This window comes from Phaeovulum sp., assembly GCF_047638075.1.
Lineage (GTDB): Bacteria > Pseudomonadota > Alphaproteobacteria > Rhodobacterales > Rhodobacteraceae > UBA6197.
This window is the reverse complement of sequence record NZ_JBLJBV010000034.1, coordinates 1-51,629: the sequence shown is the minus strand read 5'-3', so window position 1 is coordinate 51,629 and position 51,629 is coordinate 1. Positions and strand designations below refer to the sequence as shown.

The window sequence follows — 51,629 nt, the reverse complement described above, 5'->3', positions numbered from 1 at the left end:
GGCTGCGCAGGTGGCCATAGCCTCTCAATCAGCGTCATTCCGAAGGTGTTACGGCCCTGAGCAGTTGATGGATGCGGCCACGATGTTCTTCTACGGATTCACCGGCATCACCCCGGCGATGACCTTGAAGAAGGCGGGCGCGGGGTCGGCCTATGCCATGACGACCCGTGATTCCAACGGCGATTTCCTTGACGGCGGCAAGACCTACAAGATCACGCTTCCCGGCCCGGTTCCGGCCAAGGATTTCTGGTCCTTCGTTGTCTATGACAACCAGACCCGGTCACTTCTGGAGACGGATCAGAAGCTGGCAGGTGTGGACAGCAACGACAAGGCGCTGAGCGTGGGTGCGGACGGGTCCGTCACCATGTGGTTCGGCCCCAAGGCTCCGGAAGGGCATGAGGCCAACTGGGTACAGACCATGCCGGGCAAGGATTATTTCGTCGGCTTCCGGCTTTAGGTACCGCTGGAACCGTGGTTCAACAAGAGCTGGAAGCCCGGAGATCTGGAGCCAATCAGCGAGTAATTTCAAACAACATGACGGACCGCGCAGCACGCAGGGTCCGTCACGAAACAGAGTTGAGAAACGCCTGAAAAATCTGCCGCTCATGGCGTGATCTGGTAGGCTTGGGCAACCCTTCAAGGGGTCATTCTGATGCGAAAGCAGCCTACCTTTCCAGGTCTTCGCGATGCAAAGGCCGTATTCCAACTGCATGGCGCGTCGATGTCAGGCCAACTCAAATTCCGCACGAAGCTGGCGCGCTCTCGGTTTCGAAAGTTCATGGCAGATCAGCCGCCTTCGGTTGCCGTGCTGGAGGCTTGCGGCAGCGCTTATTACTGGGCGCGCGAGATGATCAAGCCTGCGCATGAGGTAAAGCTGATGGCACCGCAATATGTGCGCCCGTTCGTCAAGCGGCAAAAGAATGATGCATCCGACGCCGAGGCGATCGTGATTGCGGCGCAGCGTCCTGAGATGCGGTCTGTCGTGCCAAAGTCAGAAGATCAGCAAGCCTTAAGGCGATCGCCCCGCATTATGTCAAACCCTTCGTCGGGCATCAGAAGAATGACCAGAACGATGCAAAGGCCATCTGCACTGCCCTGATGCTGCCGAACATGAAGTTCGTGCCTGCCAAGTCCGAGGAGCAGCAAGACATTCTAGCCCTGCATCGGGCGCGCCGCCGCCTTGTCAATCACAGGACTGCACTGGTGCGCCAGATGCGCGGTCTGTTGCTCGATCGCAAGGATCTGAGCGTCGCTATATCTTGTCATCTTCATTCGGACCTTCCTCAGTCAGCGTGCCGAAAAAATCCTGCTTTCGCAGCTCCCTAACTTCGAGAGGATTACCGAGGCACCGCGATGCCCGCAAATCAAACGGGCGCTGCACCGCCATATTTTCTGTCGCGTGGCGCTATTGCGTCCGTTGTTCAGCCGGGGGTTGCGGCGCTGTCGGTTCTGGTGCTGATCCTTGCTTTGTTGGGCGTTGATACGGCCTGCGCGCAAATGCAGGGGCCTATTGGCGCGATTAACCTCTGCGGTGGCTGCCGCAGCCAGGCCGCGCGTCGTTGCGATGCGGACTGCGCCGTGCCTTGCCCGTCGCCATGTTCGTGGCCATGTCCGGTCTTTTTGCGGGCGGGTATTGCTTGCAAGGGGCAGGTTCAGGTGGTCCCGTCCCAACCGACAAGGCGCGACTTAGGCGGTTTGTCTGGCAATCTGCAAATGCCAAAAGCAAGCGGTGGCTGATCAGGGCGAGACCAGTCCAAACCCCGACCGGTCGGGGCTTAACGCTGAATGCCAGCCACCTTTCGTTCTTACATGTCTTTTTGCGCTTTGTTGGCCTCAGAAGTGATCGCGCCACCAGCGGTTTCAAGATCGCGCCCCGCACCCTTGACGGTTTCGCAGGCGGTCAGTGCCACCAGGGCAATCAAGACAATCAGGTGGGTTTTCATTTCGCGTCTCCATGTAACGGGTTGTTCTTTTGTAACCCTCTCTTAACGTTGGTCAATCGTCAACTGAAGTGGCACCATTATTCAACAAAGAGAGGGGGTGGTTTTGATCGGTCGTGTCGGGGTCCAATCTCGCAAGAGTGGCAAGATAAGCAGGCTACGGGCTGGGGCAAACGGTCAGCCCCCTGCGCCGCCTTCAAGGTAAGTCAAATGGCCCGCCCGCGCCGGATGGAAAAAGCCGCGCATCTTTAACCTTTGTCCGGCAAAGACCCTGCCTGTGGCTAGTGCGCCGTGTAGCCGCCATCGACCAAATGATAGGAACCGGTAATAAAGCTGGCACGATCTGACAGCAAAAAGACGATCAACGCGGCTACCTCTTCGGGTTGGCCAAGGCGGTTCAGGGCATGCTCACCCTCAAGAAGTTCAAGCGTTGCCGCATCCAGCGCGTTGCTGACCATCGGCGTGTGGATAAAACCCGGGCCGACGGCATTGACCCGAACACCCGCGGCGGCATGTTCCAGCGCGGCATTTTTTGTGGCCCCCAGAACACCATGCTTGGCGCTTACATAGGGCGAAGAGCCTGCAAACCCGACCGAGCCAAGGATAGAGGCCACATTGACCACAGCACCGCCACCCGCCTTTTCGATCTCGGGGATGGCGAAACGCATACCATAGAAAACGCCGGAAAGGTTGATGTCGATCACCTTTCGCCAGGCATCAAGATCATAACTGCCGGTAGCGGCAGACGGGCCCCCAATGCCGGCATTGTTGACGATACCGTGCAGCGCACCGGTTTTCTTGACCGCGAAAGCAACCATGGCTTCGACGTCATCGGCCTTTGCCACATCCACCGTGAAGGCATGTGCCTTGCCATCCTTTGCCGTGATGGTTTTAGTGATATCTTCGGCATTGGCCGGGTCAAGGTCGGCTACAATCACTGTTGCACCGCTTGTCGCAAGCTCTTTGGCGGTAGCCGCGCCAATGCCCGAGCCCCCACCTGTGACAATGATCGTTTTACCATCAAAGCGCAGATCCATGGCTTTTCTCCTTTATGATGCGGGATTTTCAGGTCCGCTCTGTAGGTAAGCATGAATGGCGCGGTTTTTAACGCCTTACGGGCAGGTTCCTTGTTTATTTCCCTGCGGGTTCAGACGGCGGGGCACAAGAGGCGTGTTCAATCGTCTTGCTGACGGGGCCAGACCGGAAGTGTCAGGCTTGCCTCAAAACCCGAAAGCTGGTCGGTTCGGGGTGATTTCAAAACCAACTGGCCACCGATGCGACCCGCAATTGCCGCAACGATGGCAAGCCCGAGGCCACTGCCTTTGCTGTCGGAACTGCCACGCTCAAAGCGGGATGTCAGGCGCGCCAGGGTGTCGGCGGGGATAACCGCCCCCTCATTCGCGACGATCAAAGTGCCCTGTGCCGTCAGGTCAACATCGACCGTGCTGCCTTCTAAACCGTGGCGTAGCGCGTTTTCGATAAGATTTCGGCAAACTATGCCGAAGGCGTCTGGATCCAGATCTGACAGTATCGGGGTCTTTGGCAGTGTCAGCACGATGCGGCCGGGCGGAATTGTGCGTCCAATGTCGTCGGCAACAATACGTGCGACCGGACGCAAATCAGTGGGGTGATCCAGTTGCAGCCGCCCACCTTCGGCGCGGGCCAGTTGCATCAGTCGTTCGGCCACCCGCGTCAACCGCTTTAGCCCGGCCTCAATATCAGCGGCCCGCTGCCGACAGACGGGGTCGCTGGTTTCAGACTGTAGGCGCTGTGCCTGTGCAATGGCCCCGGCAAGGGGCGTGCGCAATTCATGCGCGGCATTGGCGGCAAAGCTGCGCTCGGCGTCAAAACTGGCGTTCAGCCGGTCAAGAACCTTGTTCAAAGTGTCTGCCACGGGGGCGATTTCCCACGGCAGATCGCCGGTTGGCACGGCTGACAGATCGCGCGCACTACGGGCGCTGAGGTGATCGCGAAAACGCCGAAGCGGCGACAGGCTGGCCCGCACTGCAAGGATGATCGCCAGCAATGCCACCGGGATCACCACCAGCAACGGCAGGGCAAGCCCGATCTGGATTTCGCGCGCAACCTTGCGGCGGGCCTCCAACGGCTCTGCCACAGTCATGCGGACACTGCCTTGCAGTGCGGTTTCAGTATAAAGCCGGTGGGTTTCAGTTTGCTGAAACCCAACCCCCTCATCGCGCGGAAAAATTGCAGCCTCTGCCGCGTGGGATTGCAGCAGCACCCGCCCCAGAGCGTCACGGACGATATAGGTAAAGAACTCGTCGTGGTCCTGGATCGCGACCAGCCGTTGCGGGGTATCATCGTCTTCACGCCCCAGAATATCCAGAACTGCGAGCGGCAGCAGGCGTTGCGCGGTTTCTTGCAAGGCGGAATCAAAGACCTTGCCCATCTCGTTGCGAAGCACCACGCTTGTTCCCCACGCGGCGGCAATCCACAAAAGCGTCAATAAAACGCCCAGCGACAAAGCCAGACGCGATTGCAGGCTATGCGGGGCTTTCATGGTGTACCCAAGCGGTAACCCATGCCGCGTTCGGTGACAATCGCGGTTGCGCCCAGTTTCTTGCGCAGCCGGCTGACATGGACTTCGATGGCATTGCTTTCGATTTCTGAACCAAATGCATAAAGTTTCTCTTCCAGTTGCGGCTTTGACAGTAATTGACCGGGGCGGGTCAACAACGCCTCGAACAACGCCCATTCGCGGGCGGTCAACTGGATTGGCTTGCCGTCGCGGTGAATGCTGCGGGCCGCGATGTCTATGGTCAGCGCGCCGTGGGTGATGATTGGGTTGGGGTTGCCGCAATAGCGGCGCACAACCGCGCCAATGCGCGCGGATAGTTCTGAAAGGTCAAAGGGTTTGACAAGATAATCATCCGCGCCTGCATTCAGCCCGTCGATCCGGTCCGATATCTGATCCAGTGCGGTCATGATGATCACGGGTGTGACATCGCCGCGCGCGCGCAGACCTTTCAAAAAGGGAATGCCCCGGCCATCGGGCAACATCAGATCCAGCAAAAGCAGATCATAAGCCACCCCCGTCAGCGCATCGCGCGCCAAATCCAGCCGCGTGACCCAATCCACAGACTGACCGTCGCCAGCGATCTGGTCGTGTATGGCAGAGCCCAAGACTGTGTCGTCCTCAATCAGCAGGATGCGCATGACCCGTTCCGTTTATGGTGTTGCCAACCTCTATGATCCATCTGCCTGACGCAAGGCTGAGGCGGTCAGGATAAACGCGTCAGCATCCCGTCAGGTTCGCCGTGGGGGGCTGCATCATGACGGGTGCGATTTCGGGCGGGGCCGCCTGGGCCTGTTTTGACAGTCGTCATTTTACGGTTTTCTCGCACGGGGGGCGCTGCGTGATCCTTGTTGCGCAAACGGGGTCGATCGGTTCTTTGATCGGCCCCGTCGTCTGTTCAGATCACATTGCGTTCGTGATAGGTGCGCAAGAAGGCTTGGATGCGCGGATCCTCGGGCTCGCGCAGGATCCGCGAGGGCGCATCGACGCCGACCAGCTCGCCCGCCTCAAGAAAGGCGACCTGATCCGCGACATGCGCGGCAAAGCCCATCTCGTGGGTGACCACAACCATGGTCATGCCGCCTGCGGCCAGCGCTTTCATGACGTTCAAGACCTCTCCCACCAGCTCGGGGTCAAGCGCCGATGTGGGCTCATCAAACAGCATCAGCCGCGGGTCCATTGCCACGGCGCGGGCGATGGCCACGCGCTGTTGCTGGCCGCCCGATAAACGTGCCGGGTGGTTGTCCTTGCGGTCCGATAGCCCGACGCTGCGCAGCGCCTCGGCTGCGCGTTCCATCGCGACGGATTTGCGCAGACCGCGCACGCGGATCAATCCTTCGGCCACGTTCTCCTGGGCGGTCATATGGGGCCACAGGTTGAATTGCTGAAACACCATCCCGATCGTGCTGCGCATCTGGCGCAGGCGCTGGGGTGCCATTCGGCGGCCGCCGGGGGATTCGTAGCCGATCAGTTGGCCGTCAATCAGCACCTCACCGGATTCATATTCCTCCAGGAAGTTGATGCAACGCAACAGCGAGGATTTTCCCGATCCCGAAGGCCCGATCAGGCAGGTGACCTTGCCCGGCGGGATCGACAGGTCGATGTCCTTGAGCGCGTGGAACTCACCGTAATATTTGTTGACTTTGCGGATCTCGACGGAGGACGCCTCAATCATGTCAGGACCTTTCGATCAGATGGCGGGTAATGCGTACCTCAAGCCGGCGGCCGATACGCGAGATGACTTCGACGAAGATCCAAAAGAACAACGCCAGCGCCAGGTTTGCTTCAAGATAACGAAACGTCATCGTCGACATATACTGGGTTTGGTACATCAATTCGGGAACCGTAATGATCGACAGGATGACGGTTTCCTTGGTCAGGATGATTGAAAAGTTGACCAGCGCGGGCAATGCCGAAACCAGCCCTACGGGCAACAGGATGCGCCGCACGATGCTTAGTTCCGCCATGCCGATGGCGCGCGCCGCCTCGATCAGACCCAGTGGCACCGCGCGGAACGCCGAGCGGAAAATCTCGGCAAAATAGGGGCTGCCGTAGATGGTCAGGCCGACCAGCCCGGCCGGAATCGGATCAAGCCGCAGGCCGATCATCGGCCCGCCGTAATAGAGCAGGAACAGCTGCACCAGAAAGGGCGTGCCGCGGATGATTTCAATGTAGATTTGCAGCACCCAGCGGACCGGCGCGTTACTATAGCGTTGCACCACCGCAATCAGCAGTCCCAGTGCTGCGCCAAAGGCGGTGCCCAGCAACCAGCAGACCACCGTGATGAAAAAACCGCGCAGCAGCAGCGGCCCGTATTCGGCTATGATCGACAGATCCATCACACGGCCATCCTGTGTTCAAGGTAGCGGCCCAACGCGGCAAGGCACAGGTTGATCGCCAGATAGAGAATGGCCGCCGCCAGATAGGCCTCTAGCGGGCGAAAGGTGACCCCGGCCTGTGCCTGACTGGCGCGGGTAATCTCCATCACGCCGACGACCGAGACCAGCGAACTGGCCTTGACCAGCAAGATCAGCTCATTGATCAGCTGCGGGATCGACAACGCCACCGCCTGCGGCAGAATGATACGAAGCCAGCTGTCGCGCGGGTGTATGCCGATGGCGATTGCCGCCTCGGTTTGGCCGCGGGGCAGGGCCAGAATGGCACCGCGCCAGATTTCTGAGATATAGGCGCTGGCGACAATGCCGGTTGTTCCGACTGCGGCGACAATCGCCGGCACGTCGATCCCGATGACCGGCAGCAGGAAAAACACCACCAAAAGCTGCACCAGCATGGGCACACCGCGCAGGTAGCTGACCCATGCTGCGGCCGCTATTCGCGCAGCGCGCGATTTTGACAGTGCCATGGCGCACACGATAGCACCGATAACCAACCCAAGCGCAATGCCGAGGCCTGACACCAGCAAGGTAAACCGGGCGGCCAGGATCAGCGGCCAGAAATCGTCGATCAATGTCTGAACTGAAAACATCTATCCCCTCGGATTTGGGGCTACGGGCGAGGAATTTCCCCGCCCGTTCGCGATTGGTGTCTTTGGGATCAATTCGTCGGCACTTCGCGTGGCAGCTCGGTATAGACGCCCAACCATTTCTCCTGGATTTCCTTGACGCGGCCGTCATCGGTCATTTTCAACAGCGCGGCATTGATCGCATCGCCAAAGCTTGCGCTATCGTCGCCGGGGCGCAGCACCCAACCGAAATAGGTCGGTTCGCCAAACTGTGCCGGTTCAAACAGCGCGAAGGTTTCCGGGCGTGCCTGGACCATCGTGGTCAGGTTCGGCATCGAGGCGGCAACCGCATCCAGACGCCCGGCGGCCAGGTCGGCAAACGCCTCATCATTGGTGCCGTATTCCTTGACGGTCGCGCCGCCCAGGCTGTCGGCAAAAGCCTTGAGTTGCTTGAACTGTGCTGTGCCTTGCTGAACGCCGACGGTCTTGCCCTTGATATCCTCGGGCTTCATCAGATCCGATCCGGCAGGCTTGACCAGTGCGACCGTCGCATCAGCGATCGGGATGGTGAAGGTATAGCGATCCAACCTTTCGGCGGTGATCGTCACCGGTGCGATCACGATGTCGAACTTGCCAACCTCTAGCCCCGGAAGCTCGGCGGTCCATGGGATGTCCTGGTAAACCACGCTCACCCCCAGTTCGGCGGCAACGCCATCGAACAGATCCTTGGTCATGCCCTGATAGACGCCGCCGATAATCATGTCGAAGGGGGCGTAATGCATGTCGGTTGCGGTAACGATCTGGCCCGCGGCCTTTATGTCGGCCAGCTGATCAGCGATAGCCGGCGCCGCAAGGCCCAGCGTGGAAAGGCCTAGCAGGGCGGCCTTGAACGTCGTGGTTATTTTCATGTGGTACTCTCCCGATTGGTTGGCCCCATTGTGGGTGCCGGGTTATCTTGGCTTAAATCGTACTGACGGTAAACAAGGCTGCGGAAACCGCAGTTACAAGATTGCCGGCAAATCAAGCCCGTGTTCACGGGCGCAATCCGTGGCAATCTGATAGCCAGCGTCGGCATGACGCATCACGCCGGTCGCAGGGTCATTCCAAAGCACGCGGGCGATGCGCCGATCGGCATCTTCGGTCCCGTCACAGCAGATGACCATGCCGGAATGTTGGGAAAACCCCATGCCGACCCCGCCACCGTGATGCAGGCTGACCCAGGTGGCGCCGCTTGCGCAGTTCAGCAAGGCGTTGAGAAGGGGCCAGTCTGACACCGCGTCCGAGCCGTCCTTCATCGCCTCGGTTTCGCGGTTCGGGCTGGCGACGCTGCCTGAATCCAGGTGATCGCGGCCGATAACCACGGGCGCCTTCAACTCGCCGGTTCGGACCATTTCGTTGAAGGCCAATCCGGCACGGTGCCGGTCGCCAAGGCCGATCCAGCAGATCCGCGCGGGCAGACCCTGAAACGCGATCCGGTCTTGCGCCATATCCAGCCAGTTGTGCAGATGGGTGTTTTCAGGAAACAGCTTTTTCATCGCCGCATCGGTCTTGTAGATATCTTCGGGGTCGCCAGAAAGCGCCACCCAACGGAACGGCCCGATGCCTTTGCAAAAGAGTGGGCGAATGTAGGCAGGCACAAAACCGGGGAAGGCAAAGGCGTTCTCAAGCCCTTCTTCCAGCGCCACCTGCCGGATGTTGTTGCCGTAATCCAGCGTCGGCACACCAGCGTTCCAGAAATCGACCATCGCGGCGACATGCACCTTCATGCTGGCGCGCGCGGCGGTTTCCACTGCTTTGGGGTCGGTTTCCTGCTTGGCGCGCCATTCCCCGACACGCCAGCCCAGCGGCAGGTAGCCGTGAATCGGATCATGCGCCGAGGTCTGATCCGTGACCATATCGGGCCGCAGGCCACCGTCCTGCATCCTGCGAAAAATCTCGGGAAGCACTTCGGCGGCGTTGCCGATCAGCGCCACCGACTTTGCCTCGCCCTTGGCGGTCCACTCGGCAATCATCGCCAACGCCTCATCCAGGGTGTGGGCCTTGGCGTCGCAATAACGGGTGCGGATGCGGAAATCGGCGCGTGTCTCGTCGCACTCCACCGCCAGGCAGCAGGCCCCGGCCATCACTGCGGCCAGCGGTTGTGCGCCGCCCATGCCACCCAGCCCGGCGGTCAGGATCCACTTGCCCTTGAGGTTGCCGCCATAGTGCTGGCGCCCGGCCTCGGCAAAGGTTTCATAGGTGCCCTGCACGATGCCTTGGGTGCCGATATAGATCCAGGACCCGGCGGTCATCTGGCCGTACATCATCAGGCCCTTGCGGTCCAATTCGTTGAAGTGATCCCACGTTGCCCAATGCGGCACGAGGTTTGAGTTGGCGATTAGCACACGCGGCGCGTCCGCATGTGTGCGAAAAACGCCGACCGGTTTGCCCGATTGAACCAAAAGCGTCTCGTCTGCCTCAAGCGCCTTCAGGCAGGCGACGATCTTGTCATAGTCTTCCCAGGTGCGGGCCGCGCGCCCGATACCACCGTAAACGACCAATTCATGCGGGTTTTCGGCCACGTCGGGGTGCAGGTTGTTCATCAGCATCCGCATCGGCGCCTCGGTCAACCAGCTTTTCGCGGTGATCTCGGATCCGGTCGCAGGGTAGATGTCGCGGGTGTTGTGGCGGGGATTGTCCATTTCGATCTCCGTTCAGGCCAGAAGATTGCCGGAAATGATGGTGCGTTGAATCTCGCTGGATCCTTCATAGATCCGCATGATCCGAAGGTCGCGGTTGATGCGCTCGACCGGAAAATCGCGGGTGTAGCCATAGCCGCCATGCAGTTGCAGCGCGGTATCGGCAATGCGGCCCGCGGCCTCGGAGGCGGCCAGTTTCGCCATCGAGGATGCGAGTGAGAACCTCGCCCCGCTTGCATGTGCCGCCTGACGTTGGCGCGCGGCGTCCTGCGCCAGCAGCAGCGCCGAGCGGTAGGCCACGCCCATGTCGGCAATCATCCAGCGAATACCTTGCCGGTCGCTCAGGGCCTGCCCGCCGATGACCCGGTCTTTGGCGTAGGCCAATGCGGCGTCCATCGCCGCCCCGGCCAACCCCAGACATTGCGCCGCAACTTCGATCCGGCCATTGTCCAAAACCTGCATGGCGGTGCGAAAGCCTTTGCCTTCCTCGCCCAAAAGCGCGTCTTGCGGCAAATGACAGTCGAGGCTCAGGGTAAAGACATGCCCGCCTTTCAGGCCCATTGTGCGCTCGGCGGCCCCGGGCTCCAGCCCGGGCGTTCCTTTGGGCACGATAAAGGCGGAAATGCCACGATGGCCCTTGTCGGGGTCGGTCACGGCGTAAATCACGATGAAATCCGCCACGCCCCCGTTCGAGATGAAACACTTCGTGCCGCGCAGGTGCCAGCCGTCTGCGGTGCGATGGGCGCGGGTCTTCATGTCGGCCGGATCAGAGCCGGCGGTAGGTTCGGTCAGGCCAAACGCACCCAGCAACTCTCCGTCGGCGGCGCGTGGCAGCCAGTGGGCCTTTTGCGCATCGGTCCCGCCCAGCAAAATGGAATCCGTCGCCAGATAATGCGCCGTCAGCGCCGATGCCGTCGAGCCACAGGCCCCCGCCACGATTGCGACCGCCCGCAACAACGCCGGCGCCGATATGCCAGAGCCGCCGCAATCCTCGGGCAGGTTCGCGCCAAACATTCCGGCCTCGGCCAGAACCCGCAACTGATCATGCACAAAGGTGCTGGTCTCATCGGTTTGGGCAGCCTTTGGGGCGATCTTGTCGGCGCAGATGCGCGTCAGCACGTCGCAGAAAAGCTGTTCATCGTCAGATAGCATGTACCAGTCGTTATTCATGCGGTTTTCTCCAGTCCCAAGTCGCGCAGGATTGCGGCGCGGTCTGCACCCAGTTGCGGGGCTGCAGTGGCGGCTACAGGTTTTTCACCATTGAAATGCACCGGCTGGCCGACCACTGGCACAGTGCCCAACACCGGATGGGGCAGGGCGTTGACCAATGTGCGGGCGCGGGCGTGTTCGTTATCGGCCGCTTGCGCGATATCCCAGATCGGGGCACCGGGCAGGCCGGCGGCGGCCAGCGCGGCAATGGCGGCTTCGGTGCTCAGGCTTCGCGACCACTGCTCAATCAGCGCCTTCAGCGCGGGTTCGTGTTCGGTGCGGCTTTCATCGCTGGCAAAGCGCGGGTCTGTCGCGGCCTCGGGGGCGCCTATCAGCCCCGTCAGCGCCGTGAATTGCCGCGCGTTCAGCACCGCGATGACAACTTGCCCGTCGTTGGTGGCAAAGCAGCCAAACGGGGTGGATAGCGGATGGCGGTTGCCCACACGCGCCGGTAACTGCCCGGCGTAAAGATGCAGCGCATGGCTGGTGGTCAGCATGGAAAACAGCGCATCATACATCGCCACATCCAGCGCGGCCCCTTGGCCGGTGGCGGTACGGTTGACCAAGGCTGCCATGATCGACCAACTGGCAAACAGCCCGGCGATCAGATCGGCCATGCTTTCGCCGGTTTTCAGCGGGGTGCCGCCTTCTTCGCCAGTGCTTGCCATCAGCCCAGACATCGCCTGCACGACCAGATCATAGGCCGGCAGGTCACGAAACGGCCCCGACTGCCCAAACCCCGAAATCGAGCAATAGATCAGCCCCGGATTGGCGGCGCGCAGGGTGTCAGCCCCCAACCCCAACCGCTCTGCCACACCGGGGCGAAAATTCTCGACCACCACATCGACGCGTGAGGCAATCTGCTGCGCAAGGGCAAGATCTTCGGGCGCCTTGAGATCCAGCACGAGGCTTTTCTTGCCGCGGTTATTCAACGTGAACAGGGCGCTTTCACCATCCTTGAACGGGCCGATATGGCGGTAATCGTCGCCGGTGGGGGGTTCCAGCTTTATGACCTCGGCCCCCAGATCCGCCAAAAGCGCGGTGCAATACGGACCCGCCAGAACGCGCGTCAGATCAAGAACGCGGATACCCTGCAATGGCTTCATAGCGCCGCCCCTGACGCCAACGCGGCCAGCGCATATGCGCGCGGGGTAAAAATTGGATTGGACATTCTGGCCTCCGAAAATGCGGGTATGACAGTCGATAGACGTGCGGGAAGGGCCCGGTGGGTCAGCCGGTCAGGCGCAGCGGCGGCGTGCCCTTCGTGGGGGGCCGAATCGACCCGGGACACCGGGATATGATCGCCGTTCATGGCAATGTTAAGGTTAAGCAACGTCTTGTAATGCACTGATATATCAGCGTTTAACCGGGGCGCATCAGTTTTGGTGATCTGCATTGCGTTGGCTCTGTCTTACGGGGTCACTATTGGGTAATTGGGGTATGAATAACTCTTGCTTCTAATTATGTCCAAACATATATTCAAGCGAAGCTTGTGTTGGTAAAGAAATCTGACGACGGCCAAAAGAAAGACGGTGAAGGTGATCAAAGTCGATCAAAGCGGCACAAACTGCGCCCGACGGTTCGGGGGTCAGCAATGACGGATGCGCGGGCTAACCCAACCCGAATACAGTCAAAAGCACAGGCAATCGAGGCCGAGGTGCGCCGCAGGATCGTCGAGCGCGATTGGCGCCAAGGTGAACGCATCCCCGACGAAGTTGATCTGGCGATTGAGTTTGATGCGGCGCGATCAACCGTGAACAAGGCGCTGCAGCGTCTGGCGGATGAGGGGCTGTTGGAGCGTCGCCGCCGCGCCGGCACCGTTGTCGCCACTGATCCGGTGCGCAAGGCGACGTTCACGATTGCCATCATGCGCGAGCAGGTCGAACAGGCCGGAATGGCCTATGGCTACCGGGTCGTGGCGCAGCGCCGCTCGCCGGTTCCCGAAGATATCGCCACGCGGATGGGTATTGCGCCGGGCAGGGTGATGGTCCACATGCGGGCGCTGCACTATGGCAACGGCAAGCCTTTCCAACTGGAAGATCGCTGGCTGAATTCCGAGGCGGTGCGCGGGCTGGAACACGCTGATTTCCGGCACCTGAATGCCAATGAATGGCTGGTGCGCAATACGCCCTATCTACACGGCGAGATGAGCTTTTCTGCCGAAAATGCAAGCTACCGCGATGCAAGGCTGTTGCAGATTGAGCCCGGAAAGGCGCTTTTGGTGCTGCATCGCAGTACCTGGAACGATCTTGGTCCGGTTACGACGGTGCGGCTCGCCTTTCAGCCCGGCCACATCATGACGACCAAACGCAGCGACGATTGAGCCCGGCCCCTGATTTTGCAAACTCCGCGGCCAATTTCAAGCCGGCACCGGGGTGTGCCGTTTCGCCCTGATCGGCAGCAAGCGGCAGATACGGGCACGCGGTTTTATCGAGGGGCAGACAATCAGTCGTCGGATTCAGGGGGGGCAGGGTTGAACCGCTCCATCAGCGCGGCCTCCAGTTCACGATTCAATTCTTGGGTGCGGGTCAGATACGCTGTGTTTTGATCCACGGGCACATCGGGCTTCCAGACCTCGGCCAGATTACGCACCGCCTCTCGGTCCAACCGGAAAAAGATCTTTTGCAGCTCGGCTGCCTCGAACTCTGACAGGCCGACGTTTTCCAGCACATAGCGTCCGGCCCTGACAGAGCTGTCAAACATTTCCCGCACGATGTGATCCGCGCCAGCGCGGTAAAGCTCAAACACATGGATCCGATCGCGGGCGCGGGCGATGATGCACAGATCCGGGCGGATCCTGCGGGCATAGGCGACCAGCCGCGTGGTTGAGGGCCGATCATCCACGCAAACGACCATAACCTGTGCCGCCGCGATACCGGCAGCTGCCAAAAGATCAGGGCGGGTAGGATCCCCGAAATAGGCTTTTGCGCCAAATTTCCGCATCAGCTGAATGGTTTTCAGGTCATTATCCAGCACCGTTGTCTTGAAGCCTGACATCGTTACCATGCGGTTGACCACCTGCCCAAAACGCCCCACGCCTGCGATGATGATCTGTTGTTGATCGTCAATCGCGTCTGCGGCCTGTGTGGCGCTTGCGTCGCGCATCCGGCGTGCCAGATAGTCGTGCAAGATGAACAGCAGCGGCGTGATCAGCATTGATAGCGCCACCACCACCAGCACCATCTGCGCGAGGTCGCCCGGCAAGATCCGCTGCGTGACCGCAAAAGACACAAGCACAAAGCCAAATTCGCCCGCTTGCGCAAGCCCGAGGGTGAACAACCACCGATCCTGCGCGCGCAGCCCGAATACGCGCCCCAGCCCATAAAGGATAAGCGCCTTTAGCGCCACCATCCCCACGACCAGCCCCAAAACGACAAACGGTGCCGAGGTGATGATGGAAAAGTTGATCCCCGCGCCTACCGTGATGAAAAACAGCCCCAGCAGCAGGCCCTTGAACGGCTCGATATCGCTTTCCAACTCGTGTCGGAATTCGCTGTCGGCCAACAGGACGCCGGCCAGAAACGTGCCAAGCGCAGGTGACAACCCAACCAGCAACATCAATGAGGCAATGGCAACCACGATCGTCAATGCCATCGCGGTATTGATTTCCCTTAGTTTGGCAGCGTGGACATAGCGAAACATCGGGCGGATCAGGAAATGCCCTGCCAAAATAACCGCCCCCACCGCGCCCAGCGTGACAAGCGTCATCCCCCAGCCCGGCAGGCCGTCAAGAAAATGGGCGGCGGCATGGTCTACGGAGTTCTCGGCCTTTGCCAATGCCCGGGCCCCCGGAAGCGCCAGCAATGGCATGAGTGCCAGCATCGGAATCACCGCGATATCCTGCGTCAGCAGCACCGAAAACGCAGATCGCCCGCCGGCCGTCTGCATCAGCCGCTTTTCATTCAGGGTCTGCAAGACGATCGCGGTAGAAGACGTTGAAAATATCGTCCCAAGCGCCAGCGCAACCCGGAAATCATAGCCAAACGCCATCGCCGCAAGCGTGACCGCCAATATCGTGATCAACACCTGCAATCCGCCAAGGCCCAGAAGTTTGTCCCGCATGGCCCAAAGCGCGCGTGGCTCCATCTCCAACCCGATCAGGAACAGCATCATCACGACGCCGAATTCCGCAAAATGTTGCAGATCGTTGGTTTCAGAGCCGACAAGCCCCATCAACGGGCCAATCACGATCCCCGCGCCAAGGTAGCCCAACACTGACCCAAGCCCCGCACGCGTGGCCAATGGCACCGCAATCACCATGGCAATCAGGTAAAGTGAGGCTTGAAGCAGGAAGCTTTCCATCCAGTCTCCGGTCAGGGGGCGCCAGGCATCATATCTTTACGCCGTGCAAAATGGCACGGGGCCGACAGACGGCACGGGGGCGCGTGTCATGATAGGTCAACCCTAACGCAAGTGCAGTGGCGTGCAAGGGGGCAAAACCCGCCAAAAGGCCGCATCCGTCGGTTCGGTGACGGGTATTCAGCCGTCTTTCAGGAGTTTCAGCAATAGGCTTTTGCCGTTCTTTTGATAGGTCAGTTGGCCATCGCCAATCCCGGTCACGCGACCCCCATCAAGTTTGTCACCGACCTCGACCTTGACAAATTTGCCATTTGCCAGCCGCACCAGGGCGCGTCGATTACCCGATGAACCATATAGCCCGATCAGGTTGATCTTGCCCATATTAAGCGCGTTTTTCTGTGTCGCCTGTTTCGCAACCGAGGCGCTGGTGGGCACTTTTGGCGTGGGCGCCACGGGCTCGGGTTCGTCGATTTCCTCGTGCTGCGGCGCGGCGGGGGCTGCTTTGGGCAGCGTTGCGATGCGGGCCGGGGCGGCGACTGCTGCGGCAGGTTCGGATGCCACGGCAAGCGCCAATGCCGCCTCTACCGCACCTGAGAAGTTGCGTGGCCTGTTTGCCGGGCGCCGCGATACGCTGACCGCTTGTGGCGATGCGCTGGCAAGGGATTGTTCCAACGCGGCGGCGGCGGCAGCTTCGGCCTTTTGGGCGGCCAGGGCGCTTGCGGCGGCGGCTTTGATCGCTGCCGGGCGTGCGCGCGGTGAGGCTGCCTGCAGCGCTGCATAGCGGGCCTTGTCCGCCGGGGACAGGATTGCCCCTTCGTCAAGAGGAAGGGGCGCGGCGGCGGGTTCGGTGGGGGTTTGGGTTGGCGCAGCGGGGGGCTTGATGCTTTTGGGGCGCGAAACCGGGCGCCGCCCGGCAAGGGCCGGGTCAAAATAGGGTTCAGGATCAACGGTTTTTGCATTTGTAGCAGCCGAGGCCGGCGTAACGGCAACCGGCGCGCGGGATGCGGCAAGGGCCGCCTCAATCACGCTTTTGGGCCGCTCGCGGGGTATGCGGGGCGGGCGCCCGGCATAGAGTGTAAAGCCCCCCGGGGCGATTACCCCCTGCGGCGTGGGTTGCAACAAGCCGTCTGGCGCAATCCGGGCCAGCCGGTCATAGGGCACAGGCTCTGGCAACGCAGCGGGGCGCGGATCGTCGGCCAGTGTGCCGATGGGGGGTAGCTCAGACCCGGTTCGCGTGACCGGCGCGGGGTCGGTGGGGGAAATCCCCAGATCTACCAGCGCCTCTCCCGGTTGCTGCCCGTCTTGTGGCTCTACGGCCCCCCAGACGCCGCTGTTACTATCGAGAGCGGGGGGGGTGACAGCGCTGGGTGCGGCACTTGCCGGGGGGGATGCTTCAGCGGTTTCTGGCGCCGGATCGGTTGCTGCGGATGTTGAGACGTCTGCGGGCGGGGTCGCCGTATTTTCGGCGGTTTCTGGCGCTGATTCAAGCGCGGTTTCAACCGGCGAAGGTTGCGAGGCAGCGGTGGTGGGCAGGTCATCCCGGGCCAGCACCGAGACGGTTTGGGGTGCCTCCCGATTGCCCAGAATGCTTGACCACAGCGCGACAATTCCCATGAACAGCACCAGCGCGGCGGTCAGCATCAGCCCCAGATAGCGCGGTTTGTTGCGCACCAATCGCCTCTGGCCCCCGAAGACGGTTTTAGAAGGCGCGGGATCGGGTCCCGGGTCAGCTTCTTGCATCGCCGGGGCTGCGTTGCGCACCGTCGAGGTGTTGATGCGCGCAATCAGATCACGCGCGATTGCCTTACTGGCGGCCCCCCCGATTGCGGCGGTTGATCTTGCAGCGGCTCGAAATGTGGCGCCGGCCTTGGCGGATGGCTTGGTCTGCACCGGGGCATGATGATCTTTGCGTGCTGCGCGGCCGTCGGTTGCGGCCCCGGTTTGCGGTAGATCGGGAATTGCCAGATCGGGTGCCAGCACGGACGTTGCCAGTAAGGATGTTGGTAGCGGCCGGTCGCCGGGTTTTGACGGCTTGGGTGCGGCATCCGCTGGTGTCTGGGCGTTGCGGGCAGGGACCGCCCCAAGACGGGGGGCACCACTGGGAACACTGTCCGGGTTGGCAGAGATCGGTTTGCGCCGCGATACAAACGGCGCGACCGAGGCTGCGCGCCCGGGCAGATCTTCCTGGGGGTCTGGCAGTGCGATGATCTTGGCACCGGGAACGCCTTGCTCGTGCCTGGCGTCTTGGGGGGCGCGGTCTGTCCGCGGCATCCTTGAGGCACCGGAGTCGGGATGATCCGGGCCTGTCACGGCGATGGCCTCTTGCGGCAAGGTCGGCGCCTTGCCTGCGATCGGCGGATCCTGAGAGGGGGGTGCATTGTAGGGTGGATCCTGGGGTTGCGGGGCCTCGGGCGGCGGATCCTTGGGAAGGGGGTCTTGTGGTATCGGATCTTCTTTTGGTGTTTCGGGGTGCGGTGCGGTCGGTGAGGGGGCCGGAACCTCGGGTTGATCTGGCTTTGATGGCAGGGCACCGGGCGCAGGTTTGGCCGGTTCAACAGAGCGCGCGGATGCGGCGGGCTTTTGCGGCAAAGCCACAGTGGCCGGTGCCGGGGCTGGCACTTCGGGTGTCAAAGACGCGCCGTTTTTATCTCTGATGCGCGCATGACCCACGTCTGCTTTTGTGCTGACATCAGGGGTGTTTGCGGCGGGTGCCGGGGGCGGGGGGGGCATATCGGGGCTTGGCGCGGGTGGCTGAACCAATCGGATCGGATCTTGGTCCCGATCAAGCCGCGACCCTTCGGGCAGGTGCTGCGCGGCGGTTGAGGTCAGGCCAAAAAACGGCTCTCCGGCAAATGTACCGGGTTCGGGCAGCGCGACGAAGGAGACCGGACTAAAGCCGTGTTGTTCGGCAAAGGCCTCGGCCTCGGCCAGGGTTTCACGGGCGACAACGGCAACCTGCACACTTTTGCCGGTGCCAGACCAGTCAAATACCAAATCGGCAACCGCATAAGGGGTGCGCCCCTCAAGCGCGGCGGCGATCTGAGTTCGGCGCCGGGCGGCATCGGGGCCGGGGGCGTCCAGTTCCAGATAGAGGATTTGTGATCCGGGGATCACCAGTTTTGAGGTGACCCCCTGGGGGGCCAACCCCAGCGCCAAACGTCGCAAACGCCCCATTGCGCCCGGAAAATCAGCGACGTCGGGCATAACGGATCCCACACTGATCCACCCTGCGGCGCTGCGATGCCACAGGCCGATGCCGTCATGTGAAAGATTAAGCGCAAAATTGGGTTTCATTCCGAGGATCTAGCACATCTCAAACAGGCGCCGAAACTGGCGCGTCGGGTTCTGCCTTTGGTAAAGCAGTTTTCCGCGCATTGAAAGAAGAACACCTCGGTGGTGGCCCTGATTTCTTGTAGTGGCGGGTGTGCGGCGCGATGGTTGCAAGGGTGGTAGAACGGGATCGGGCCGAGGTTTCACCCCGGCCCGTTGATGATATCGCACTGATGTCAGGCGGTGGCGGCGCTAAGCGCCTGATCGAGATCGGCGATCAGATCGCCCGCATCCTCGATCCCGACCGACAGGCGCACGACGTTGGGTGCAGAACCGGAGGCGCGTTGCTGCTCTTCGCTCAGCTGGCGGTGCGTGGTGGATGCCGGGTGGATGACCAAGGAACGCGTATCGCCCAGATTGGCGACGTGGACAAAAAGTTTGAGGTTGTCCACCAGCTTGACGCAGGCATCATACCCGCCCTTGACCGCAAAGGTGAAAAGTGCGCCCGCGCCCTTGGGACAGACCTTGGCGACCCGACCGTGCCAGGGCGACGAGGCCAGCCCCGCATAGGTCACAAATTCGACCCGCGGATCAGCCTCCAGCCATTCCGCAACGCGTTTGGCATTGGCAACATGCCGTTCCATCCGCAGGCTGAGGGTTTCGATGCCCATCAGTGTGTAATGCGCCCCTTGCGGGTTCATCGTCATACCCAGATCGCGCAGGCCGATGGCGATGGAGTGGAAGGTATAGGCCATGGCCCCCAGTGCCTCGTGGAATTTGAGACCGTGATAGGCGGGTTCGGGTTCCGAAAGGCTGGGAAATTTACCGCTGGCGGACCAGTCGAATTTACCGCTGTCAACAATCACGCCGCCGGTAACGGTGCCATTGCCGGTCAGGTATTTCGTTGCGGAATGGACCACCAGCGTGGCGCCCTGTTCGATGGGCCGGCACAGGTAGGGGGTTGCGAGCGTATTGTCGACGATCAGCGGCAGGCCCGCCTTGTCGGCGATTGCCGCCACCATCGGCAGATCGGTGATGTAGCCACCGGGGTTCGAGATGCTTTCACAGAAAACCGCGCGGGTGTTGTCGTCGATGGCGGCCTCAAGGGCGGCGGCATCGTCCAGATCGACGAATTTCGCGGACCAGCCAAAACGCTTGATCGTCTGGCTGAACTGGGTGATCGTGCCGCCGTAAAGCCGGGTCGAGGCGATGATGTTGCACCCCGGGCCCATCAGCGGAAACAACGCCATGATCTGGGCCGCGTGACCTGATGAGCAGCAAACAGCACCGGCACCGCCTTCGAGGGCGGCCACCCGGGCGGCCAGCGCGGAAACCGTCGGGTTGGTCAGGCGCGAGTAGATGTAGCCCACCTCTTCCAGGTTGAACAGACGCGCTGCATGATCCGCGTCTTTGAAAACATAGGCCGTGGTTTGATAGATCGGCACCTGGCAGGCCCCGGTGGCTGGATCTGGTGCAGCGCCGGCGTGAACCTGCAGCGTATCGAATGCGTAATCGCTCATCGTCATCTTTCCCCAAAATGGTTCGCGGCACCTTAGCCGAGCGTCTGGCCGGGCACAATGTCGCGGCGGGGCGAATCGGGGGGCGAAAATCACGCAGCAGGTGGGTGGTGCGAAATCGGTTTTCGCCAGTTGCGATCAGCTGGACGTTTTTTCCTCAGGAATGGTCAAGTCAGGGAATGCGGTCCTGATTTCTGCTGATGCGGGATTTTTGGGCACGAAGGTAAAGGCGCCTTCGGCGAGAGTATTTTTTCCAAAAAAAAGCCTGCTCAGCGTAGCCAGAGCCCTTCGCGTTTGATCCTGTTACGGATGACTTGTTCGCGCCTGGGCAGGGCATCGCGGTCAAACAAGGCGCGGACCTTGTGGCCTTTGCGCTGCAAGACCAGCTTTTTTATCGGCTCGTACGCGCGCAGGATCTTTTTTACCGGGTTTGGAGCGCAGATCTGTTCCAAAATCTCAACAACGTGATCGGATTCTCGCGCATATAGCAGTGGAAAATTTCGGTAATGACAACTGATATGTCCATCCAGTCCGGCCAAAGCCGCGCCGGGGCGGCCGCCCCCAAGGGCGTGAATGACCAGGGGCAGGGCAATCTGGTCAAGCCACGGATCAAGGCTTTGGCAGGCCAGTTCATCGGGGGGGGTATCGCGGATAGAGCGCGCGTAGTCGAGAAACCGTTTGCCAAAGGCCACTGGATCGGGCCCAAAAAACCAGCCTGCGTTGAAATAGAGATAGCGTTCCCAATGCTCATCTGGGTGTTCAAGGTCCAGGGACGAGGCGAAATCAAGCCCGAAGCGATCATAGAGCGATTTCCAGATGCCGCCGTAGCCCGGGCCGTAAAGGGGGGGCTCGGGCCAGGTTCCCTCGCGCCGCATTGAGGCTGAGGGGCGGGCAAAATCGAATTGCGTGGGGGTGAGTGGCGCGGTGAAGAGGGTGTCGGTGTCAAAAAAGACGAAAGGCCGGTTTGCGGGGAGGGCACAGAGCGCCTCTATCTTGTTTCCGCATGGGTAGCTTTGACCGAAGGCGAGCGTTTCGAATGGCAGGATTTGCGCGCCACAACCCTCCAACAGCGCGCGCACCGGGCTGCTGATGCGGGTATCGCCCTTCCAGAGCGGGCCGGGTTGTGGTTCGGCAATGAACAACGTTCCTGCAAAGGTCGGGTTTTGCGCGCGAAATGAGGCGGCCAGAATTATGGCTTCGTATTCAAGCCTTCCGCTTTGAGCGACGCAGACGACGTTGAACTCTTGTTGTTTGGTCTGAGTTGTCGCCATAATGACCGATGTCCCTGTTGTTTTGCCCCACTATAAAGGGGAAAGCGGGTTGGCAAAAGGGCGCGGCCAAAGGAATAGCGAATGCGTTGGATTACTGTATTGGGGGTTTTCATTGCCTGGGGAGGGGTAGGCGCGGCGCAAGATTTTACGACTGCCGCTGAAGTGCGGCCAATTTTAGCGATGACGCGCGCGAACTGGGTGTCTTTGCGGGAATATCGCGGTGCGGATATTATAAATTTTACGCATATACTGGGTTGGCGTTGCGGCCTGTCGTCAATTCGATATGGGTTGAATGGTGCCCCGGCCACACAGGTTTTCAAGATGGAGCCGTGCCACACCGGCAGTGCCCAGCCCAATGCCATCACGAGCGACGCGGTATACGTCAAGCAGCCGCTTGGGTCGGTCAAATCCATCAGCGTTGTTGTGGGCTATGATGATGGCAGCGCGGAGCGTGCGGAGTTCCAGCGCAATCAGGTCCTGAAACGGTAGGCTTTTGAGGCAGCGACGAAGGGTTCGTTGGGGGCCAAGGCAGGCCCCATCACCTTGACCTCACGCAAAAGCCCGCATGGCGGCGTTGGATCGTGCCGCATTTTGGCCATAAAGCATGGCTAGCCTTGGCCTTCAAAGGAAGGGGCAATACCATGGAAATGATCGCAAACAGTTGCCGCGGCCTTTCGGTTTTTGTCGACCTGATGGCGGATCGTATCCTGGTGCCGCTGGCAATTGCCGCGGCACTGGTCGGTGCCTGTATCATCGGGCTGGAAGTGGCGCAGATGTTGTCGGCGCCACCGGCCGAGCAAAATCGGCTTTGACCGCTGTTGGCAGCAGCGCCACACTTTGTTGACCTTGCAATTCAATCTCACCTTGGGCTTTTGACAAGCCCCCCCTTTAACGGTAGTCACGTTTTCAGGGACGGTTGTGATTTTGGCGGGAGAAGACAATGCAGGTCTGGTTTGCACGACGGGGCGAAAACGGGTTCGGGTTCGCTGGCGCGGCGCGCGCGGCATTCGTCTTTCTTGCCTTTGCAATGGTTTGGCTTGCCCCCGCCACAGAGGCGCAAGCGCAGAGCTATCGCTTTGAGCGCGTTGAGATTGAGGGCAACGACCGGATCGAGCCTGCAACCATTCTGGCATATACCGGAATCAGCCGTGGTGAGACGGTTTCAGCCGGGGCGTTGAATGATGCCTACCAGCGGCTGAAAGGGTCCGGTCTGTTTGAGCTTGTCGAGATTTTGCCCAAGGGAAATACCTTGGTTGTGCGTGTTGAGGAATACCCTACCATCAATATCGTCAACTTTGAGGGCAACAAGAAGATCAAGGATGAGGTGCTGGCAGGTATCGTTACCTCGCAGGCGAGGCGCATCTATTCCCCGGCGACCGTCGAGGCTGATGCGGCCAAGATCGTTCAGGCCTATTCCGAAACCGGGCGTATGGCGGCCCGTGTCGACCCAAAGGTCATTCGCCGCGAAGGAAACCGTGTCGATGTGGCTTTCGAGGTGCGCGAAGGCAAGGTGACAGAGGTTGAACGCTTGTCCTTCACCGGCAACCGCGCCTATTCAGACCGGCGTTTGCGGCAGGTTGTGAACACCAAGCAGGCGGGCCTGTTGCGCACCTTCATTCAGCGCGACACTTTTGTTGCCGACCGGGTCGAGTTTGACAAACAACTGCTGACGGATTTCTACCGCTCGCGTGGCTATATCGATGCGCAGGTCACGGGCGTTTCTTCTGAACTCGCGCGCGAGCGTGATGCCTTTTTCATGACCTTCAATGTGCGCGAAGGCCAGCAGTTCAAATTTGGCCATGTCACCACCGTTTCGGAAATCGAAGGGGTGGACGCTGCCGAGTTTCAAAAGCTGATGAAAATCCGCTCTGGCGTAACCTATTCGCCCAATGCAGTCGATAATGCGATCACCCGGATGGAAGGGTTGGCGCTGAAGAAGGGGCTGAACTTTGTTCGGGTAGAGCCGCGTCTGACCCGGAATGAACGCGATCGGACATTGGATCTTGAGTTTGCCCTGACCCGTGGGCCGCGCGTCTTTGTCGAGCGCATCGACATCGAGGGCAACACCACAACCTTGGACCAGGTGGTGCGCCGCCAGTTCCGCACCGTCGAGGGTGACCCGTTCAACCCGCGCGAAATTCGCAATGCCGCCGAACGGATCCGCGCGCTTGGCTTCTTTTCCAAAGCTGATGTGAATTCGCGCCCTGGCACCAATAGTGATCAGATCGTGGTGGATGTGAACGTCGAAGAGCAGCCCACCGGATCCCTGACCTTCGGGGCCAGCTATGGCGTCAGCCAGGGGCTAGGGGTGAATGTGGGCCTGCAGGAGGCCAACTTTCTGGGCCGGGGGCAATATCTTGGTATCTCGATTGCGACGGCGTCAGACAATGCAAACTCGTCAATCACCTTTATCGAGCCCTACCTTCTGGGCCGTGATCTGAAGTTCAAGTTCAACGTCTATTACAACACGTCGGACAATGACAATTCTGACTATTCGACCCGCCTGATGGGATTTTCACCTTCAATCGAATTTCCGGTGTCAGAGAATGGCCGACTGGAACTGCGCTATAAACTGTCAAAGGATCGTCTTTACGGCCTGACGACGGACTCTTCGACAATTCTTTTGTGCGAATCCGAGGATGCGCCCGCGGGTTGTGCCTATGATTTCAATGGCGGCGATCAGACAACCAGCGCGCTTGGTTATACCTACAGCTATGATACCAAACTGAACGGGTTGAACCCCAACAACCGCTTGCTGCTGAGCTTTGGTCAGGATTTTGCCGGGTTGGGCGGTGACGTTGACGCGATCACCACGACGGCGCGGGTCGCGGCCAGCACCAAGGTCATGCAAGAAGAGGTGACCTTGCGTGCTGAATTTGAAGGCGGTGCGATCCATATGTTGAATGACAGCAGCAGCCGCGTGCTCAACCGCTATTCGGGCAACGGCAAGATCCGCGGGTTTGAGTATAACGGCCTTGGCCCACGGGATCTGAACGCGGTCAATGAAGACGCCCTTGGTGGTAATTACTTCGTCGCAGCGCGGCTTGAAGCGGAATTTCCGGTGGGGCTGCCGGAAGAATATGGCATCACTGGTGGGTTGTTCATGGATGTGGGGTCAGTCTGGGGGTTGAACAACACCGTAGGCTCGGGCGGCGTGCAGGTTGATGATGATCTGCACTGGCGCTCTTCGGTTGGGCTTTCGGTGTTCTGGACCACGGCAATCGGGCCGCTCCGTTTCAACTTCTCAAAGGCCCTGGTCAAGGAAGACTACGACCTGGAGCAGAACTTCGATCTGACCATCTCAACCAAGTTCTGAGGCGAGAGGATGCGCGCGTGCTTTACGCTGACGCTGATGGGGGTGATGGCGGCCGGGGCTGTGGGCGCGCAAACGTCTGATACAGCGATTGCCAGTGAGGGTGTGACCGGCACCAACATTCAGGCGCAGGCGGGTGAGGACGGTGTCATCCTGGTGCCCAGCCCGATCCTTACACTGGATTGGGAACGCCTTTATGACTCGTCCCTGTGGGGCGCACGGGTAAAGACCGATATGGAGGCGGCATCGACACAGCTGAAAGCCGAAAACACCCGGATATCAGAGGGGTTGGTCGCTGAGGAAAAATCCCTGACCGAGCGGCGTTCTACGATGACCCCCGAGGCGTTTCGTGCCGAAGCTGACGCTTTTGATGCACGCGTGACCGATATCCGCGATGCGCAAGAGGCCAAGGCACACGCGCTTTCACGGCGGCTGGATGAGGAACGCCAGGCGTTCATCTCGGCCGCTTTTCCGCTGCTGGACGAAGTGCTGCAGGCACGGCGGGCGGTGGCAATTTTGGATCGCCGCGTGATCATTCGGGGCGCCAAGGATATAGATGTGACAGCGGATCTGGGCGCGCGCGTTGACGCGGCCTTGGGGGATGGGCGCAAACCCGCCCCAGAGACGCCGTCGACCCAAGCGCCCGGCACGGACAATTAAGCCGAGTTCTTGCCAAGGCGGGCTGGCGTTGCTAGCAAGACACAAAGTCGGGTGACAAACCCGCCACCAACGGGAAGGAACCCGATGTCCGAGCCAGCCGCCTACACCGAAGCCGACCTGAGCCTGATCAAGCGGATCATTCCGCACCGGTATCCGTTCCTGCTGATCGACAAGGTGCGCGACATCGTGCCGTTCAAATCGGCAGTGGGGATCAAGAATGTGACCTGCAACGAGCCGCATTTTCAGGGCCATTTCCCCGATATGCCGATCATGCCCGGCGTGACGATCGTCGAGGCGATGGCGCAGACATCTGCGGTGGTGGTGGGGATCAGCCTTGATGTGATCGACAAACCGCTGCTGACCTATTTCATGGGTATTGATGCCTGCAAGTTCCGCCGCAAGGTGGTGCCTGGCGATGTGCTGGAACTGCATGTGACCGTCAAGCGCGGCGGCGGCAAGATTTGGAAGTTTCTGGGGCAGGCCTATGTAGAAAGTCAGTTGGCCGCCGAGGCTGAATTTACCGCGATGATGGATTTGCAGGGGTAAATCATGGCCATTGACCCCAGCGCCGAGATCCATCCCGCTGCGATCATTGAGGCCGGCGCCCGGATTGGGGCGGGTTGCCGCATTGGCCCCTTCTGCCTGATCGGCCCCGAGGTGGTATTGGGGCCGCGGGTCTGGATCAAAAGCCATGCGGTGATCACCGGGGCCACCGTGATTGGTGCGGAAACCGTGGTCTTTCCTTTTGCCACCATTGGTGAGATCCCGCAGGATCTGAAATTTCAGGGCGAAAAAAGCCGCCTTGAAATAGGCGCGCGCAACCGGATCCGCGAACATGTGACAATCAACACCGGCACCGAGGGCGGCGGCTATGTGACCCGTGTGGGCGACGATTGCCTGCTGATGGCGGGCAGCCATGTGGCGCATGATTGTCAGGTCGGAAACCGGGTTATCCTGGTCAATAACGTGGCTGTGGCCGGGCATTGCGTGCTGGAAGACGATGTGATCGTGGGCGGGCTTTCAGGGGTTCACCAATGGGTGCGCATTGGCCGGGGCGCGATTATCGGCGCGCTTTCAATGGTCACGGCGGATGTCATTCCGCACGGTCTGGTGCAGGGGCCGCGCGGTCATCTTGACGGGTTGAACCTTGTCGGGCTGAAGCGGCGCGGCGCGGCGCGGGCCGAAATCTCGGCGTTGCGCGCAGTATATGCTGCACTTTCCGAGGGAAATTTTCGCGACAGCGCCCGCGTCCTTAGCGAAACCCCGGCGGCAGAGCAAAGTGCCTATGCGCGTGAGGTTCTTGATTTCATTCTGGGGCCGTCGGACCGCTCCTTCCTGACCCCGCAATGAGTGCGACCGCGCTGATCGCCGGAACGGGGGCGTTGCCGCGATTGCTGGCTGGCGTAATCAGCGGCGACTGGGTGTTGTGCGAAATGGAGGGGTTCCCCTCATCCGTGCCGGGGATTGAGCCGGTGCGCTTTCGCGTTGAACGGCTGGTGCCGTTTCTGGATGGGTTGGTGGACCGGGGAATTGGCCGGGTGATCTTTGCCGGGGCGATGCGGCGGCCCAGGCTGGACCCGGAGTTGTTTGACGCGCGCACAGCGACACTGGTGCCGCGCCTGCTGCAGGCGATGCAATCGGGTGATGATGCCACGCTGCGCGAGGTGATCGCGATTTTTGAGGATTGGGATCTGGAAGTGGTGGGCGCGGATCAGATTGACCCCGATCTGGTGCCGGGGCCGGGCGTGTTGACCGGCAATCCGACCAACGCGGATGCGGCTGATGCTGACCGCGCAGCCGCCATTGTTGCGGCCTTGGGTTCGGTTGACATAGGGCAGGGGGCCGTGGTCGCCCAAGGTCTTTGCCTTGCGGTCGAAGCACTTCCCGGCACGGATGCGATGCTGGAATTTGCTGCCTTGCACCAAGGGCTGCGGCCCAACCCTGACGGCGCGCGCGGGGTTGTTTTCAAGGCGCCGAAACCCGGTCAGGACCGCCGGATTGACCTGCCCTCTATCGGCCCCGAAACCGTGAAACGCGCGGCAGCTGCGGGGCTTGCGGGTATTGCCTGGGAAGCGGGCGGCGTGTTGTTGCTGGACCGTGCCGCCACCCTTGCCGAAGCCGAGGCGCGGGGCCTGTTCCTATGGGCGCGCTGAGGTTTTATCTGATCGCGGGCGAGGCCTCTGGCGACAAGCTGGGGGCAGCGCTGATGGTTGGGCTGAGGCAGCTTGCCCCCGACGCGGAATTTCTCGGCATAGGCGGCCCTTTGATGGAGGCCGAGGGCCTGCAAAGCCAGTTCCCGATGGAAGAGCTTTCGGTAATGGGCCTGTGGGAGGTGCTGCCAAAGTACCGCGCCCTCAAACGCCGCATTGCCGAGGCTGCCGATGCGGTCACTGCGCTTCGGCCCGATGCGCTGATTACCATCGACAGCCCGGATTTCTGCCTGCGGGTGGCGCGGCTGGCGCGGGCGGCAAACGCGGGGCTGAAAACCATCCATTACGTTGCGCCCTCGGTCTGGGCATGGCGCCCCGGGCGCGCAAAGAAAATGGCCAAAGTCATTGATCATGTGCTGGCGCTTTTGCCGTTTGAGCCGCCGTTGATGCAGGCGGCCGGCATGGGCTGCGATTTTGTCGGCCATCCGGTGGTGGCCGAGCCGCTGGCGACCAAGGCCGAAGCCGTCGCCTTCCGCGAGGCTCATTCGATCGGCCCCGACCAGCCCCTGGTGCTGTGCCTGCCCGGGTCGCGCGGGGGCGAGGTCAGCCGCCTTGGCCCCCGCTTTGATGAAGCGCTGATGCGCCTTCGGGACCGCGAACCGGCGCTTCGGGTGGTTGTGCCGACGGTGCGCGGGGTGTCCTCAATGGTGCGCAGCATGGCGGCGCGCTGGCCGTCGCCACCGATAGTTGTCGAAGATGCGGCGGAAAAACGTGCCGCCTTTGCCGCCGCCGATCTTGCGCTGGCGGCCAGTGGCACGGTCAGTCTGGAACTGGCCGCCAGCCGCACGCCGATGGTCATCGCCTACGATATGGCGCCGCTTAGCCGTCTGCTTATCGGGTGGATGCTGCGGGTGGATACCGTGACGCTGGTCAATCTGGTCTCGGAAACCCGTGCAGTGCCAGAGTTTTTGGGCCGGAACTGCCGCCCCGGCCCGATTTCGGCACAGTTGCTGCACCTGTTGGAAGACGCTGACGCCCGCGCCGAACAGCTTGCCGCGATGAACCTGACGATGGCGCGTCTGGGCGAAGGCGGCGAAGCGCCCGGCCTGCGCGCCGCCCGCGCCGTTCTTCAGGCTTTGGGCAAAGATTAACGCCCGCGCCAGATCCAGCCACCGCCCAGAATGCGGGTGCTGTCAGGGGCGTAGAACACGCAGGCCTGACCGGGGCTGACGCCTTCTTCGGGGTTAAGCAGCTCAACCGCGGCTTCGGTCGCCGAGATTGGGCGGATCACGGCGTCGCGCGGTGGCCGGGTTGATCTGACACGAACCAGCACGGGCCATTCGGCGCGACTTTCCAGCGGCGTATCGCCCAGCCAGTTGATTTCACGAACCGGGATGGTGCGGGTGGAAAGGGCCTCTTTCGGGCCGACGATAACGCGGCGCGTGTCGGGATCCAGCTTCACAACGTAAAGCGGGTCTTCCAGCCCGCCGATGCCAAGGCCGCGGCGCTGACCGACGGTATAGTGAATGACGCCCGAATGGGTGCCCAGAACATTGCCGTCCATATCCACGATTTCACCGGGATCGGCCGCATTCGGACGCAGCTTTTTGATGACGGCGGCGTAATCGCCATTTGGCACAAAGCAGATATCCTGGCTGTCGGGTTTATCGGCAACGGCCAGCCCGTATTTTGCAGCCAGCGCCCGGGTTTCGGCCTTTGATGCCAGATGGCCCAGCGGAAAGCGCAGGAAGGCAAGCTGCTCTGGCGTCGTGGAAAACAGGAAATAGCTTTGATCGCGGTTCGGGTCGGCGGCGGAATGCAGCTCCGGCCCTTTGGCGCCCAGTTTGCGCTGGATGTAATGGCCGGTGGCCATGCAGTCGGCCTCCAGATCCTTTGCGGTTTCCAGCAGGTCTTTGAACTTTACCCGTTCGTTGCAGCGGATGCAGGGCACCGGGGTTGCGCCGGCCAGGTAGGCATCTGCAAATTCGTCAATCACCGCTTCTTTGAAGGCGTTTTCATAATCCAGCACATAATGCGGAAAACCCATGGTTTCTGCGACGCGGCGCGCATCGTGAATGTCCTGACCCGCGCAACAGGCCCCCTTCTTGGCCAGTGCGGCACCGTGATCATATAGCTGCAATGTCACGCCGACGACGTCGTAACCTTCTTCGGCCAATACCGCCGCGACGACCGAACTGTCGACACCGCCTGACATGGCCACGACCACCCGCGTATCGCGCGGCGCCTTGGGGAGGCCAAGGGAATTTAGGGGGCTGTTCATCTGTGTTGTCCATTTGTGAACCAGGTCCGCAGGAATATAGGAAAATGCAAGATACTCACAACCCCGCGTTTCACCCCCCGTTAAGAGCATGGGTGCAGTGTGGCGGCAGCAAAGTCGAAGGGGTGAGGCAATGTATCTGAAAAAAGTTGATGGGCCGCGGGCGGTAACACTTCCTGATGGGTCGGTTTTGACCCGTGCGGACCTTCCGCCGGCGGACACGCAGCGCTGGGTGGCCAGTCGCAAGGCGGTTTTGGTGCGGGCGGTCGCCTACGGGCTGATTCCCTTGCCAGAAGTGCTGGATCGCTACGGTCTGTCAGAGGAAGAGTTCGCAATTTGGACCGAGGCTGTCGCGAAATATGGGGAATCGGCGCTAAAAGTGACTTCAATACAAAAATACAGACAACTTTAGGTTGTAATTCGATTATTAAATATGACAGTAACGTGTGGTTAACCATTTCACGCAAATGTGTTGGTGAGCGAGGTATTAATGCGGAGAATTTCAGATGCGGATTTTGTTGGTTGAAGACGATCCCACGACGTCGCGCAGCATTGAACTGATGCTGACCCATGCGAATCTAAATGTTTATTGTACGGATCTGGGTGAAGAAGGCATCGATCTTGCCAAGCTTTATGATTACGACCTGATTCTTCTGGATTTGAATTTACCGGACATGAACGGACACGAGGTGCTGCGTCAGTTACGCCTCGCACGGATTGACACGCCAATTCTGATTCTCTCGGGTGCGGATGATACCGAAAACAAGATAAAGGGCTTTGGCTTTGGTGCGGACGATTACATGACCAAGCCTTTCCATCGTGAAGAACTGGTGGCGCGCATCCATGCAATCATCCGGCGCTCAAAAGGGCATGCGCAATCCGTGATTCACACCGGTATGATTTCGATCAATCTGGATGCCAAGACGGTAGATGTTGCAGGCAAACCCGTCCACCTGACGGGGAAAGAATACCAGATGCTGGAGCTTTTGAGTCTGCGCAAAGGGACGACGCTGACCAAGGAAATGTTTCTCAACCACCTTTATGGGGGTATGGACGAACCTGAGCTGAAGATCATTGATGTGTTTATCTGCAAACTACGCAAGAAGCTGGCCGAGGTAACAGGTGGCTCTAACTACATCGAGACCGTTTGGGGGCGGGGCTATGTACTGCGCGACCCAAGCCCAACCGAAGTAGAACGCCGAATCGCCGTTGGCGCCTGACCCTCTGGACGGCCCCCTCCAGTGCCCCTAAAACTTTGTGGGGAATATGGACGGGGGCGCGGCGTGGATAATTCTGCGATGGTCGAAACACTGACCGAGGTCGAGGCAAAGGCCGAGGTGGAACGGCTTGGTGCGCTGCTCACGGCGGCCAATACCGCCTATCATACGTTTGACGCACCCGAGATTTCGGATGCGGAATACGACGCATCAAAGCTGCGGCTGGCCGCGATCGAGGCGCGTTTTCCGGCCTTGAGGCACAGTGACAGCCCAACCACAAAGGTGGGGGCGGCCGTGGCCGAGGGGTTTGGCAAGGTCAAACACTCGGAACGGATGCTCAGTCTGGAGAATGCGTTTGACGCGTCTGAAGTGGTCGATTTCGACGCAAGGGTAAAAAGCTATCTGGGGTTGGGGCCGTCTGATCCGCTGGCTTATACAGCAGAACCAAAGATAGACGGATTATCGCTTTCTCTGCGCTATGAGTTCGGGGGGCTGATACAGGCTGCAACGCGCGGGGATGGTGAAATCGGTGAGAATGTCACCGAAAATGCCCGCACCGTGGCCAATATTCCACAGCGCATATCGGGGGCACCAGACCTGCTTGATGTCCGCGGCGAGGTGTATATGAGCCACGCTGATTTTACAGCTTTGAACGCGCGTCAGGCGGATTGCGGCGAAAAAATCTTTGCCAACCCGCGAAATGCGGCCGCCGGGTCGCTGCGCCAACTGGATGCCACTGTCACGGCCGCGCGACCGCTCCGGTTTTTTGCCTATGGTTGGGGGGCATTGTCACAGCCGCTGGCCACGACCCAGTTTGAGGCGGTGAACAGCCTGGAAAAAATGGGTTTTCAAGTTAACCCTTTGACAGTTCTTTGCGATACCCCCGAAAAGATGTTGCAGCACTATCGCAGTATCGAGGCGCAGCGTGCGACGCTGGGCTACGACATCGACGGGGTGGTTTATAAGGTCAATAATCTTGCATTGCAGCGGCGCCTGGGATTTCGCTCGACCACCCCGCGTTGGGCAATCGCCCATAAATTTCCGGCTGAACTGGCCTGGACGCGCCTCGAAAAGATTGAGATTCAAGTCGGCCGCACGGGTGCGCTTAGCCCGGTTGCGCGTCTGTCGCCCGTCACGGTGGGCGGCGTCGTCGTTTCCAATGCAACACTGCATAATGAGGACTACATCGCCGGACGCGATTCCAAAGGGCAGCCTATCCGCGATGGCCGCGACATCCGCGAAGGGGATTGGGTGCAGGTCTACCGCGCCGGGGATGTGATTCCGAAGATTGCCGATGTGGATCTGTCGCGCCGGCCCGAAAATTCGCAACCTTATGTTTTTCCATCCAAATGCCCAGAGTGTGGCTCTGACGCGATCCGCGAGGAAGGGGATGCCGTGCATCGCTGTACTGGCGGGCTGATTTGCCCGGCGCAGGCGGTGGAAAAGCTGAAACATTTTGTTTCACGGGCTGCTTTCGATATCGAAGGGTTGGGCGCCAAGCAGGTTGAGGCATTCTTCAGTGACGGCTGGATTCGGCAACCGGCAGATATTTTCACGCTGCGCGAACGATTTGGCACAGGCCTGAGGCAGTTGAAAAACCGAGAGGGCTGGGGCGAAAAATCGGCTGAAAATTTATTCAATGCCATTGACGAAAAACGTAGCATCCCCTTGAAAAAATTCATATTTGCGCTGGGGATTCGCCATGTGGGCGAAACGGCTTCGGGTTTATTGGCGACTCATTTTACCAGTTGGGCCGGGCTGGAGAATACCGTGCGCGCCGCGTCGATGATGTCGGGCCCTGCATGGGATGAAATTCTGGCAATTGATGGAATGGGCGCCACAACAGCCATGTCGTTGGTTACGTCGCTGAGCCATTCGACCGACCGCGAAGCTGTTGAAAACCTGCTGCGCTATGTCACCCCGCAAGATGCGCAGCGCCGCGCGCCCACTGACAGCACAATTGCGGGGTTGACGGTGGTCTTTACCGGCACGCTGGAAAAGATGACCCGCGCCGAGGCAAAATCGCGCGCCGAAGCGTTGGGCGCAAAGGTTGCCGGCTCGGTTTCTGCGAAAACCAATATTCTGGTCGCAGGGTTGGGGGCAGGCTCGAAAGCGAAAAAAGCGGCAGAGTTGGGGGTGCGGGTCATCGATGAAGACGCGTGGCTCATGCTGGCGGGAACCGCATGACGGGCCGCCCGCCGATCCTGTTTCCCCTGTTTGCCGCACTGGAAACCCTGCCGGGGGTGGGGGAAAAAACAGCGCGCGCTTTTGCGCAGATCGGTATTGAACGGCCGCGTGACCTCTTGTTCACGCTGCCCTATTCGGGGGTGGATCGGCGCATTGTCACCACGATCCGCGATGTGGTGCCGCCCGTAACAGTGACCGTCGAGGTAGAGGTCGAAGGCCATATGCCAGCCCGCCGCAAGGGGGGGCCGGCGCGGGTCATGGTCCGCGATGCCGCCACGGATTTTCAGGTGGTCTTTTTTCATGCGCGTTCAGAGTGGCTGGAAAAACAGCTTCCTACAGGCCAACGTCGGATAATTTCGGGCAAGGTCGAAATCTTTGACGGGGTGGCGCAGATGGTTCACCCGGACCATATTTTGCGCCCCGAAGAGGCGGATGCGTTGCCCAGTTTTGAACCGGTCTACCCGCTGAGCGCGGGATTGACGCAGCGTGTCGTAGCCAAGGCCGCCGCGGGGGCGCTGACCCGTATAGGCGTTCTTTCGGAATGGATCGACCCCGCGCTGAAGACGCGCGAGGGCTGGCCCGATTGGCATGAGGCGCTTGCCGCGGCGCACCACCCCCAGGATTTTGGCGCGCTTGCCGCAACGGACCCGGCACGCGCGCGGCTTGCCTATGATGAACTGTTCGCCCATCAGGTTACCTTGGCGTTGGCGCGCGCGCAGATGAGACGTGGTAAAGGGCGGGTGACCGCAGGCACCGGGGCCCTGCAGACGCGCGTTCTGGCTGCGCTGCCCTATGCGGCCACAGGCGCGCAAACCCGGGCAATTGCGGAAATAACCGCCGATATGGCCAGTGACAAACGAATGAACCGTCTGCTTCAGGGGGATGTCGGATCTGGCAAGACGCTTGTTGCGTTCATCGCCTTGCTGGCGGCCGTCGAGGCGGGCGGGCAGGGCGTCATGATGGCGCCAACCGAGATTCTGGCGCGCCAACATCTGGAGAGTTTGCAGCCGATGGCCGAGGCGGCGGGGGTCAACCTTGCGCTTCTGACCGGTCGCGACAAGGGGGCCGAACGCGAGGCCAAGCTGCGCGCCTTGGCCGACGGGGGTACAGATGTGCTGGTCGGCACCCATGCGGTGTTTCAAAAAGACGTGCACTTTGCTGATTTGCGGCTGGCGGTTGTTGATGAACAGCACCGCTTTGGCGTAGCGCAGCGCATGGAATTGGGCACCAAGGGGCAACAAGCGGACATGCTGGTGATGACCGCCACGCCGATCCCGCGTTCACTTTCGCTGGCGCAATATGGCGACATGGATGTGAGCGTTCTGGATGAAAAGCCACCGGGTCGCTTGCCGGTGAAAACGGCCCTCATCTCAACCGCGCGGATGGAAGAGGTCACAAATCACCTGCGTCAGGCGGTTGCCGAGGGGCGTCAGGCCTATTGGGTCTGCCCCCTGGTCGAGGATAGCGAACTGGTCGACCTGACTTCGGCCGAGGACCGGTTTCGAACACTGCGCGCCGCCTTGGGGGATGAAATCGTGGGGTTGGTCCACGGTCAGATGCCGCCTGCGGAAAAAGACGCCGCGATGGCCGCGTTCACTGCCGGGCATACCCGGGTTTTGGTCGCGACCACAGTGATCGAAGTGGGGGTGAACGTGCCCAATGCCTCGATCATGGTGATTGAACGTGCCGAGATTTTCGGGCTGGCACAGTTGCACCAGTTGCGGGGCCGGGTCGGGCGCGGGGCGGCCAGTTCGACCTGTCTGCTGATGTATCAGGCTCCGCTAAGCGAAACCGGCGAGCGGCGGTTGCAGATTTTGCGCGAGACCGAAGATGGCTTTCGTATCGCGGAAGAAGACCTTGCAATGCGTGGGGCGGGTGATGTGATTGGCACCGCGCAATCCGGCCTGCCGCGTTTTCGCATTGCCGATCTGGAACGTCAGGCGGGGTTGATGGCCGTGGCCCAGTCCGATGCGCGGGCCCTGCTTGCCGCTGACCCCGGGTTGCAAGGCACACGCGGGCAGGCAGTTCGGGTGCTGCTGTGGTTGACAGAACAAGATCGCGCGATCCGGCTGATCTCGGTAGGTTAGCCTTTCGTTCTTATATGTTCTTAAAAAGTTCTTTACAGCGAGATGAAAAAATGAGAACAAAGTAGCAACAAAAGTGAGGGGAGACATCATGACCAAAAAAATCAAATCCGTTTTGTCACACAACTCTGACACGCTGTTGCAAGACGCCCTTGGTGCCGCGTCCCTGATGGTTCTTTTGGTCGCGTTTTTATATTTTCCGGGTCTTTGATCCGTTCAGGTTCTGCCTCGCGCTTTCGTGCCGCACCTGCCAAGGCTGGCGGCTACCCTTCCCCCCGGGTGCCCTTTCGGGCCAAAAGCGCATCCTTCCGCCGCCTTGCATAGCCGCAAGCGCGGCGGCTTTTATTCGGGCATGGCATCCAGCGTCGCATTAAGTGCGAGCAGGATCGAGGCGTGACGATTGGGATAATCGCGTGCCGAGATCAGCACCTCGTAACCACCGAACGGATCCGCAGGAACAGGACCATCTTGTTTCAGCATGGCCGAAAGCTGGTCCCGCGCACGCAAGATTTCTACGCGACTGCGGCCCACCACAACTGCCCCTAATACCGCCGCGGCAGCCTGGCCCAACGCGCAGGCCTTCACCTCTTGTGAAAACGCGCTGATCTTGCCGTCACTGATGCAAACATCAACCGTCACGGTCGAGCCACACAAAGGTGCGCGCCGGGTGGCGCTGAACGCAGGCGCCGGCAAGCGCCCCAGATGGGGTATGTCAGCCGCCAACGCCAGTATGCGCTGGGAATATAGCTTCATAAGGTCGCTGTCGCTCATGGCTTTTCCTCGGTGTCAATGAGCGTTAAATAGCGTGGAATATCCATTTTGAACAGGTGCACCATGAGCTTTGACCCCGCTTCACTGACCTATGATGCAAATGGGCTGATCCCCGTCATCGCGCAGGATGTCGGCTCAGATGAAGTATTGATGCTGGCATGGATGAACGCCGAGGCCGTTGCGCGTACCCTGGCGACCCGCCGGGTGACCTATTGGTCGCGTTCACGTCAGGCATTCTGGGTGAAGGGTGAAACCTCGGGTCATATCCAACATCTGGTGGAATTACGTATAGATTGCGATCGGGACTGTCTCTTGGCGCGTGTCAGACAGCAGGGGCCGGCATGCCACACCAACCGCCGGTCATGCTTTTATACGGCAATTCAGAATGGCGATGAGGTTGAAATCCTGCACCCCTTAGCCTGATGGCCGCAAGTTGCCCCTGATGTTTCCGGGGGGCCCATATAGGCCAGCCGGCGCAGCTTTTGATGGATGTATCAATACCCCTACGGGTCAAGCGCCCGGAACCCGCTCAGATAATCCCGACAGCTTGGTGTCTTTTGGGATCATTCCTCGCCTCGGCTTTTTTTTGGTAAAAATACTCATTTGACGCCGCCTCACCGCACCAGCGCCTCGGCATAGCTGCGCAACCGCAGTAGCGCTTTCTTCAAGGCCTCATCGTCCAACGTCAGGGCAATGCGCAAATGCCCGGCGGCAGATGCGCCAAAGCTTTCGCCGGGCATGACCGCAATCCGCTCGTCCGCTAACAGGCGCTCCGCGAAGTCGGCTCCCGAAAGACCCGTCGCGCGGATATCGGCCATCACATACATGGCCCCTGCAGGGGGGGTCAGCCGCACCGCCTGACTACCTGCCAATGCGCGCACGGCCACATCGCGCCGGCGGCGGAAGGGGGCCGCGATCCGCGTTTCCAGGTCCTGACCCTCGCGCAATGCAAATAGCCCCGCATCCTGAATAAAGCCGGGCACGCCATAGGTTGTGTTGACCGCCAGCGCATGAACCGCATGCGCCACTTCCTCGGGGGCGACCACCCAGCCGATCCGTGATCCTGTCATCGCATGGCTTTTGGATAGCGAGCCGATCACAATCGTGCGTTTGGCCATGCCCGGCAGGGTGCGCGGGCTGATATGTGTTCCTTCCCAGACCTGGGTGTCATAAACCTCATCCGAAATCAGCCACAGGTCGCGCCGCTCACATACTTCCGCGATGCCTTCCATGGTATCGCGCGAGTAAATGACACCCGTCGGGTTGTTCGGGGAATTGATCAACAGGGTGCGTGCGTCGCTGGCGGCGGCGGCGGCATCAAGCGCATGTGCCTCTGGCTGGAAGCCATGTTCGGGGCGGGCAGGAACCGCCAGCGCAACCCCGCCGCCGGCCCGGATTGTACCTGGGTAGGTGGGGTAATGGGGGGCGACGAAAAGCCCGGTCTGGCCCGCCCCCAGCAGCGCCATATGTGCCGCGAACAACGCGGCTTGGCCTCCGGGCGTAACCACTATCTGTGCAGGCGATGTGGCAACGCCGGTGCGGGCGCTGACGCGGGCTGCAATCTCGGCACGCAAGGCACGTTGCCCGGCGATGTCGGTATAGCCGGTGTTGCCTGCCACCGCTGCCGCCATCATTGCAGACAGCACCGCCGGATCGGTCTTCACGTCCGGCTCGCCAATTGTCAGCATCGTTACGGCCTCGCCTACGGCGATCATGTCGCGCGCACGCCCAAGTATTGCCCAGCCATCCTTGCCGTTTCCGGTCATATGCGCGATGCGCGCCGCGAGTTTCATCACCGCCTCCGTATTCAGATGTCACATGTCAGGGGGCACCAGGCCCAACCCGCGCAGATAGATGCCGATCCCCGATTCCAGCAGGTCTTCGGGGGTGAACTGGCTTCGGCTGCCAGGCTGGGCGCGCGCATAAAGCTCGACCACGCCATGGCTCATTGCCCAGATATGGGCAGAAAACATCGCTGCGGGGGGGCGCCGCCCCTCGGGGATATGGCGCGCCAAGGCCTCGGCCGCGCGCAGCATTACCCGGTCGCCGCGCGCGCTGATTTGGGCCAGCTCAGGCGTGCGGTTGGGCGAGATGCCGCTTTCGAACATGGCCATGTAATGCCCCGGATAGCGGCGCGCAAAGGCCAGATAAGCCCGGCCCGTCGCCCCAAAGGCCGCCAATGCCGAGGGCGCGCCGTCGTTCCAGGCATGCTCCAGAAGATCGGCAAAAATGGCATAGCCTTGGCGCGCACATTCCGCGATCAGATCTTCACGCCCCTCAAAATGGCGATAGACAGCAGCCGGGGTTACGCCTGCGGATTTGGCCGCCTCAGACAGGCTGAAACCGGTGGGGCCCTGCGTCTCGATCAGGCGCAAGGCGGCCTCGATCAGGGCTTGTCTGAGATTGCCGTGATGATAGCCCCGCTTAATCATTCAAAGCCCGCTCCGGCCACAATTTCGGGCCTGCCTTGCCAACATGTTTTCCGCAAGGGTCGGATCATACGCCGATCTGCATCAGATCATAGGGGGTGGATTGGTAGATCTCATTGATCCAATTACCATAAAGCAGATGCGCATGACTGCGCCACCGGTTCAACGGGGTTTTGGTCGGGTCATCGCCGGGGTAATAATTCACCGGCACGTTAATCGTCTTGCCCGCCGCGGCGTCGCGGTCATATTCTTCTTTCAGTGTGCAGCTATCATATTCAAAATGATTGAAAATATAAAGCGCGCGGTGATCCGCATCCTCCAAAAGGCACGGCCCCACCTCGTCCGAGGCAAGCAGCGTTCGCAGCTTTGGGGCGGCGTCAATTTCAGACTGGCGCATTTCGGTCCAGCGGCTGACGGGGATCAGAAGGTCATCGGAAAAGCCGCGCAGATAGGGTGAGGCAGGGGCACAGTTGCGGTGCCGGAAACAGCCGAATGCCTTGCGATCCAGCATATGTTTTTTTACGCCATGAAAGTGATAGGCCATCGCCATGCCGCCCCAACAGACGCCAAAGGTTGATTGAACGTGCCCTTGGGTCCAGTCAAAAACCTCGCGCAGCTCATCCCAATAGGTGACCTCTTCAAATGGCAAATGCTCGATCGGGGCGCCGGTGATGATCAACCCGTCGTATTTTTCGCCGGTCGCGGCTACGTCGGCAAAGGGGCGGTAGAATTCTTCCATATGTTCGGCGGCGGTGTTTTTGGCCGCGTGGTCGGTCATACGGATCAGATCCAGATGGATCTGCAACGGTGTCGCGCCGATCAGCCGGGCAAACTGGTTTTCGGTCTGAATCTTTTTCGGCATCAGGTTGAGAAGCGCTATCCGCAGGGGGCGAATATCCTGCGTTTCGGCCCGGCCCGGCGACATGACCATGACACCCTCTTGGTTGAGGATGTTATAGGCAGGCAGCGTTTCGGGCAGGGTGATAGGCATGGTCTCTCCGGCGGGTCAGGGGTGTGCGTTCAGCGCGCGGGCAATCAGCGATATAAAATCGGTGGCGGTTTTCACAAGGGCCACATCCTCGGCCTTGATCGAGACGCCCCAGTTGCGCGCCATCGCCGCATAGCGCGGCTGGCGGTGGGCAAGTGCGCGCGCATAGGTCCAGCGCACAAAGGCATCGGGGTTGACCTCGGGTTCGGTCAGCCCGTTCAGCACGCGGTATTCAACCCAGGCGTTTTCCAGAAATTCGGGCTGGTAATACATCGGCTTCGGGGCGCGGTCAAAGCGGCGGATCAGCTCTTCCGTATGCGCGTCAGAGCCTTCGATCCAGACCATCAGCAGGTTTTGGGACAGCGCCTTCAGGATCGCATCCTCGGGGTTGTCCGGGTCGACCACCTCGCAGATGGAGCCACCGCTGTCGCAGACGAAATGCGCAAGACCGTAGATCTCGCGGGCGCGGGTAATGAAATAGTTGGTATCAAGCAGGCTGGCCTGTTCCGCGGTGCGGTGCTGATCCTGTCGGCGCATGTATTGGTCAAAGGGCAGCCCACCCTTTTGTTCGTTACCCGGTTTGCCCAGATAGGTGGACAGCGGCGAAAGGTTGTCAAAGGTGATGTTCGACCCGATATGCACGGAATCCGTCATCAGAAGTTCGCGCAAAAGCGGCACTTTCATCGCCTCGCGCTTGAAATTATCGGCAATGAATTCGCCCATGTAGCGCGTGCCGATCCGGTAATCGACCGAGTAGTGAAACCAGCCCCCCGCGTCGCGCAGCAAAGAGGCGACATGAGTTTTGCCAAGGCCCGACATGCCAAACAACAGCACCTGTTTGCGCGGGGCCGCAACCCATTCCGCCGCTGAATTGTAGATCATTCCCGCCCGTCCTTTGCTTGATCCGGGTTTACCGCGTGGCTTGGGCAGCGTCACGGGTTATTTGTGCGCAGCGGAAACCGGAAGGGCAGCCGTAATTGACCGTTCAGGACCAGTAACCCCAGCGCCAATATGCCAAAGCCCAAAAAGGCGCGCAACGGCAGGGTTTCGTCATAGACCGCCCAACCCGCGACAATCGCCACCGGCGGGATCAGCAGCGTGACCAGTGAAAGGTTACCCGCCCCGGCCAGCGCCAGCACCCGGTAATAGAGCAGATAGGCCAGCGCCGTACAGCCGACCGCCAACCACAAGACCGCCACCCAGACTGGTGTTGACCAATCAAAACTGGGCACCCCATCCAGCAGCAGCGCCGTGGGCAGCATCAGGACCGACGCCCCGGTCAACATGCCTGCCGCGGCAACCTCGGGCACCAACCCGCGCACCTGAACCCGGGCATAGGCGCCTGCCAGGGCGTAGAAAAAGGCCGCGCCCAGGATTGCCAGCTGGCCCGTGGACCCCGGATCAAAATGTAACAGCGTTGCCGGGCCAATCGCCACCACCACACCGACAAAACCGATCAAGACCCCCAGCGCCTTGCGCGGGGTCAACCGCTCATCCGTAAAGACCCAGGCGGCCACCAGCACGCCAAAGATGGCCGTCGATGCGTTCAGCACCCCGGCCAGGCCGCTGTCGATATGCTTTTGCCCCCAGACGATCAGCGAAAACGGGATGGCATTGTTCAGCGCCCCCATCACCAGAAAGCGCCACCAGATCTTGCGCCCGCGTGGAAGCGGCAACCGGCGCAGCATCACCCAAAGCCACAGCAGGATGCAGCCCCCCGTCACCCGCATCGCCACCAGGCTGGCCACCGGCACCTCGGCTACGGCAGCGCGATTTGAGAGAAACGATCCCCCCCAGATCAGTGCCAGCACCGCCAGCAGCACCCAGGCATGGGCGGACATATCGGTTTGTGCGGGGCGTTGTTGTTGGCTCATGCCAAAGACCTATGCCGCCTGTCGGCAATTCGCCACCCGGAACTTGTGCCAAATACAATCGGTTGCCTGTGTGCATGAAAAAGCCCCGCCAAAGCGGGGCCTTTGAGTGCGACTGATACCCGCTCAGAAGCTGACGCCGACCCGAACACCCGCGCCCCAGCCCGAGTTGCCGCTGAACTGGCCGTTGATGGTTTTGGTAACGGCATCGCCAATATCGACATAGCGCAGGCCGCCCGTCACCTTGATATTGTCGCGCGTGTAGGTTGCCGCCAACCCGATGGATTTCATCCCGTCGGTTGGCCCAAGGTTACCGGTCGGTGTTCCGTCATGCTTTTCATAGCCAAGGACCACGGCACCCGACCAGTTTTCAGTGAACTTGCGCCCGACACCAAGATTATAGGTGATCACGTCGTGTGTGTAATCGACCAAGGGTGACCCGAAATTCGCCTGATAAACAGGCGGGTCAATATCGAACACCGACCAATCCACCCAGCGGACCGAGCCAAAGACCAGCGTATCTTTTGCGACACCGGTTTGGAATTCAAGGTTTACTGACTGCGGCACCTCGGACTCAAAACTGGTGGAAATTACCCCCATTTCCGTCGAGTCGAAATCATGGGTGATCGCTGAATTATAGGTCAGCGCCACACGGGCCGCGATTTCCGGCTTTTCCCAGGCGACGCCCAGCACATAGCCAAAATCCGTTTCGGTCGAGGTGTTCATCGTGTAGCCACCGTTGAACAGCGACACATTGCCCTTGGTGCGCAGCGCGCGCACGCCGCCGATCACGCTGAAGTTGTTGGGCATTTTATAGCGCAGCAGGGCGGTTATGGCGTTGGAATCAATCGACGCGTTCGACCCGGCCAGCGGGTAGGGCGCAAAGGCCGCTTGATAGTTCAGATCGGCGCCAATGGGCTGATCAAAGATCAAGGCTATGTCAAGCTGATCGCTCAGCGCCTGTTTATACCCCAATGAGATATTGCCATAACCAAGCGCCATATCACCAGAGGACACAGCCCCCCCTGCAACCGTGCCGCTGACATCAGGACTGAATGCGCTAAAGCTGAACTCTGCGTAGCGCCCCTTTTCAAAAAGGATCGCCACAGATTGCGTCGACCGTTCAATACCGCCGGCTTGTGCGGTGCCGACCCCCATGGCAAGCGCACTTGCCGTCATCAATACACGCCTCATTTGATCCTCGTCCCTGCGTATTCGTTATATCTGTCAGATGAGCCTAACATGGGTCGGGCGTATATCAATTGGATAGTCTTTATGACGTCGCGTTCTGTTGTCGCATTGCCACGCGTTTGCTGCGGTTTTCGGTGCGGATATTGATCCAATTGGCACCAAAAATGATGGCACCACCCAGTATGATCGCCGCTGAAAGCGGCTCGTCGTAAAAGGCGGCACCGACAAGCGCGATGATCGGCAGGCGCAAAAAGTCGAACGGTGCCACAACCGATGCCGGGGCCAGCCGCAGCGCCCGCGTCAGGCAAAAATGCGCGCCAAGGCCTGCGACGCCGATCACCACCAGCCACGGCAGGCTGGCCGCGGTGGGCCAGGTCATGTGGCCGTCAGCCATCGCAAGGATCAGGCCAAACACGAACTGAAACACCACCAGCCAGAACAGGATTTCGGTCATCGGGGCGGTGCGGGTCAGTTGCTTGGTGATCAACGTGGACCCCGCAAAACCGACCGCTGCCAGCAGGGCCAATGCGGTGCCAAGGCCAAACCCACCCGCCGCCCAGGGTTGCGCCACGATCAGCACACCGACAAACCCGACCAGCGCCGCGGCCAGTTTTTGCCGCGTCAAAACCTCGGCCAGCAAAAAGGGGGCGGCCAGCGCCACAAGGATCGGATACGAAAATTCAAGCGCAAACAGCTGCGCCAGCGGGATCATCGTCAATGCGGCAAACCACAGGTTCTGCCCGGCAAAGTGAAAGGCGTTGCGGATAAAATGCTGCCCCATCCGCCGCACCTTGATATCGGGGCCATAACCGGCAGGCAGGGCAACGCCAAGCACCAGCACAAGCCCCACGAGCGACCGCCATGTCATGATTTCAAACGTGTCGTGAATCGGTGAAACGGCGCGCCCGGCCACAGCCATGCTGACCAATCCGGTGATTGCGCCGCCCATCCAAAGGGCTGCCGCCAACGGGCGCGATTCCTGCGGCATGATGCCCCCCCAAAAAACCGGTGCGCCTGTCTTTGCAAGCGGCCGCGCGAAAGTCCAGTGTGATATGCGGCAGCTAGCGCAGACCCCTCCATAACGCCAACAAAACCAGGTAGGCGATAGACAGCGCCACGGCGATCACTAGCGCGGCCCAAGCGGTCAGACGCGGGGCAGGGATGGGTTTGGTGCGATGCGGTTTCATATGGGCATTAAGTAATTCTTCAGGTGAATCTTCGATTAACAAAGCCATGAAGCGGATCGAAATTCATGAAGAAATCATCGCGCATTCCGAATGGGATGGCCTTTTGGCCGGGCACAATGCGGCGCTGCAGCAGTATTGGGCTTATGGGCAGATCGCAGCAAGGCAGGGCGCCAGAGTTGAACGGGCCTCTCTTTGGCAGGGGGGCGTGCCGGTGGCTGTTGCGCAGATATTGCGCCGCCGGGGAATGGCGGTCGTGATGCGCGGGCCGGTCTGGCTGATGGCGGCCGGGCCAGAATTGCATCGGGCGGGGTTGCGTGCGTTGGCGCGGCGGCACCTGTGCCTGTTGGCAACGCCGGAAAATGCGGTTTCGGGGTGGGGTGTCGTGCCGCTGATCACGCCTCGCTATCAGGCGGTGCTTGACCTGCGCCCCGATTTGCCAACCTTGCGTGCACGATTGGCCGGCACATGGCGCAACCGCGTTTCACACGCGCAAAAGGCGGGCCTGCGGGTTATGGCATTGGACGGCCCAAAAGATTGGCGCTGGCTGATAGACGCCGAAAAGAGGCAACGTGCCCAGCGCAAATACCGTGCCTTGCCCGTGGGCTTTGTCGATGCCTGGGCAGGCGCCGAGCCGGGTGGGGTTCGGGCCCTTCAAGTCGTTCATGATGGGGCGGCGCTGGCGGGAATGGTGTTTTTGCGCCATGGTGACGGGGTAAGTTATCATCTGGGTTGGTCGGGCGTCGAAGGTCGCGCCGTGTCGGCGCATAATCTTTTGCTGTGGCACGCGATTGAACAGCTAAAGGCCGAAGGGGCGCAATGGCTGGATCTGGGGGATGTCAACCATGACCGCGCGCCGGGGCTGGCGCATTTCAAACTGGGCACCGGGGCGCAGGCAAAGCCGCTGGGGGCAACTGCCATTCTACTGCCGTCCTGAAATCTATCGGGTGCCTGCGGCAAAGCGTGGGCTGGCATTTACGGCGCAATAGAGGCACCAAGGGCGCAAATGAGGAGAAAACCATGGCATTCAAACTCCCGGCAATGGCACCTGCAGGGCTATGGCGGCGCACGCCCCCGGCAATTTTTCCGCCCATTCTGGGGTTACTGGGGTTGGCGCTGGCGTGGCGTCGAGGCGCGGGAGAATTTGGCGTGCCGCAAGGGGCGGCAGATATGCTCATGGGGGCGGTAACGCTTCTTTTTATATTTTCTACAATAACTTATGTTGCAAAGCTCATGCGTCGACCTGCCGTTGTCAACGATGATCTGAAGGTTCTGCCGGGGCGTGCGGGGTTGGCTGCCGGGGTGTTGTGCCTTTATCTTTTTGCCGGTGCGTTGACCCCTTTTTCAGCCGAACAGGCGCGCCCGGTGCTGATATTGGGGCTGGCCGTGCATCTGGTGCTGGCTCTGCTGCTTGTCCGGCTTTTCATCACCGGCCCGGCAGAACAACGCCGGGTCACGCCCGTGTGGCACCTCAGCTTTACCGGGTTCATCGTGGCGGCCATGGTGGCGCAAGGGCTAGGGTTATCGGGGCTGACATGGGGGTTGTTCTGGCTCTCGCTTCTTGTGGCTGTGCTGATCTGGGTGATCAGCGCTGATCAATTCCGTAGGCTGCGCGTGCCAGCACCGCTGCGCCCGCTGCTGGCGATTCACCTTGCACCGGCATCGCTGCTGGGGGTGGTCGCACTGGGGATGGGGATGCCGGGGCTGGCACTGGGGTTTGGCGTGCTGTCGGTGCTATTGCTGGCGGCGATGGTTTTGGGCGTGCGCTGGCTGCTGGCGGCGGGGTTTTCGCCGCTTTGGGGGGCGCTGACCTTCCCGCTAGCGGCGACCGCGAATTTCTGGGTGGCGCTTGGTGGCGCTTGGCGAATTCCCGGCGGGATCCTGCTGGTGCTGGCTACGCTGATCATCGTGCCGATCGCGGTGCAGGTGCTCAAGCTTTGGGCCAAGGGGCAGCTTGCGGTAAAAACCAACGCGGCAATCGCCTGATTTGCCGCGGGGGGGCTTGCCAATCCCGCCTTGGCGTGAAACAGGGAACCGCCAAACGAACACTGCCGCGGAGGACCCCCATGCAGATTCGAGAGGCGCTCACCTTTGATGACGTACTCCTTGTTCCGGCCGCATCTTCGGTGCTGCCATCCGAGGCCGATGTCTCCACCTTTGTGACCCGATCCATTCGGATGAACATCCCGCTGCTGAGTTCAGCGATGGACACCGTAACCGAGGCGCGGATGGCAATAGCCATGGCCCAGGCCGGGGGGATCGGCGTGATCCACCGTAACCTTGGGGTGGAGGAGCAGGCAAACGAAGTGCGCCGCGTCAAGCGGTTCGAATCGGGCGTGGTGTTCGATCCGATCACCCTGACGCCGGATCAGACGCTGGCCGACGCCAAGGCCCTGCAAGAGCGTTACAACGTCACCGGCTTTCCGGTGGTTGACGACGGCGGCCGGGTGCTGGGCATCGTCACCAACCGCGACATGCGTTTTGCCAGTGATGACCGCACGCCGGTGCGCGCGATGATGACCTCGGAAAATCTGGCGCTGCTGACTGAGCCGGTCGAACTGGAGCTGGCCAAGAACCTGATGAAGGTGCGCCGGATCGAAAAGCTGCTGGTCACCGACGGGATGGGCAAACTGACCGGGCTTCTGACCCTGAAAGACACTGAAAAAGCAGTCCTTAACCCCTTGGCATGTAAGGATGAATTGGGGCGTTTGCGGGTTGCGGCGGCTACGACGGTAGGGGACGCCGGGTTTGAACGTAGTGCTGCGCTGATTGACGCGGGTTGCGATTTGATCGTGATCGACACCGCACATGGCCATTCAGAAGGCGTTGCCCGCGCAGTAGAACGGGTCAAGGCGCTGTCAAGTTCGGTTCAGGTCATCGCCGGAAACGTGGCAACCGCCGAGGCGACGCGCGCATTGATTGATGCAGGGGCGGATGCGGTAAAGGTAGGCATCGGCCCCGGTTCGATCTGCACCACGCGGATCGTGGCGGGTGTGGGGGTGCCCCAAATGACAGCGATCATGGATGCGGTATCCGCAGCGGCCGATATTCCGGTTATCGCGGACGGCGGGATCAAGTATTCCGGCGATTTTGCCAAGGCAATCGCGGCGGGCGCGTCTTGTGCAATGGTTGGCTCTGCGATTGCCGGCACCGATGAGTCGCCCGGAGAAGTCATTTTGTATCAGGGGCGTAGCTTCAAAAGTTTCCGTGGGATGGGGTCTTTGGGGGCGATGGCGCGTGGCTCGGCCGACCGGTATTTCCAAAAAGACGCCGCGTCGGACAAACTGGTGCCCGAAGGGATAGAAGGGCAAGTTCCTTACAAGGGGTCGGCCTCGGCTGTGGTTCACCAACTGGTGGGCGGTCTACGCGCAGCGATGGGGTATACCGGCAACGCAACCATCGCCCAGATGCAAGGTGGCTGCAAATTTGTGCGTATTACCGGCGCCGGCCTGAAAGAAAGCCATGTGCATGATGTGCAGATCACGCGGGAAAGCCCAAATTACAGGGGAATATAATATTATCAGAATGTTACATGGTGATATTGATGTTTCAAGCGAAGAGGTGGCGGGGTGACCCCCGCTGCCCGCATAGCTGCGGCTTGCGAAATTCTGGATCGTGTTCTTGCGGGTGCTTCGGCCGAGGCAACGTTGACGAACTGGGCGCGCGGCAACCGGTTTGCCGGCTCGGGTGATCGTGCCGCAATCCGCGATCTGGTGTTTGACGCGCTGCGCTGTAAGCGTTCCTATGCGGTAAGCGGTGGCGGGCTTTCGGGGCGGGGCCTGATGTTGGGGCATTGTCGCGCGCAAGGGATTGATCCGTCAGAAATTTTTACATCTGATCGGTTCGCACCTATGGCGCTCACGGTTGCAGAGGCTGCTGCCTATTCGGGTGCGCCGCAACCACATGGCAATGATGCGCTGGATTGCCCTGATTGGCTGGCCCCTTTGCTGCAAGACAGTCTTGGCGCGGATTTTGCCCCGGTGATGTTGGCCGGGCGCCAGCGGGCACCGGTATTTTTACGGGTAAACCTTGCCCGTACGACGCGCCCTGCTGCAATCGCGGCACTGGCCGCCGAAGGGATCAGGGCGCAAAGCCATTCGCTTGCAAGCTCTGCTTTGGTTGTGCTTAAAAATTATAGGAAAATCCATCTCACACAAGTATATGCGGATGGCTTGGTTGAATTGCAGGACGTCGCGTCGCAAGCGATGATCGAGGGTTTGGCGCTGTCCCCCAAGGCGCGGATCCTTGACTATTGCGCGGGGGGCGGCGGCAAGGCGCTTGCTCTCGCCATGCGTGTGGATCAAGAGATCGTCGCGCATGATGCCGCACCAGAACGAATGCGCGATATTCCGGCCCGTGCGGCGCGCGCAGGGGTGCGGATCAGACGGCTTGCGCGCGACGAGATTTCGGGGCAGTTCGACCTGGTGCTGGTTGATGCGCCCTGTTCGGGGTCAGGCACCTGGCGACGTACGCCCGAGGCAAAGTGGCGTCTTACACCGGCGCGCCTTGAGGAATTGCAGAAGATTCAATGCGATATTTTGGTATCTGCCGCGCCATTGGTAAAGCCGGGCGGTGTGCTGGTCTATATGACATGCTCTTTTTTGCGCGCCGAAAATGAGGCGCAGACCGATGATTTCGCCGCGACAAACGGGTGGATCAAAACCGCCGAGAGGCGTCTGACGCCGCTGGATGGAGGCGACGGGTTTTATTGTTGCACCATGCGTAAATTTTCTGATGCCGCAGTAATCATTCAAGATTGACTCAATTAAAGGTTGTGTTTTGATGCACCTTAATCGGGTTTTAAGCATTTCACCCCGCAATGCAAGAAGTCGATTCTGGCAAAAGGGGCTTGTGTGTGACGCATCCGGTGCAACCTATTACCCGCACGGCGGCGTTTCTGGCGCCGGGGTGGGGCTATCTGTTGATTGCCGCCTTTTGCGCGCTCGCAGTCGGGATCATGATCCCCGATCAGATGCTGATGTTGGCGTTCCTTGCTATCTCGGGTACGCTGGCGGCGCTGGCGGTTATGCTTCGGCTTGCTGCCATGCAGCAAAATCGTCGACGCCGGGATCTCCAGGCACAGATTGCAGGCTTTATTGCGCATGATGCATCGCCCAGCTTTACGACGGATTGCGATGGCGGCATTGGTTTTCAAAATCGTGCCGCGGTTGAGCGTTTTGGCTCGCGCGGCGGGCAGACGTTGACCCGCGCACTGGGCGAGGTGTTTGCCCATCCAGCCTCGGTGCTGGGCCGATTGCAAAGCAAGGCCGCCGCACTCGGGGCCGCCCGCGAAGACCTTGTGACGCGGCGTGGCCATGTGCGCCTTTCGGTTCATCTTATCGGGGACGACAGCTTTTTGTGGCGGCTTGAGGACATGGCCGAACGCCTGACCGGGGGGCGTGGGGCTGAAACGATCAGTCTGCCAATGCTGACAGTCTCAAAAACCGGAACGATCCTTTTCATGAATGAGGCACTGCGGCGCTTGGTAGGCGAACGTGTCCGTACCTTGGACCGGATCTTTACGGAACTGCCTTTGCGTTCGGGGGCCGAATACGAGATATCGACGCCCAATGGCCCGCTGCGCGCCGTCGTAGCCGAATTGCACGGCGTTGGTGGACGCAGCGAGATTTACCTTTTGCCGATGGCTACGGGCCGGGCAACCGCACATGACCCAACAGCCTTTGAGGCGCTGCCGGTTGCACTGATGCGCCTGTCTGCAGAGGGACGGGTGTTGGCGGTCAACCGTGCTGCACGCGGGCTTTTGGGGCAGATCGAACCCGATGCCGCCTTTGCCGATCTATTGGAAGGCCTGGGGCGCCCGGTCAATGACTGGCTTTCTGAAGCACTCTCCGGTCGGTCGAATCACCGACCCGAAGTGCTTCGGGCAAAACACGGTGAACAAGAGGTGTTTTTGCAAGTCAAACTATCGCGTGTGGTTGAGGAAGGGTGCCCGGGGTTGGTGGCGGTTTTGTCGGATGCAACGCAGCTCAAGACGCTTGAGGCGCAGTTTGTGCAAAGCCAGAAGATGCAGGCAATTGGCCAGCTCGCAGGCGGTGTGGCCCATGATTTCAATAATCTTTTGACCGCTATTTCAGGCCATTGCGATCTTTTGATGCTGCGCCATGACAAGGCAGACCCAGATTATGCTGATTTGGATCAGATCAGTCAAAACGCTAATCGGGCAGCCAGCCTTGTAGGGCAGTTACTTGCATTTTCGCGTAAGCAAACGCTGAAGCCGCGAGTGATTGACCTGCGCGACAGCATGTCAGACTTGACCCATCTTTTGAACCGCTTGGTCGGTGAAAAGGTCCAGCTGTCGTTAAGCCATGACCCCGACCTGCAATTGATCCGGGCTGACAAGCGTCAGTTGGAACAGGTGATCATGAATCTGGTCGTCAACGCGCGTGATGCAATGCCGGGTGGTGGAAAAATCCAGATTGAAACCGAGAATTGTCGGTTGTCCGAGGAATTGAAGCGGGATCGCGCGGTTATCGCGATTGGTGACTATGTCGTCGTACGTGTGATCGATGAAGGAACTGGTATCGCACCAGACAAATTGCCCAAGATATTTGAACCTTTCTACACCACCAAGCGCACAGGAGAGGGCACGGGGCTTGGCCTTTCGACAGCTTATGGAATCGTCAAGCAAACCGGAGGATATATTTTTTGTGACTCGGTGGTGGGGTCTGGTACATGTTTCACGCTGTATTTTCCTGCACACGACCAGATTACCGAACCAGACGAGCCGGTTGTCGTTCCCGTTGATCTTGTGACCCCCCATAACAGCAGCGCAACAGTACTTTTGGTCGAGGATGAGGCCCCGGTGCGCGCCTTCGCCAGTCGTGCCCTGAAACTGAGAGGCTACACGGTATTCGAGGCTGAAAATGCAGAAGACGCGTTACACGTCTTGGAGGATATCTCGCTACATATCGACGTCTTTTTGACAGATGTGATCATGCCTGGGCTTGATGGTCCCAGCTGGGTGCGAGAGGCGCTAAAAACGCGACCCGGCACGGCGGTGGTATTTGTGTCAGGCTACGCTGAAGATGTGTTCCAGGACGGGAGGCCCCCTGTGCCAAACTCGGTCTTTCTGCCCAAACCATTTTCGCTAAGCGAACTTACGGCCACCGTCCAAAATCAGATCCGAGCCGATACCTGAACTAGCGATCTGATAATGCGATACTTTCTCAGGAACGGAAGGAAACACTAAACAGTGGGCCTGTCCAGAGATCTGCGGGTCGGGGGCATAAGGTGTAAGCGGTCTCTGGGGACCACTGGCGGCTTAGTTTGATGGCTTGATGTTCCACGGCAGCGTCCCGTCGAGACGGCTTTGAGGGGGGGGTGGCGATGGCTTTGAAGGTGGCCTTCAGGTAGGCGAAGGGCTCGATGCCGTTGATCTTTCAGGTCTCGATCAGCGAGGCAACTCGGGCCCAGGCAACGCCGCCTACGTCATGGCCGGCAAAAAGTGCATTTTTGCGATTTAGGGCTATGGGTCAGATCAGGTTTTCGACCCTGTTGGAGTCGATCTCCACGCGGGCGTCGTGCGGGAAGGTGTGCAACCCGCCCCGGTGATAGGTAACCACCCCATTGGCACCGCCTGCCTGAGCGTGGCGCGATAATCTAA

General features: G+C 60.2%; 45 protein-coding genes and 2 pseudogenes. 22 read left to right on the top strand and 25 right to left on the bottom strand.

What is annotated here, in order from left to right; translation table 11 throughout:
- The 3 genes and pseudogenes from ACM62R_RS05215 to ACM62R_RS05205 all read left to right on the top strand — a co-directional run.
- Positions 1-457: DUF1214 domain-containing protein (locus ACM62R_RS05215; RefSeq protein ID WP_415183000.1), on the top strand; the 457-nt coding region annotated here is incomplete at its 5' end.
- A gap of 195 nt (positions 458-652) precedes the next feature.
- Positions 653-976 (top strand): annotated as a pseudogene (locus ACM62R_RS05210) (IS110 family transposase); the annotation flags it as partial.
- Between the two features lie 32 nt (positions 977-1,008).
- Positions 1,009-1,236 (top strand): annotated as a pseudogene (locus tag ACM62R_RS05205) (IS110 family transposase); the annotation flags it as partial.
- Between the two features lie 569 nt (positions 1,237-1,805).
- Here ACM62R_RS05205 and ACM62R_RS05200 read toward each other — a convergent pair.
- From ACM62R_RS05200 to ACM62R_RS05145, 12 genes are all read right to left on the bottom strand, one after another.
- Positions 1,806-1,943: an entericidin A/B family lipoprotein gene (locus ACM62R_RS05200; RefSeq protein WP_415182999.1), complete on the bottom strand. Its 138-nt coding sequence runs from the start codon at positions 1,941-1,943 to the stop codon at positions 1,806-1,808.
- A gap of 278 nt (positions 1,944-2,221) precedes the next feature.
- Complete coding sequence (locus ACM62R_RS05195; RefSeq protein ID WP_415182998.1) at positions 2,222-2,977, bottom strand: SDR family NAD(P)-dependent oxidoreductase; 756 nt, start codon at positions 2,975-2,977, stop codon at positions 2,222-2,224.
- 137 nt (positions 2,978-3,114) lie between these two features.
- On the bottom strand, positions 3,115-4,461 hold the full coding sequence (locus ACM62R_RS05190; protein WP_415182997.1) for an ATP-binding protein: 1,347 nt from the start codon (positions 4,459-4,461) through the stop codon (positions 3,115-3,117).
- A complete protein-coding gene (locus tag ACM62R_RS05185) occupies positions 4,458-5,117 on the bottom strand; it encodes a response regulator (protein WP_415182996.1) in 660 nt (219 codons plus the stop codon). The genes ACM62R_RS05190 and ACM62R_RS05185 overlap by 4 nt, the downstream gene beginning before the upstream one ends.
- Before the next feature lie 257 nt (positions 5,118-5,374).
- Positions 5,375-6,151: an amino acid ABC transporter ATP-binding protein gene (locus tag ACM62R_RS05180; RefSeq protein ID WP_415182995.1), complete on the bottom strand. Its 777-nt coding sequence runs from the start codon at positions 6,149-6,151 to the stop codon at positions 5,375-5,377.
- Position 6,152: 1 nt separating this feature from the next.
- Positions 6,153-6,815: an amino acid ABC transporter permease gene (locus tag ACM62R_RS05175; protein WP_415183003.1), complete on the bottom strand. Its 663-nt coding sequence runs from the start codon at positions 6,813-6,815 to the stop codon at positions 6,153-6,155.
- Entirely contained in the window at positions 6,815-7,462 is a 648-nt protein-coding gene (locus ACM62R_RS05170) for an amino acid ABC transporter permease (protein ID WP_415182994.1), read from the bottom strand. Before ACM62R_RS05170 ends, ACM62R_RS05175 begins: the two co-directional genes overlap by 1 nt.
- Positions 7,463-7,530: 68 nt before the next feature.
- Complete coding sequence (locus ACM62R_RS05165; RefSeq protein WP_415182993.1) at positions 7,531-8,346, bottom strand: transporter substrate-binding domain-containing protein; 816 nt, start codon at positions 8,344-8,346, stop codon at positions 7,531-7,533.
- Between the two features lie 93 nt (positions 8,347-8,439).
- Positions 8,440-10,119, bottom strand: a complete 1,680-nt coding sequence (hutU, locus tag ACM62R_RS05160) for a urocanate hydratase (protein WP_415182992.1) — start codon at positions 10,117-10,119, stop codon at positions 8,440-8,442.
- A gap of 12 nt (positions 10,120-10,131) precedes the next feature.
- On the bottom strand, positions 10,132-11,286 hold the full coding sequence (locus tag ACM62R_RS05155) for an acyl-CoA dehydrogenase family protein (protein ID WP_415182991.1): 1,155 nt from the start codon (positions 11,284-11,286) through the stop codon (positions 10,132-10,134).
- The gene (locus tag ACM62R_RS05150) at positions 11,283-12,431 is read right to left on the bottom strand and encodes a CaiB/BaiF CoA transferase family protein (protein WP_415182990.1); all 1,149 of its coding nucleotides are present in this window, start codon (positions 12,429-12,431) and stop codon (positions 11,283-11,285) included. The genes ACM62R_RS05155 and ACM62R_RS05150 overlap by 4 nt, the downstream gene beginning before the upstream one ends.
- Entirely contained in the window at positions 12,428-12,721 is a 294-nt protein-coding gene (locus tag ACM62R_RS05145) for a hypothetical protein (protein ID WP_415182989.1), read from the bottom strand. Before ACM62R_RS05145 ends, ACM62R_RS05150 begins: the two co-directional genes overlap by 4 nt.
- A gap of 198 nt (positions 12,722-12,919) precedes the next feature.
- On the opposite strand from ACM62R_RS05145, the gene ACM62R_RS05140 reads away from it, so the two are divergent.
- Positions 12,920-13,648: a GntR family transcriptional regulator gene (locus tag ACM62R_RS05140; RefSeq protein WP_415182988.1), complete on the top strand. Its 729-nt coding sequence runs from the start codon at positions 12,920-12,922 to the stop codon at positions 13,646-13,648.
- Positions 13,649-13,770: 122 nt separating this feature from the next.
- Here ACM62R_RS05140 and ACM62R_RS05135 read toward each other — a convergent pair whose 3' ends face one another.
- The 4 genes from ACM62R_RS05135 to ACM62R_RS05120 all read right to left on the bottom strand — a co-directional run bounded on the left by ACM62R_RS05135 (position 13,771) and on the right by ACM62R_RS05120 (position 21,682).
- The gene (locus ACM62R_RS05135; RefSeq protein ID WP_415182987.1) at positions 13,771-15,627 is read right to left on the bottom strand and encodes a cation:proton antiporter; all 1,857 of its coding nucleotides are present in this window, start codon (positions 15,625-15,627) and stop codon (positions 13,771-13,773) included.
- A 177-nt stretch (positions 15,628-15,804) separates the two neighbouring features.
- Positions 15,805-18,918 carry a hypothetical protein gene (locus ACM62R_RS05130; protein ID WP_415182986.1) on the bottom strand — a complete coding sequence of 1,038 codons (3,114 nt, stop codon included), beginning with the start codon at positions 18,916-18,918 and terminating at the stop codon, positions 15,805-15,807.
- A gap of 212 nt (positions 18,919-19,130) precedes the next feature.
- The gene (locus tag ACM62R_RS05125) at positions 19,131-20,414 is read right to left on the bottom strand and encodes an O-acetylhomoserine aminocarboxypropyltransferase/cysteine synthase family protein (protein WP_415182985.1); all 1,284 of its coding nucleotides are present in this window, start codon (positions 20,412-20,414) and stop codon (positions 19,131-19,133) included.
- A gap of 266 nt (positions 20,415-20,680) precedes the next feature.
- The gene (locus ACM62R_RS05120) at positions 20,681-21,682 is read right to left on the bottom strand and encodes a hypothetical protein (RefSeq protein WP_415182984.1); all 1,002 of its coding nucleotides are present in this window, start codon (positions 21,680-21,682) and stop codon (positions 20,681-20,683) included.
- A gap of 81 nt (positions 21,683-21,763) precedes the next feature.
- Here ACM62R_RS05120 and ACM62R_RS05115 point away from each other — a divergent pair, with 81 nt between their 5' ends.
- From ACM62R_RS05115 to lpxB, 8 genes are all read left to right on the top strand, one after another.
- A complete protein-coding gene (locus ACM62R_RS05115; protein WP_415182983.1) occupies positions 21,764-22,171 on the top strand; it encodes a hypothetical protein in 408 nt (135 codons plus the stop codon).
- A gap of 152 nt (positions 22,172-22,323) precedes the next feature.
- Positions 22,324-22,494, top strand: coding sequence for a hypothetical protein (locus ACM62R_RS05110; protein WP_415182982.1), 171 nt, complete (start codon positions 22,324-22,326; stop codon positions 22,492-22,494).
- Positions 22,495-22,622: 128 nt separating this feature from the next.
- The gene (gene bamA / locus ACM62R_RS05105) at positions 22,623-24,998 is read left to right on the top strand and encodes an outer membrane protein assembly factor BamA (RefSeq protein WP_415182981.1); all 2,376 of its coding nucleotides are present in this window, start codon (positions 22,623-22,625) and stop codon (positions 24,996-24,998) included.
- Between the two features lie 9 nt (positions 24,999-25,007).
- The gene (locus tag ACM62R_RS05100; protein ID WP_415182980.1) at positions 25,008-25,655 is read left to right on the top strand and encodes an OmpH family outer membrane protein; all 648 of its coding nucleotides are present in this window, start codon (positions 25,008-25,010) and stop codon (positions 25,653-25,655) included.
- An 84-nt stretch (positions 25,656-25,739) separates the two neighbouring features.
- Positions 25,740-26,201 (top strand): 3-hydroxyacyl-ACP dehydratase FabZ, encoded by a 462-nt coding sequence (gene fabZ, locus ACM62R_RS05095; RefSeq protein WP_415182979.1) that lies wholly within the window; start codon positions 25,740-25,742, stop codon positions 26,199-26,201.
- Positions 26,202-26,204: 3 nt separating this feature from the next.
- Positions 26,205-27,005, top strand: coding sequence for an acyl-ACP--UDP-N-acetylglucosamine O-acyltransferase (gene lpxA / locus ACM62R_RS05090; protein ID WP_415182978.1), 801 nt, complete (start codon positions 26,205-26,207; stop codon positions 27,003-27,005).
- Positions 27,002-27,808 (top strand): LpxI family protein, encoded by an 807-nt coding sequence (locus ACM62R_RS05085; protein WP_415182977.1) that lies wholly within the window; start codon positions 27,002-27,004, stop codon positions 27,806-27,808. The genes lpxA and ACM62R_RS05085 overlap by 4 nt, the downstream gene beginning before the upstream one ends.
- Positions 27,805-28,956 carry a lipid-A-disaccharide synthase gene (gene lpxB / locus ACM62R_RS05080; protein WP_415183002.1) on the top strand — a complete coding sequence of 384 codons (1,152 nt, stop codon included), beginning with the start codon at positions 27,805-27,807 and terminating at the stop codon, positions 28,954-28,956. The genes ACM62R_RS05085 and lpxB overlap by 4 nt, the downstream gene beginning before the upstream one ends.
- On the opposite strand, the gene mnmA is transcribed toward lpxB, so the two are convergent.
- Entirely contained in the window at positions 28,953-30,086 is a 1,134-nt protein-coding gene (gene mnmA / locus ACM62R_RS05075) for a tRNA 2-thiouridine(34) synthase MnmA (protein WP_415182976.1), read from the bottom strand. The genes lpxB and mnmA overlap by 4 nt on opposite strands.
- Positions 30,087-30,216: 130 nt before the next feature.
- Between mnmA and ACM62R_RS05070 the strand changes: the two genes are divergently transcribed.
- The 4 genes from ACM62R_RS05070 (at position 30,217) to recG (ending at position 35,574) form a co-directional block, all read left to right on the top strand.
- The gene (locus ACM62R_RS05070) at positions 30,217-30,495 is read left to right on the top strand and encodes a DUF1153 domain-containing protein (RefSeq protein WP_415182975.1); all 279 of its coding nucleotides are present in this window, start codon (positions 30,217-30,219) and stop codon (positions 30,493-30,495) included.
- Between the two features lie 94 nt (positions 30,496-30,589).
- A complete protein-coding gene (gene ctrA, locus ACM62R_RS05065; RefSeq protein ID WP_415182974.1) occupies positions 30,590-31,303 on the top strand; it encodes a response regulator transcription factor CtrA in 714 nt (237 codons plus the stop codon).
- 63 nt (positions 31,304-31,366) lie between these two features.
- Positions 31,367-33,487, top strand: coding sequence for an NAD-dependent DNA ligase LigA (ligA, locus tag ACM62R_RS05060; protein ID WP_415182973.1), 2,121 nt, complete (start codon positions 31,367-31,369; stop codon positions 33,485-33,487).
- Positions 33,484-35,574 (top strand): ATP-dependent DNA helicase RecG, encoded by a 2,091-nt coding sequence (recG, locus tag ACM62R_RS05055; protein WP_415182972.1) that lies wholly within the window; start codon positions 33,484-33,486, stop codon positions 35,572-35,574. The genes ligA and recG overlap by 4 nt, the downstream gene beginning before the upstream one ends.
- 339 nt (positions 35,575-35,913) lie before the next feature.
- On the opposite strand, the gene ACM62R_RS05050 is transcribed toward recG, so the two are convergent.
- Positions 35,914-36,342 carry an iron-sulfur cluster assembly scaffold protein gene (locus ACM62R_RS05050; RefSeq protein WP_415182971.1) on the bottom strand — a complete coding sequence of 143 codons (429 nt, stop codon included), beginning with the start codon at positions 36,340-36,342 and terminating at the stop codon, positions 35,914-35,916.
- A 63-nt stretch (positions 36,343-36,405) separates the two neighbouring features.
- On the opposite strand from ACM62R_RS05050, the gene hisI reads away from it, so the two are divergent.
- Positions 36,406-36,765 carry a phosphoribosyl-AMP cyclohydrolase gene (hisI, locus tag ACM62R_RS05045; protein WP_415182970.1) on the top strand — a complete coding sequence of 120 codons (360 nt, stop codon included), beginning with the start codon at positions 36,406-36,408 and terminating at the stop codon, positions 36,763-36,765.
- 191 nt (positions 36,766-36,956) lie between these two features.
- Here hisI and ACM62R_RS05040 read toward each other — a convergent pair whose 3' ends face one another.
- The 7 genes from ACM62R_RS05040 to ACM62R_RS05010 form a co-directional block, all read right to left on the bottom strand.
- The gene (locus ACM62R_RS05040; RefSeq protein ID WP_415182969.1) at positions 36,957-38,135 is read right to left on the bottom strand and encodes a pyridoxal phosphate-dependent aminotransferase; all 1,179 of its coding nucleotides are present in this window, start codon (positions 38,133-38,135) and stop codon (positions 36,957-36,959) included.
- 21 nt (positions 38,136-38,156) lie between these two features.
- Positions 38,157-38,774 (bottom strand): TetR/AcrR family transcriptional regulator, encoded by a 618-nt coding sequence (locus ACM62R_RS05035; protein WP_415182968.1) that lies wholly within the window; start codon positions 38,772-38,774, stop codon positions 38,157-38,159.
- Between the two features lie 64 nt (positions 38,775-38,838).
- Positions 38,839-39,762, bottom strand: coding sequence for a homoserine O-acetyltransferase MetA (gene metA / locus ACM62R_RS05030; protein WP_415182967.1), 924 nt, complete (start codon positions 39,760-39,762; stop codon positions 38,839-38,841).
- A gap of 15 nt (positions 39,763-39,777) precedes the next feature.
- Positions 39,778-40,641, bottom strand: coding sequence for an ATPase (locus ACM62R_RS05025; protein WP_415182966.1), 864 nt, complete (start codon positions 40,639-40,641; stop codon positions 39,778-39,780).
- A 50-nt stretch (positions 40,642-40,691) separates the two neighbouring features.
- Positions 40,692-41,633 (bottom strand): DMT family transporter, encoded by a 942-nt coding sequence (locus ACM62R_RS05020; RefSeq protein ID WP_415182965.1) that lies wholly within the window; start codon positions 41,631-41,633, stop codon positions 40,692-40,694.
- A 123-nt stretch (positions 41,634-41,756) separates the two neighbouring features.
- Positions 41,757-42,824, bottom strand: a complete 1,068-nt coding sequence (locus ACM62R_RS05015) for a hypothetical protein (protein ID WP_415182964.1) — start codon at positions 42,822-42,824, stop codon at positions 41,757-41,759.
- 79 nt (positions 42,825-42,903) lie between these two features.
- Positions 42,904-43,809 carry a DMT family transporter gene (locus tag ACM62R_RS05010; protein WP_415182963.1) on the bottom strand — a complete coding sequence of 302 codons (906 nt, stop codon included), beginning with the start codon at positions 43,807-43,809 and terminating at the stop codon, positions 42,904-42,906.
- A gap of 245 nt (positions 43,810-44,054) precedes the next feature.
- Here ACM62R_RS05010 and ACM62R_RS05005 point away from each other — a divergent pair, with 245 nt between their 5' ends.
- The 5 genes from ACM62R_RS05005 to ACM62R_RS04985 all read left to right on the top strand — a co-directional run bounded on the left by ACM62R_RS05005 (position 44,055) and on the right by ACM62R_RS04985 (position 51,164).
- Complete coding sequence (locus ACM62R_RS05005; RefSeq protein WP_415182962.1) at positions 44,055-44,942, top strand: lipid II:glycine glycyltransferase FemX; 888 nt, start codon at positions 44,055-44,057, stop codon at positions 44,940-44,942.
- An 83-nt stretch (positions 44,943-45,025) separates the two neighbouring features.
- Entirely contained in the window at positions 45,026-45,991 is a 966-nt protein-coding gene (locus ACM62R_RS05000) for a tellurium resistance protein (RefSeq protein ID WP_415182961.1), read from the top strand.
- Positions 45,992-46,071: 80 nt separating this feature from the next.
- Positions 46,072-47,520: an IMP dehydrogenase gene (guaB, locus tag ACM62R_RS04995; protein ID WP_415182960.1), complete on the top strand. Its 1,449-nt coding sequence runs from the start codon at positions 46,072-46,074 to the stop codon at positions 47,518-47,520.
- Between the two features lie 54 nt (positions 47,521-47,574).
- Entirely contained in the window at positions 47,575-48,765 is a 1,191-nt protein-coding gene (locus ACM62R_RS04990) for an RsmB/NOP family class I SAM-dependent RNA methyltransferase (RefSeq protein WP_415182959.1), read from the top strand.
- A 197-nt stretch (positions 48,766-48,962) separates the two neighbouring features.
- A complete protein-coding gene (locus ACM62R_RS04985) occupies positions 48,963-51,164 on the top strand; it encodes an ATP-binding protein (RefSeq protein WP_415183001.1) in 2,202 nt (733 codons plus the stop codon).
- Positions 51,165-51,629 lie beyond the last annotated feature (465 nt).

Bases quoted from the DNA above. Each gene is read 5' to 3' on its own strand.
- ACM62R_RS05020 (WP_415182965.1), bottom strand. From the start codon at position 41,633: ATGAGCCAACAACAACGCCCCGCACAAACCGATATGTCCGCCCATGCC.
- ACM62R_RS05120 (WP_415182984.1), bottom strand. From the start codon at position 21,682: ATGGCGACAACTCAGACCAAACAACAAGAGTTCAACGTCGTCTGCGTC.
- ACM62R_RS05010 (WP_415182963.1), bottom strand. From the start codon at position 43,809: ATGCCGCAGGAATCGCGCCCGTTGGCGGCAGCCCTTTGGATGGGCGGC.
- hisI (WP_415182970.1), top strand. From the start codon at position 36,406: ATGAGCTTTGACCCCGCTTCACTGACCTATGATGCAAATGGGCTGATC.
- bamA (WP_415182981.1), top strand. From the start codon at position 22,623: ATGCAGGTCTGGTTTGCACGACGGGGCGAAAACGGGTTCGGGTTCGCT.
- ACM62R_RS04985 (WP_415183001.1), top strand. From the start codon at position 48,963: ATGATCCCCGATCAGATGCTGATGTTGGCGTTCCTTGCTATCTCGGGT.
- ACM62R_RS05035 (WP_415182968.1), bottom strand. From the start codon at position 38,774: ATGATTAAGCGGGGCTATCATCACGGCAATCTCAGACAAGCCCTGATC.
- ACM62R_RS05190 (WP_415182997.1), bottom strand. From the start codon at position 4,461: ATGAAAGCCCCGCATAGCCTGCAATCGCGTCTGGCTTTGTCGCTGGGC.
- ACM62R_RS05175 (WP_415183003.1), bottom strand. From the start codon at position 6,815: ATGGATCTGTCGATCATAGCCGAATACGGGCCGCTGCTGCTGCGCGGT.
- ACM62R_RS05150 (WP_415182990.1), bottom strand. From the start codon at position 12,431: ATGAAGCCATTGCAGGGTATCCGCGTTCTTGATCTGACGCGCGTTCTG.
- ACM62R_RS05100 (WP_415182980.1), top strand. From the start codon at position 25,008: ATGCGCGCGTGCTTTACGCTGACGCTGATGGGGGTGATGGCGGCCGGG.
- lpxA (WP_415182978.1), top strand. From the start codon at position 26,205: ATGGCCATTGACCCCAGCGCCGAGATCCATCCCGCTGCGATCATTGAG.
- ACM62R_RS05000 (WP_415182961.1), top strand. From the start codon at position 45,026: ATGGCATTCAAACTCCCGGCAATGGCACCTGCAGGGCTATGGCGGCGC.
- ACM62R_RS05200 (WP_415182999.1), bottom strand. From the start codon at position 1,943: ATGAAAACCCACCTGATTGTCTTGATTGCCCTGGTGGCACTGACCGCC.
- ACM62R_RS05135 (WP_415182987.1), bottom strand. From the start codon at position 15,627: ATGGAAAGCTTCCTGCTTCAAGCCTCACTTTACCTGATTGCCATGGTG.
- ACM62R_RS05070 (WP_415182975.1), top strand. From the start codon at position 30,217: ATGTATCTGAAAAAAGTTGATGGGCCGCGGGCGGTAACACTTCCTGAT.
- ACM62R_RS05195 (WP_415182998.1), bottom strand. From the start codon at position 2,977: ATGGATCTGCGCTTTGATGGTAAAACGATCATTGTCACAGGTGGGGGC.
- ACM62R_RS05040 (WP_415182969.1), bottom strand. From the start codon at position 38,135: ATGAAACTCGCGGCGCGCATCGCGCATATGACCGGAAACGGCAAGGAT.
- ACM62R_RS05185 (WP_415182996.1), bottom strand. From the start codon at position 5,117: ATGCGCATCCTGCTGATTGAGGACGACACAGTCTTGGGCTCTGCCATA.
- ACM62R_RS05025 (WP_415182966.1), bottom strand. From the start codon at position 40,641: ATGATCTACAATTCAGCGGCGGAATGGGTTGCGGCCCCGCGCAAACAG.
- ACM62R_RS05125 (WP_415182985.1), bottom strand. From the start codon at position 20,414: ATGAGCGATTACGCATTCGATACGCTGCAGGTTCACGCCGGCGCTGCA.
- recG (WP_415182972.1), top strand. From the start codon at position 33,484: ATGACGGGCCGCCCGCCGATCCTGTTTCCCCTGTTTGCCGCACTGGAA.
- metA (WP_415182967.1), bottom strand. From the start codon at position 39,762: ATGCCTATCACCCTGCCCGAAACGCTGCCTGCCTATAACATCCTCAAC.
- mnmA (WP_415182976.1), bottom strand. From the start codon at position 30,086: ATGAACAGCCCCCTAAATTCCCTTGGCCTCCCCAAGGCGCCGCGCGAT.
- ACM62R_RS05165 (WP_415182993.1), bottom strand. From the start codon at position 8,346: ATGAAAATAACCACGACGTTCAAGGCCGCCCTGCTAGGCCTTTCCACG.
- ACM62R_RS05140 (WP_415182988.1), top strand. From the start codon at position 12,920: ATGACGGATGCGCGGGCTAACCCAACCCGAATACAGTCAAAAGCACAG.
- guaB (WP_415182960.1), top strand. From the start codon at position 46,072: ATGCAGATTCGAGAGGCGCTCACCTTTGATGACGTACTCCTTGTTCCG.
- ACM62R_RS05145 (WP_415182989.1), bottom strand. From the start codon at position 12,721: ATGCAGATCACCAAAACTGATGCGCCCCGGTTAAACGCTGATATATCA.
- ACM62R_RS05130 (WP_415182986.1), bottom strand. From the start codon at position 18,918: ATGAAACCCAATTTTGCGCTTAATCTTTCACATGACGGCATCGGCCTG.
- ACM62R_RS05110 (WP_415182982.1), top strand. From the start codon at position 22,324: ATGGAAATGATCGCAAACAGTTGCCGCGGCCTTTCGGTTTTTGTCGAC.
- hutU (WP_415182992.1), bottom strand. From the start codon at position 10,119: ATGGACAATCCCCGCCACAACACCCGCGACATCTACCCTGCGACCGGA.
- ACM62R_RS05085 (WP_415182977.1), top strand. From the start codon at position 27,002: ATGAGTGCGACCGCGCTGATCGCCGGAACGGGGGCGTTGCCGCGATTG.
- ACM62R_RS05050 (WP_415182971.1), bottom strand. From the start codon at position 36,342: ATGAGCGACAGCGACCTTATGAAGCTATATTCCCAGCGCATACTGGCG.
- ACM62R_RS05155 (WP_415182991.1), bottom strand. From the start codon at position 11,286: ATGAATAACGACTGGTACATGCTATCTGACGATGAACAGCTTTTCTGC.
- ACM62R_RS05015 (WP_415182964.1), bottom strand. From the start codon at position 42,824: ATGAGGCGTGTATTGATGACGGCAAGTGCGCTTGCCATGGGGGTCGGC.
- ctrA (WP_415182974.1), top strand. From the start codon at position 30,590: ATGCGGATTTTGTTGGTTGAAGACGATCCCACGACGTCGCGCAGCATT.
- ACM62R_RS05180 (WP_415182995.1), bottom strand. From the start codon at position 6,151: ATGATTGAGGCGTCCTCCGTCGAGATCCGCAAAGTCAACAAATATTAC.
- fabZ (WP_415182979.1), top strand. From the start codon at position 25,740: ATGTCCGAGCCAGCCGCCTACACCGAAGCCGACCTGAGCCTGATCAAG.
- ACM62R_RS05115 (WP_415182983.1), top strand. From the start codon at position 21,764: ATGCGTTGGATTACTGTATTGGGGGTTTTCATTGCCTGGGGAGGGGTA.
- ACM62R_RS05005 (WP_415182962.1), top strand. From the start codon at position 44,055: ATGAAGCGGATCGAAATTCATGAAGAAATCATCGCGCATTCCGAATGG.
- ACM62R_RS05170 (WP_415182994.1), bottom strand. From the start codon at position 7,462: ATGTTTTCAGTTCAGACATTGATCGACGATTTCTGGCCGCTGATCCTG.